This window comes from Sporosarcina sp. FSL W7-1349 (genome assembly GCF_038003045.1).
Classification (GTDB): domain Bacteria; phylum Bacillota; class Bacilli; order Bacillales_A; family Planococcaceae; genus Sporosarcina.
Genome location: NZ_JBBOOK010000001.1, coordinates 2,190,436 through 2,248,106, shown reverse-complemented (window position 1 = coordinate 2,248,106; position 57,671 = coordinate 2,190,436). Strand labels below are relative to the sequence as shown.

At 49.3% G+C, this 57,671-nt stretch carries 58 protein-coding genes (2 of these 58 only partly in view); 53 read left to right on the top strand and 5 right to left on the bottom strand.

Annotated features, from left to right (window positions below; translation table 11 throughout):
• The 4 genes from MKY41_RS10920 to MKY41_RS10905 form a co-directional block, all read left to right on the top strand.
• Positions 1 to 71: the 3' end of a TetR/AcrR family transcriptional regulator gene (locus MKY41_RS10920; RefSeq protein WP_340745037.1), read on the top strand. Its footprint begins 568 nt before the window's first position; the window shows 71 of its 639 coding nt (coding positions 569–639); its start codon lies off the left edge, out of view; the stop codon is at positions 69 to 71.
• 56 nt (positions 72 to 127) lie between these two features.
• Positions 128 to 3,391 carry a fused isobutyryl-CoA mutase/GTPase IcmF gene (icmF, locus tag MKY41_RS10915; protein WP_340745036.1) on the top strand — a complete coding sequence of 1,088 codons (3,264 nt, stop codon included), beginning with the start codon at positions 128 to 130 and terminating at the stop codon, positions 3,389 to 3,391.
• Positions 3,392 to 4,340: 949 nt separating this feature from the next.
• On the top strand, positions 4,341 to 4,910 hold the full coding sequence (gene rpoE / locus MKY41_RS10910; protein WP_340745035.1) for a DNA-directed RNA polymerase subunit delta: 570 nt from the start codon (positions 4,341 to 4,343) through the stop codon (positions 4,908 to 4,910).
• Positions 4,911 to 5,056: 146 nt separating this feature from the next.
• On the top strand, positions 5,057 to 6,661 hold the full coding sequence (locus MKY41_RS10905; RefSeq protein ID WP_340745034.1) for a CTP synthase: 1,605 nt from the start codon (positions 5,057 to 5,059) through the stop codon (positions 6,659 to 6,661).
• Between the two features lie 783 nt (positions 6,662 to 7,444).
• Here the strand turns inward: MKY41_RS10905 and MKY41_RS10900 are convergent.
• Complete coding sequence (locus tag MKY41_RS10900; protein WP_340745033.1) at positions 7,445 to 7,957, bottom strand: DUF2529 family protein; 513 nt, start codon at positions 7,955 to 7,957, stop codon at positions 7,445 to 7,447.
• A gap of 226 nt (positions 7,958 to 8,183) precedes the next feature.
• Between MKY41_RS10900 and MKY41_RS10895 the strand changes: the two genes are divergently transcribed.
• From MKY41_RS10895 to murA, 36 genes are all read left to right on the top strand, one after another.
• Positions 8,184 to 10,523, top strand: a complete 2,340-nt coding sequence (locus tag MKY41_RS10895) for a sensor histidine kinase (RefSeq protein ID WP_340745032.1) — start codon at positions 8,184 to 8,186, stop codon at positions 10,521 to 10,523.
• The gene (locus tag MKY41_RS10890; RefSeq protein WP_340745031.1) at positions 10,513 to 11,175 is read left to right on the top strand and encodes a response regulator transcription factor; all 663 of its coding nucleotides are present in this window, start codon (positions 10,513 to 10,515) and stop codon (positions 11,173 to 11,175) included. The genes MKY41_RS10895 and MKY41_RS10890 overlap by 11 nt, the downstream gene beginning before the upstream one ends.
• 882 nt (positions 11,176 to 12,057) lie before the next feature.
• A complete protein-coding gene (locus MKY41_RS10885; RefSeq protein WP_340745030.1) occupies positions 12,058 to 12,447 on the top strand; it encodes a response regulator in 390 nt (129 codons plus the stop codon).
• A gap of 356 nt (positions 12,448 to 12,803) precedes the next feature.
• Entirely contained in the window at positions 12,804 to 13,661 is an 858-nt protein-coding gene (locus MKY41_RS10880) for a class II fructose-bisphosphate aldolase (protein WP_340745029.1), read from the top strand.
• Between the two features lie 87 nt (positions 13,662 to 13,748).
• A complete protein-coding gene (gene fsa / locus MKY41_RS10875) occupies positions 13,749 to 14,396 on the top strand; it encodes a fructose-6-phosphate aldolase (protein ID WP_340745028.1) in 648 nt (215 codons plus the stop codon).
• 19 nt (positions 14,397 to 14,415) lie between these two features.
• Positions 14,416 to 15,693 carry a UDP-N-acetylglucosamine 1-carboxyvinyltransferase gene (locus tag MKY41_RS10870; RefSeq protein WP_340745027.1) on the top strand — a complete coding sequence of 426 codons (1,278 nt, stop codon included), beginning with the start codon at positions 14,416 to 14,418 and terminating at the stop codon, positions 15,691 to 15,693.
• Positions 15,694 to 15,810: 117 nt separating this feature from the next.
• Positions 15,811 to 16,776, top strand: a complete 966-nt coding sequence (glpX, locus tag MKY41_RS10865) for a class II fructose-bisphosphatase (protein ID WP_340745026.1) — start codon at positions 15,811 to 15,813, stop codon at positions 16,774 to 16,776.
• Positions 16,777 to 16,893: 117 nt separating this feature from the next.
• Positions 16,894 to 18,177 carry a transcription termination factor Rho gene (gene rho / locus MKY41_RS10860; protein ID WP_340745025.1) on the top strand — a complete coding sequence of 428 codons (1,284 nt, stop codon included), beginning with the start codon at positions 16,894 to 16,896 and terminating at the stop codon, positions 18,175 to 18,177.
• A gap of 228 nt (positions 18,178 to 18,405) precedes the next feature.
• A complete protein-coding gene (gene rpmE, locus MKY41_RS10855; protein WP_340745024.1) occupies positions 18,406 to 18,621 on the top strand; it encodes a 50S ribosomal protein L31 in 216 nt (71 codons plus the stop codon).
• A gap of 76 nt (positions 18,622 to 18,697) precedes the next feature.
• Entirely contained in the window at positions 18,698 to 18,841 is a 144-nt protein-coding gene (locus MKY41_RS10850; RefSeq protein WP_340745023.1) for a hypothetical protein, read from the top strand.
• A gap of 142 nt (positions 18,842 to 18,983) precedes the next feature.
• On the top strand, positions 18,984 to 19,157 hold the full coding sequence (locus MKY41_RS10845; protein WP_340745022.1) for a hypothetical protein: 174 nt from the start codon (positions 18,984 to 18,986) through the stop codon (positions 19,155 to 19,157).
• 110 nt (positions 19,158 to 19,267) lie between these two features.
• Positions 19,268 to 19,873 carry a thymidine kinase gene (locus MKY41_RS10840; RefSeq protein ID WP_340745021.1) on the top strand — a complete coding sequence of 202 codons (606 nt, stop codon included), beginning with the start codon at positions 19,268 to 19,270 and terminating at the stop codon, positions 19,871 to 19,873.
• Positions 19,874 to 20,745: 872 nt separating this feature from the next.
• Positions 20,746 to 21,822, top strand: a complete 1,077-nt coding sequence (prfA, locus tag MKY41_RS10835) for a peptide chain release factor 1 (RefSeq protein ID WP_340745020.1) — start codon at positions 20,746 to 20,748, stop codon at positions 21,820 to 21,822.
• The gene (prmC, locus tag MKY41_RS10830) at positions 21,815 to 22,669 is read left to right on the top strand and encodes a peptide chain release factor N(5)-glutamine methyltransferase (protein WP_340745019.1); all 855 of its coding nucleotides are present in this window, start codon (positions 21,815 to 21,817) and stop codon (positions 22,667 to 22,669) included. Before prfA ends, prmC begins: the two co-directional genes overlap by 8 nt.
• Before the next feature lie 43 nt (positions 22,670 to 22,712).
• The gene (locus MKY41_RS10825; RefSeq protein ID WP_340745018.1) at positions 22,713 to 23,267 is read left to right on the top strand and encodes a stage II sporulation protein R; all 555 of its coding nucleotides are present in this window, start codon (positions 22,713 to 22,715) and stop codon (positions 23,265 to 23,267) included.
• Positions 23,268 to 23,327: 60 nt separating this feature from the next.
• The gene (locus tag MKY41_RS10820) at positions 23,328 to 24,362 is read left to right on the top strand and encodes an L-threonylcarbamoyladenylate synthase (protein WP_340745017.1); all 1,035 of its coding nucleotides are present in this window, start codon (positions 23,328 to 23,330) and stop codon (positions 24,360 to 24,362) included.
• Between the two features lie 68 nt (positions 24,363 to 24,430).
• Positions 24,431 to 24,931, top strand: a complete 501-nt coding sequence (locus MKY41_RS10815; protein ID WP_340745016.1) for a manganese efflux pump MntP — start codon at positions 24,431 to 24,433, stop codon at positions 24,929 to 24,931.
• Positions 24,932 to 24,990: 59 nt separating this feature from the next.
• A complete protein-coding gene (locus MKY41_RS10810; RefSeq protein ID WP_340745015.1) occupies positions 24,991 to 25,431 on the top strand; it encodes a low molecular weight protein arginine phosphatase in 441 nt (146 codons plus the stop codon).
• Positions 25,432 to 25,433: 2 nt separating this feature from the next.
• Complete coding sequence (locus MKY41_RS10805) at positions 25,434 to 26,750, top strand: methyl-accepting chemotaxis protein (RefSeq protein WP_340745014.1); 1,317 nt, start codon at positions 25,434 to 25,436, stop codon at positions 26,748 to 26,750.
• A gap of 75 nt (positions 26,751 to 26,825) precedes the next feature.
• Positions 26,826 to 27,263 carry a ribose 5-phosphate isomerase B gene (rpiB, locus tag MKY41_RS10800; protein ID WP_340745013.1) on the top strand — a complete coding sequence of 146 codons (438 nt, stop codon included), beginning with the start codon at positions 26,826 to 26,828 and terminating at the stop codon, positions 27,261 to 27,263.
• Between the two features lie 18 nt (positions 27,264 to 27,281).
• On the top strand, positions 27,282 to 27,833 hold the full coding sequence (locus MKY41_RS10795) for a TIGR01440 family protein (RefSeq protein WP_340745686.1): 552 nt from the start codon (positions 27,282 to 27,284) through the stop codon (positions 27,831 to 27,833).
• A gap of 58 nt (positions 27,834 to 27,891) precedes the next feature.
• A complete protein-coding gene (gene glyA / locus MKY41_RS10790; protein ID WP_340745012.1) occupies positions 27,892 to 29,145 on the top strand; it encodes a serine hydroxymethyltransferase in 1,254 nt (417 codons plus the stop codon).
• A 797-nt stretch (positions 29,146 to 29,942) separates the two neighbouring features.
• Complete coding sequence (gene upp, locus MKY41_RS10785) at positions 29,943 to 30,572, top strand: uracil phosphoribosyltransferase (protein ID WP_340745011.1); 630 nt, start codon at positions 29,943 to 29,945, stop codon at positions 30,570 to 30,572.
• Positions 30,573 to 30,612: 40 nt separating this feature from the next.
• On the top strand, positions 30,613 to 31,710 hold the full coding sequence (gene wecB / locus MKY41_RS10780) for a non-hydrolyzing UDP-N-acetylglucosamine 2-epimerase (protein WP_445683332.1): 1,098 nt from the start codon (positions 30,613 to 30,615) through the stop codon (positions 31,708 to 31,710).
• A 124-nt stretch (positions 31,711 to 31,834) separates the two neighbouring features.
• Positions 31,835 to 31,978, top strand: a complete 144-nt coding sequence (locus MKY41_RS10775; RefSeq protein WP_340745010.1) for a hypothetical protein — start codon at positions 31,835 to 31,837, stop codon at positions 31,976 to 31,978.
• Between the two features lie 698 nt (positions 31,979 to 32,676).
• Positions 32,677 to 33,048, top strand: coding sequence for an ATP synthase subunit I (locus MKY41_RS10770; protein ID WP_340745009.1), 372 nt, complete (start codon positions 32,677 to 32,679; stop codon positions 33,046 to 33,048).
• A 30-nt stretch (positions 33,049 to 33,078) separates the two neighbouring features.
• Positions 33,079 to 33,804, top strand: coding sequence for a F0F1 ATP synthase subunit A (atpB, locus tag MKY41_RS10765; protein ID WP_340745008.1), 726 nt, complete (start codon positions 33,079 to 33,081; stop codon positions 33,802 to 33,804).
• 65 nt (positions 33,805 to 33,869) lie between these two features.
• Positions 33,870 to 34,094, top strand: coding sequence for a F0F1 ATP synthase subunit C (gene atpE, locus MKY41_RS10760; protein ID WP_041073138.1), 225 nt, complete (start codon positions 33,870 to 33,872; stop codon positions 34,092 to 34,094).
• Positions 34,095 to 34,370: 276 nt separating this feature from the next.
• Positions 34,371 to 34,925 carry a F0F1 ATP synthase subunit B gene (gene atpF, locus MKY41_RS10755; RefSeq protein ID WP_084212548.1) on the top strand — a complete coding sequence of 185 codons (555 nt, stop codon included), beginning with the start codon at positions 34,371 to 34,373 and terminating at the stop codon, positions 34,923 to 34,925.
• Positions 34,922 to 35,461 (top strand): F0F1 ATP synthase subunit delta, encoded by a 540-nt coding sequence (locus MKY41_RS10750; RefSeq protein ID WP_340745007.1) that lies wholly within the window; start codon positions 34,922 to 34,924, stop codon positions 35,459 to 35,461. Before atpF ends, MKY41_RS10750 begins: the two co-directional genes overlap by 4 nt.
• A 25-nt stretch (positions 35,462 to 35,486) precedes the next feature.
• Complete coding sequence (gene atpA / locus MKY41_RS10745; RefSeq protein ID WP_340745006.1) at positions 35,487 to 36,995, top strand: F0F1 ATP synthase subunit alpha; 1,509 nt, start codon at positions 35,487 to 35,489, stop codon at positions 36,993 to 36,995.
• A gap of 239 nt (positions 36,996 to 37,234) precedes the next feature.
• Positions 37,235 to 38,089: an ATP synthase F1 subunit gamma gene (gene atpG / locus MKY41_RS10740; protein ID WP_340745005.1), complete on the top strand. Its 855-nt coding sequence runs from the start codon at positions 37,235 to 37,237 to the stop codon at positions 38,087 to 38,089.
• Positions 38,090 to 38,132: 43 nt separating this feature from the next.
• Positions 38,133 to 39,548, top strand: coding sequence for a F0F1 ATP synthase subunit beta (gene atpD / locus MKY41_RS10735; protein WP_340745004.1), 1,416 nt, complete (start codon positions 38,133 to 38,135; stop codon positions 39,546 to 39,548).
• 232 nt (positions 39,549 to 39,780) lie between these two features.
• Positions 39,781 to 40,185, top strand: a complete 405-nt coding sequence (locus tag MKY41_RS10730; protein ID WP_041073150.1) for a F0F1 ATP synthase subunit epsilon — start codon at positions 39,781 to 39,783, stop codon at positions 40,183 to 40,185.
• Between the two features lie 470 nt (positions 40,186 to 40,655).
• Positions 40,656 to 40,883 carry a DUF1146 family protein gene (locus MKY41_RS10725; protein WP_340745684.1) on the top strand — a complete coding sequence of 76 codons (228 nt, stop codon included), beginning with the start codon at positions 40,656 to 40,658 and terminating at the stop codon, positions 40,881 to 40,883.
• 351 nt (positions 40,884 to 41,234) lie between these two features.
• A complete protein-coding gene (murA, locus tag MKY41_RS10720; protein ID WP_340745003.1) occupies positions 41,235 to 42,530 on the top strand; it encodes a UDP-N-acetylglucosamine 1-carboxyvinyltransferase in 1,296 nt (431 codons plus the stop codon).
• Between the two features lie 180 nt (positions 42,531 to 42,710).
• Here the strand turns inward: murA and MKY41_RS10715 are convergent, their stop codons facing one another.
• Positions 42,711 to 42,914 (bottom strand): hypothetical protein, encoded by a 204-nt coding sequence (locus MKY41_RS10715; RefSeq protein ID WP_340745002.1) that lies wholly within the window; start codon positions 42,912 to 42,914, stop codon positions 42,711 to 42,713.
• 147 nt (positions 42,915 to 43,061) lie between these two features.
• Between MKY41_RS10715 and spoIID the strand changes: the two genes are divergently transcribed.
• From spoIID to MKY41_RS10660, 11 genes are all read left to right on the top strand, one after another.
• The gene (gene spoIID, locus MKY41_RS10710) at positions 43,062 to 43,934 is read left to right on the top strand and encodes a stage II sporulation protein D (protein ID WP_340745001.1); all 873 of its coding nucleotides are present in this window, start codon (positions 43,062 to 43,064) and stop codon (positions 43,932 to 43,934) included.
• 10 nt (positions 43,935 to 43,944) lie between these two features.
• Positions 43,945 to 44,607 carry a M23 family metallopeptidase gene (locus MKY41_RS10705; protein ID WP_340745000.1) on the top strand — a complete coding sequence of 221 codons (663 nt, stop codon included), beginning with the start codon at positions 43,945 to 43,947 and terminating at the stop codon, positions 44,605 to 44,607.
• A gap of 157 nt (positions 44,608 to 44,764) precedes the next feature.
• Positions 44,765 to 45,034 (top strand): sporulation transcriptional regulator SpoIIID, encoded by a 270-nt coding sequence (locus MKY41_RS10700; protein WP_340744999.1) that lies wholly within the window; start codon positions 44,765 to 44,767, stop codon positions 45,032 to 45,034.
• 182 nt (positions 45,035 to 45,216) lie between these two features.
• Positions 45,217 to 46,209: a rod shape-determining protein gene (locus MKY41_RS10695; RefSeq protein WP_340744998.1), complete on the top strand. Its 993-nt coding sequence runs from the start codon at positions 45,217 to 45,219 to the stop codon at positions 46,207 to 46,209.
• Between the two features lie 57 nt (positions 46,210 to 46,266).
• Entirely contained in the window at positions 46,267 to 47,106 is an 840-nt protein-coding gene (locus tag MKY41_RS10690) for a flagellar hook-basal body protein (protein WP_340744997.1), read from the top strand.
• 31 nt (positions 47,107 to 47,137) lie between these two features.
• Positions 47,138 to 47,974 (top strand): flagellar hook-basal body protein, encoded by an 837-nt coding sequence (locus tag MKY41_RS10685; RefSeq protein ID WP_340744996.1) that lies wholly within the window; start codon positions 47,138 to 47,140, stop codon positions 47,972 to 47,974.
• A gap of 168 nt (positions 47,975 to 48,142) precedes the next feature.
• The gene (locus tag MKY41_RS10680) at positions 48,143 to 48,472 is read left to right on the top strand and encodes a DNA-directed RNA polymerase subunit beta (protein ID WP_340744995.1); all 330 of its coding nucleotides are present in this window, start codon (positions 48,143 to 48,145) and stop codon (positions 48,470 to 48,472) included.
• A gap of 46 nt (positions 48,473 to 48,518) precedes the next feature.
• A complete protein-coding gene (fabZ, locus tag MKY41_RS10675; protein WP_340744994.1) occupies positions 48,519 to 48,956 on the top strand; it encodes a 3-hydroxyacyl-ACP dehydratase FabZ in 438 nt (145 codons plus the stop codon).
• A gap of 91 nt (positions 48,957 to 49,047) precedes the next feature.
• Positions 49,048 to 49,440: a hypothetical protein gene (locus tag MKY41_RS10670; RefSeq protein WP_340744993.1), complete on the top strand. Its 393-nt coding sequence runs from the start codon at positions 49,048 to 49,050 to the stop codon at positions 49,438 to 49,440.
• A 125-nt stretch (positions 49,441 to 49,565) separates the two neighbouring features.
• The gene (locus MKY41_RS10665; RefSeq protein WP_340744992.1) at positions 49,566 to 49,958 is read left to right on the top strand and encodes a hypothetical protein; all 393 of its coding nucleotides are present in this window, start codon (positions 49,566 to 49,568) and stop codon (positions 49,956 to 49,958) included.
• A gap of 675 nt (positions 49,959 to 50,633) precedes the next feature.
• Positions 50,634 to 51,581: a nuclease-related domain-containing protein gene (locus tag MKY41_RS10660; protein WP_340744991.1), complete on the top strand. Its 948-nt coding sequence runs from the start codon at positions 50,634 to 50,636 to the stop codon at positions 51,579 to 51,581.
• Positions 51,582 to 51,865: 284 nt separating this feature from the next.
• On the opposite strand, the gene MKY41_RS10655 is transcribed toward MKY41_RS10660, so the two are convergent.
• The gene (locus MKY41_RS10655; RefSeq protein ID WP_340744990.1) at positions 51,866 to 52,303 is read right to left on the bottom strand and encodes a YwpF family protein; all 438 of its coding nucleotides are present in this window, start codon (positions 52,301 to 52,303) and stop codon (positions 51,866 to 51,868) included.
• Positions 52,304 to 52,567: 264 nt separating this feature from the next.
• On the opposite strand from MKY41_RS10655, the gene MKY41_RS10650 reads away from it, so the two are divergent.
• Both MKY41_RS10650 and MKY41_RS10645 read left to right on the top strand, forming a co-directional pair.
• Positions 52,568 to 53,008 carry a single-stranded DNA-binding protein gene (locus tag MKY41_RS10650; RefSeq protein ID WP_340744989.1) on the top strand — a complete coding sequence of 147 codons (441 nt, stop codon included), beginning with the start codon at positions 52,568 to 52,570 and terminating at the stop codon, positions 53,006 to 53,008.
• A gap of 327 nt (positions 53,009 to 53,335) precedes the next feature.
• On the top strand, positions 53,336 to 53,497 hold the full coding sequence (locus MKY41_RS10645; RefSeq protein WP_340744988.1) for a hypothetical protein: 162 nt from the start codon (positions 53,336 to 53,338) through the stop codon (positions 53,495 to 53,497).
• Here MKY41_RS10645 and MKY41_RS10640 read toward each other — a convergent pair.
• A complete protein-coding gene (locus MKY41_RS10640) occupies positions 53,491 to 56,217 on the bottom strand; it encodes a DEAD/DEAH box helicase (protein ID WP_340744987.1) in 2,727 nt (908 codons plus the stop codon). The two genes, MKY41_RS10645 and MKY41_RS10640, sit on opposite strands and share 7 nt — an antisense overlap.
• Positions 56,214 to 57,671, bottom strand: partial view of a hypothetical protein gene (locus tag MKY41_RS10635; protein WP_340744986.1) — the 3' portion only. It continues 126 nt past the right edge of the window; only the last 1,458 of its 1,584 coding nucleotides appear in the window; its start codon lies off the right edge, out of view; its stop codon occupies positions 56,214 to 56,216. Before MKY41_RS10635 ends, MKY41_RS10640 begins: the two co-directional genes overlap by 4 nt.

The window sequence follows — 57,671 nt, the reverse complement described above, 5'->3', positions numbered from 1 at the left end:
ATGATTATATCCGTATCCAGACAGATCAATTTTTCAACGGTATCGTACGCGAGCACGAAGAAATCCGTTAGCACGGCAACCTGTTGTGTAAATTGCGCCCGGGTTTGGGCAGAAGGGGTGTATTAATATGGTAACAGCGCCAGTTGAGATTTATAAGCCGAAGCACCATATCCGTTTTGTGACGGCGTCCAGCCTATTCGATGGCCATGATGCCTCAATCAATATCATGCGCCGCATTTTGCAATCCAGCGGGGCAGAGGTCATCCACCTCGGACATAACCGTTCGGTGGAGGAGGTCGTGAACGCGGCCATTCAGGAAGATGTTCAAGGGATCGCCATTTCCTCCTATCAAGGGGGCCATGTTGAATATTTCAAATATATGTATGACCTCCTGCAAGAAAGGGGAGCACCGCATATTCGCATTTACGGCGGCGGTGGCGGGGTCATCATCCCGAAGGAAATCAAGGAACTGCATGACTACGGTGTCGCGTGGATCTTCTCGCCGGAAGACGGCCGCAAAATGGGCCTGCAAGGGATGATCAACCGTATGTTGGAAGAATGCGACTTCCTCACTGAGGCGGACAATGAAATGGCCAACTTGGAAAAAGTGAACACGGATCATCCCGAGATACTGGCCAACTTGATCACCTATGCGGAAGAAAAGCACGGGAAAAACGACCAGCAAGCAGTGCAACTCATTGAGAAAGCGCGGACGCTTACCAAAAATACACCAGTGCTTGGTATCACGGGTACTGGGGGAGCAGGGAAAAGTTCCTTGACCGATGAATTGATCCGCCGTTTCTTACAAGAACTGCCGGATAAGAAAGTGGCCATCCTTTCGATCGACCCGACGAAGCAAAAAACGGGCGGGGCACTGCTCGGAGACCGGATCCGGATGAATGCCATCTTCAATAAGCGGGTATTCATGCGCAGCTTGGCGACTCGTGGTTCCCGTACCGAATTGTCGGGCGCCATCAAAGATGTACTCGATGTCGTCAAAACGGCGGGCTACGACTTGATTGTTGTCGAAACGAGTGGAATCGGGCAAGGGGATGCGGAAGTTACGGAAGTGTCCGATGTCTCGATGTATGTCATGACGAGTGAATTCGGGGCGCCGACGCAACTCGAGAAAATCGACATGATCGACTTCGCCGACTTGATCGTCATTAATAAATTCGAACGCAAAGGATCCGAAGATGCGCTTCGCCAAGTTCAGAAGCAGTATCAGCGCAGCCGTGGCCTTTGGGATAAAGAAATCGATGAAATGCCGGTATATGGTACGATCGCTAGCCAGTTCAATGACAAAGGAACGAATTCGCTATTTGCTGCGATCGTCAACGTGCTGAATGAAAAATGCGGCTTGGATTGGGAAACATCGTATGCCCAATTCATCAAGACCCAAAAACAGAACGTCATCATACCGAACGACCGTCAGCATTATCTAAGGGAAATTGCGGGCACAGTTCGCGATTATCATAAACGATCAGCACAGCAAGTGGAATTCGCACGGCGTTTATTCCAGCTCGAAGGGGCTATGGAAGCAGTAAAAGAGAAAGCGCCGGATGATAAACTGATCGCTTCGTTGCAGTCACTTGCAGACGGGGTGCGGGATGAGCTGACAGCGGAATCGAAGCGAATCATCCAAAACTGGAATACGTTGAAAGAATCCTATTCAGGGGATGAATTCGTCACAAAAATTCGTGACAAAGAGCTTCGTACTGCGCTGACAACAACGAGTTTATCCGGATTGAAAATCCCGAAAGTCGTCCTGCCGAAATTCGAGGACTACGGGGAAATTTTACGATGGGTGTACAAAGAGAATGTACCAGGTTCATTCCCTTACACGGCGGGGGTTTTCCCGTTCAAACGGGAAGGGGAAGATCCGAAGCGTCAATTCGCGGGAGAAGGGACACCGGAACGGACGAACCGCCGCTTCCATTATCTGTCCAAGGACGATGACGCGAAACGGCTATCGACCGCTTTTGACTCGGTCACGCTTTACGGGGAAGACCCGAATGAGCGTCCGGACATTTTCGGTAAAGTCGGTGAGTCGGGCGTCAGCATTTGTACGTTGGATGATATGAAGAAATTGTATGATGGCTTCGATCTATGTGCGCCATCGACTTCCGTCTCAATGACGATTAACGGACCGGCTCCGATCATCCTAGCCATGTTCATGAACACGGCGATCGATCAGCAAATCCGCTTGAAAGAAGAGGAACTGGGGCGCGCTTTGACTGTGGAGGAATTCACGGAAGTGCGGGATGCCACGCTGCAAGTCGTCCGTGGCACTGTGCAAGCCGATATCCTGAAAGAGGACCAAGGGCAGAACACTTGCATCTTCTCCACGGAATTCGCGCTTCGCATGATGGGGGACATCCAGCAGTACTTCATCGACAAAAAAGTGCGTAACTACTACTCGGTGTCCATTTCGGGCTACCATATCGCCGAAGCGGGAGCGAATCCAATTTCACAACTGGCATTCACATTATCCAACGGCTTCACCTATGTCGAATACTACTTAAGCCGCGGTATGAATATCGATGATTTTGCACCGAACTTGAGCTTCTTCTTCTCGAACGGGCTGGATCCGGAATATACGGTAATCGGCCGGGTAGCACGTCGGATTTGGGCGGTTGCCATGCGGGAGAGATACGGGGCGAACGAGCGTAGCCAGAAGCTAAAATACCATGTGCAGACGTCAGGACGCAGCTTGCACGCGCAGGAAATCGACTTTAATGATATCCGTACAACTTTGCAGGCGCTCATGGCTTTGCAAGATAACTGTAACTCGCTCCACACGAACGCGTATGATGAAGCGATCACGACGCCGACGGAAGAATCGGTCCGCCGGGCAATGGCGATCCAGATGATCATTACAAAAGAACATGGCCTGTCCAAAAATGAAAACCCATTGCAAGGTTCCTTCATTATCGAAGAATTGACGGACCTAGTGGAAGAAGCGGTGTTGACGGAGTTCGACCGCCTGAACGACCGCGGCGGCGTGCTCGGATCGATGGAAACCCAATACCAACGGGGCAAGATTCAAGAGGAATCCATGTACTACGAGCATCTGAAGCACTCAGGGGAGCTGCCGATCATCGGGGTGAATACGTACTTGAATCCGAACCCTCCGTCCGAGGAAGATATCGACAATATGGAAATTGCACGCGCGACGAAGGAAGAGAAAGAGTCGCAAATCATCAACCTGCGTGAATTCCAGAATCGTCACGCGGACGAGACAGAGAAAGCCTTGCTCAACTTGAAAGAAACGGCTGTCACGGGCGGCAATATTTTCGCAGCACTGATGGAAACCGTCAAAGTCGCGAGCCTAGGACAGATTACGAATGCACTTTACGAAGTGGGCGGCCAGTACCGTCGCAATATGTAATCGGTGGATGTTGCCAGTCCAAGCGAAAATCCGTGGGAACTTCGTTCTACACGGATTTTTTGTTCTGGCTCGGGACATGATAAAATTGGGTCTATGGGTAGCTCATCGGCCGATGCTTCCACGACTTTTGAACAGCGCGGGGTTTGAATTGCCATATTTCCGTGTAAATGACAGAACTTCCAGCATGCTGTGATTTTCGACTGCAAAAGGCAAGGAGCGCCTTTCCGGCATGTTTTCCGGCGCTTGCCTAGGTGAAGTAGTCGTACAGCGCGTTTAGACCGGGATGTGAGCAAGAGCAAAGCGAGGATATTTCATGGAGGCAGCCAGCTTCCCGACGTTACAGTGCCTTTTGAAACGTTTGAGTACCCATCAATGTCACGGGTGAACCGCCCAACGTCATGGCTCATCCTCGCAACGTTTTGGCCCAGGGTTCCCAACGTTCGGCCCAGGCTCCCGACGTTACCCGAGAACCACTCAACATCATGGCCTAACCTCCTAACGTTTCGACGGTACCTTGCAACGTTTTCATCCAACCTCGCAATATTTCCCGTGAACTTCACAACAGACGAAAGGCCCTCATCCGATGGAAATCTTTTTTCTTATTCAGCTACAGGAGCGCAGTATTTTCCTTTATGAAAATTGCTAAAATTAAATCGAATTCATAGCGTGCGCTTGCTTTCTCCATGTATAATGGGGATGACAATGGAAATGGGGTGTTGGCTTGAAGTATACTGTTCATCTAGTGATCATCATTATCCTAGTCATTCTTACTTTCCTACTGTACGGGAATGATTTAGGGGCCATCCCTTTCTTACTTGCGGCAATTTACCTGATTTATATTAGCATCCTGGAATTCCGTCAATTTCGGAGGAGTAAAAGATTGTAGCTAAATCCGGGATTTATTGTATATAATGAGTAGTATGTTTTCCATAGAAAGGACGTGCGTTTGTTGAATATCCGCGAGATGACGAAGGAACAATTGGCAGAAGAATCGATGATTGATATCGTCTACGCCATTTTAACAGAAAGACATGAATCACTTACCTTCCAACAGTTGATGGATGAAATCCGTGATTTGACAGGCATGAGCGAAAGTGAAATGAAGGGTAAATTGCAACAGTTTTATACAGATTTAAATATCGACGGCAGATTCATCGCCATCCACGATAACCGTTGGGGATTACGCGAGTGGTATCCGGTCGAGCAGATTGAAGAGGAGACAGCGCCGGTCGTCAAAGTGCGTAAAAAGAAGAAGAAAAAAGTGCTGGATGATGAGGAAGAGGAACTGTTCGACGAGGAAGATGAGGAAGAGTATGACGATTTGATTGAGGAAGAGGAAGAAGAGGACGATGAAGAGGATCTCGAAGAAGACGAGGAAGATATCATCGAAATCGAAGAAGACCTTCTGGACCCGGATGACGATTTGGAAATCATTCCAGACGATGAGGATCTGGAACTCGACGACGAAGACGAAGAGGAAGAAGATGAATTCGAAGAAGATGAGGAGATTGAAGAATAATCTCTTGACTTCGCACGTAGAACGCTATAAGATTTTACAGGGCTCCTTAAAAGGACACTTGAACCGATGCATATGCGCTCCTCTGGATTTCAGACGGAGCGTTTTTTAATTTTTCATCATAAATTTTGCGAACGGAGGAGTTTGGCATGACAAAGTATATTTTCGTAACTGGCGGTGTCGTTTCATCACTCGGTAAGGGGATTAATGCTGCATCTTTGGGAAGGCTTCTAAAAAGCCGCGGCCTGGAAGTGACGATGCAAAAATTCGATCCCTATATTAACGTCGACCCTCGTATGATGAGTCCTTATCAACATGGCGAGGTATTTGTCACGCAGGACGGAGCGGAGACGGATCTCGACCTCGGTCACTACGAGCGCTTCATTGACATCGATTTGAACAAATACTCGAACGTCACAATGGGCAAAGTCTATTCCTCCGTATTGAAAAAAGAACGGAGCGGGGAGTATATGGGCGCGACCGTCCAAGTCATCCCGCATATTACGAATGAAATCAAAAGTCTCATCAAGCGTGCGGCAAAGGAAACGAATGCGGATGTCGTCATTACGGAAATCGGCGGCAGCGTGGGCGATATCGAATCCCTTCCTTATTTGGAGGCCATCCGTCAAATGAAAACGGATCTCGGCAAAAACGATGTCATGTATATCCACAACACGCTTATTCCGTACCTCCATGCAGCGGGTGAAATGAAAACAAAACCGACCCAGCATAGCGTGAAGGAATTGAGAAGCTTGGGCATCCAGCCAAATATGATTGTCGTGCGCAGTGAATATCCGGTTCCTCAAGAGATGAAAGACAAGATCGCCTTGTTCTGTAACATCAAACCGGAAGAAGTAATCGAGGCATTGGATGCAGAGACATTGTATGAAGTGCCTCTTCGTCTGCATGAGCAGCATATGGACAAGATTGTCGTAGATTTCTTGGGGTTGGAAACGAAAGAGCCGGATCTGACAGACGTGAAGGAACTTGTCCACCTCGTAAAATCATTGTCGAAGAAAGTATGCATCGGCCTAGTCGGAAAATACGTGGAACTGCAAGATGCGTATATTTCAGCGGTCGAAGCGTTACGCCACGCGGGATACCAATTTGACACGGATATCGAAGTGAAATGGATCAACGCGGAAGAAGTGAATGAGGAAAACGTAGCAGAGATTCTGGGAGAGGTCGATGGAATCGTCGTACCTGGCGGATTCGGAGATCGAGGCATCGATGGTAAAATGACAGCTATCCAGTTTGCCCGTACCAACAACATCCCGTTCATCGGAATCGGTCTTGGCATGCAGTTGGCCGCAGTGGAATTCGCACGCAATGTGCTCGGCATGGCAGACGCCCACTCCACAGAATTCAACTTGGATGCTGAATATGCGTTATTTGAAAATCAATCCGATATGACCGAATCCAGTGAATCAGGCGGCCTGATGCGCCTAGGTTCCCATCCATGCAAAGTGAAAGAAGGCACGAAAGCACGCCAAGCATATGGAGAAGAACTTGTCAATGAGCGCCATCGCCACCGTTATGAATTCAACAATGATTACAGAAATCAATTCGAAGAGGCTGGCATGATCATGGCCGGGGTGAGCCCGGATGAGGAGCTCGTAGAAATCATCGAGCTGCAGGATCACCCATTCTTCATCGGCTGCCAATTCCATCCTGAATTCATCTCGCGCCCGACTCGTCCGCAACCATTATTGCGTGATTTTATCGGTGCCGCATTAACCCATCAATCTGAATGACGAAAGAGGCTGTCCAATCGGACTGCCTCTTTAAATATGTGCTCGGCATGGGACGAGTGCTGATACTATGCCCGAAGTGCTGACGGAGTGCTGATAACTTTGCTCAAACGCCGATACTTCACCCGGAGTACTGATAACTTCACGCAAGTGCTGATACTATACCCGGAGTGCTGATATCTCCGTGCAAGTGCCGATACTATACCCGGAGTGCTGATATCTCCGTGCAAGTGCTGATACTATGCTCGGAATGCTGATAACTTCGCTCAAGTGCTGATACCCCGCCCGGAGTGCTGATATCTCCGTGCAAGTGCTGATACTTCACTCGGGGTGCTGATAACTTCGCTCAAGTGCCGATACCCCTCCCGGAGTGCTGATAACTTCACTCAAGTGCTGATACTTCACTCGGAGTGCTGATAACTTCGCTCAAGTGCCGATACCCCTCCCGGAGTGCTGATAACTTCACTCAAGTGCTGATGCTATGCCCGGAGTGCTGATAACTTCACTCAAGTGCTGATACTTCACTCGGAGTGCTGATAACTTCGCTCAAATGCCGATACCCCGCTCGGAGTACTGATAACTTCACGCAAGTGCTGATACTATACCTGGAGTGCTGATATCTCCGTGCAAGCGCTGATACTTCACGCGGAATGCTGATAACTTCACTCAAGTGCTGATACTATGCCCGGAGTGCCGATAACATCGCGCAAGCGCTGATACCCTACCCGGAGTACTGATAACTCCGCCCAAAGCGCTGATATCTCCCAACACTTCATCTCAACTGTTTCATTCACCAAGCATTTCATCATATACCAATTTCACAGCTTCATAAACGAACAAGGCAGCGAGCGCGTGGGGTTGGACGATGCGGTCTCCGTTTTCCCCGGGCAAGAGCCCTTTCATCAATCCAGTGGAAATATACGTATAGGCCAAATCGGCAAGTTCATTGTCCTCATCCGGTTTTTCGGCGGCCAGCGCACCGAATGGAATGAATTGCTCGGCCAGGCGGCGGGCCAGCTCCAAAGCGGCCGGATCCGTTGCGCTGCGTGTCAACAGCCACACCCGATCCGCCGAACTGATAGGCATGTCCGCTTCATAACGCGCCGCCCCGGCGAACGGTTCCACGCCGCGGAGAGCAGTGGCTGTCACAGCACCCATCTCGCCGACTGCCGCAAAAATGACGCGCCCTTCTCCGGCAGTCGCCTGTGCCAACAGACGGGCTGTTTCCTCCATCGCTTCTTCTTCATTTGTCACGATCCGCTGCAGCAGGCCGCTTACTTGTGTCGATAATATTTTCAACCGTCATCACCTCCCCTTCATTATAAAATCATTCAGGAAAATAAACCGGAATTATGATTCAGTCATTCGCCTAGCTGGGGGCAAGTATTTGTATAAAAAATATAGGAAATTTTGATTATTTTATGGTATGCTGATAGGAAAAGTGAGACCGATTATTACAAAACCGAGTAATTTGGACTACGTTTGCTTAGGGAGTCCGTAGGTTTGTAGGAGACAACGACACAACATGAAACAAGTACATCAAGCATCGGGCTTCTATTTGCTACCGATTGTCCTCTCGGTGATTCTGTTCGGATATTTTACGTTCATCATTTTAACGTATCCGATCATTGGATTGAAAGTAGAGGAAGTGGAAGAAGATCGGTGGGAAGTATCCCACGTGGCCAAGAATGGCTGGGCTATGAGCCATGATATTCATCCAGGAGACACGGTACTATTAGTGGATGGAAAATCTCCGGAACGCCATTCTACCGTTTTCCGCTATCACAGGGTGGAAAAAGCGAAAAACATCACATGGACAAGTGAGAGGGAAATTGTAAAAACAGTGGACGTCAAGGAAGCGACGTTTACCGTGGACACTCTTTTTTATGCCATTATTCCAATACTATTTTGTGCGGCCTCCATTTTACTCAGCGTCTTCCTTTACAGGAAAGCCGGAAATGATCAGGCGGCCCGGATCTTAACTTGCTTCCTGCTGTCCATCGGCTTTTTTTATATGAGCCTTTTTGCGACAGAGCGCGCCGATTTAATCGGCAGACTGTTCTTGATCGCTACTGCGTCAAGCTCGCTCATTTTGTTTGCCCATTTTTTGATGGTTTACTTCCGGAAGCTTGGCATGATCTTTCTACATAAAAAAACGTTAATCGTTCTTTATTTGTTGAATGCTTTTTTGGTAATCATCTCAATCAAGAACCAACTAATACATCATACGATTGAGACGAAACGCTACACTGTGGCCTTTTTTTCTGCGCTTACCGTTTTTCTGGCCATTCTGTTGGTCCGTGCCTATTTGAAATATAGGAATACGGAGAGCAGTGCGGTCATCATCATACTCGGAACGACCTTGCTGTTTGCTTTCGGTCCTTCCGTCTTATTTTCTTTGATTCCTATTGTTTTGGTAGACGAAGCATTGATTCCGCTTGAAATTACAACGGCCTTTATTCTTTGTATCCCTTTCATGTTCATTCACTTGCTGCTTTCGAAACAATTATTTGACGTTGAATTTTTCTTAAGCCGGTTAAAATATTATTCAATCATCTCGTTTCCCTACACCGTTTTATCTGGGCTTTTTTTGCTCATCGTCCTGGATATTGAACAATCGCCATTTCTGTTGATACAAGCCTTTTTTCTTTTATTCATTCTCACGACGGTGGCCTTATATATTAAAGAGATGTTAGATTACAAATTACGACATCATTTATTCTCGCAAAAGAATCAGTATGAAGAGAGTATGTATAAGTTTTTTCAGAAAGCGAAAGCGGAAACCGAAGTGTCAAACTTAATCCGCAATTTGATGAATGAAATTCAAAGAGTTCTCGGCATCGGTAAAGTCGAATACTGTGAACTCGTTCGGGTGGACGGCGAGAGCGTGTGGAAAGTCAAAAACCAGAACGGTCTGAGCGAAATTGTTTCCGATGAGGTTGAGAACCGATGCTGGGAAGTGCTTCCGATTGGGTCGCTGACACGGCTTTCCAATCAAACAGCCCTTCTCATCGGAGAGGAATACGGTATAAGACGACTGATTTTATTAGGAGATAAGTCATCAAAAACACGGCTGAACATGGAGGAGAAGATTTGGCTGGAAACATTGGCCTATCTATCCGGTATCCTGCTTGAAAACTTCCAGCTGATTGAAGGATTGGCGAAGCGAATCGAGGAATACAGATTGGAGCATAAGGCGGAAGAGGAGCATCCGCTTTGGCTATCCCGTCTTTTATTTTCGCTGTCGGAAAAAGAGCGTGCAAACTTATCGAATGATTTGCATGATTCCATATTGCAAGACCAGCTTCAACTTCTGAGGGAGATTGATACGCTTATCCTCAATGAACGGAATTTCATTATTAAAAAGGATTTGAGATATGTTAAAGAACGGATGCTCGACATGGTCCATCTGATCCGGGAGACATGTAATGAGCTGCGGCCTCCTTTTTTGAATGAATTGGGGGTGATCCAGTCGATCCAACATTTGGTCGACCAAACGAAACTTCGGTGCGATTTTTTGCTGGAAGCGGAATTGGATCGGAACCTTCAACGGTTGGACCATGAACTTGAGTTGACTTTATACCGCGTCGTTCAGGAACTGTTAACAAATGCTATGAAACATTCCGAAGCGAGCGAAGTGAAACTTTCTTTGCGGAAAGAGGGACCGTTATTGATTTTGGAATACGGTGACAATGGAATCGGGTTGGATCGGAATGATTTGATGGACTCCTTCCAAACGATGGGTCTTTCTGGAATGCGGGAGAGGGTCAGGAGCATAGGGGGGATCATGTCCATTCGTACGGAAAAAGGTGCAGGCTTGGAAGTGCTATTCGAGTGGAGGATAGGAGGGGGCGATGATGGTTAATGTCTTGATAGTGGACGATCACCCTGCCGTCGGTGAAGGGACGAGGACGATGATCGAACAAGAAGCGGATTGGACAGCGACCGTCATGACGGATCCGGAAGAAGCGCTGCAGGAGATTAGCAAGAGGTCATACGATGTCTACTTGATCGATTTGTTCATGCCCTACATCAATGGCATCGAACTGACGAAGCTGATTTTACAGGAAACTCCGGAAGCGACTATCCTCATTTATACGGGGTTCGATTTAGTGACACACTTCAATATGCTTGTCGAAGTAGGGGTGAAGGGCTTCATCAGCAAAACGGCCACCAAGGAACAATTGATAACGGCAATCCGCTGCGCATTGCGGGATGAAGCGGTCCTTCCTGTCCAATTAGTGAAGCAACTCAGGCGGATGGATGCCCTGCCTTCTACGGACGAAGGGCAGTTGAACATGGGCAATGTACTGCTGACGACAAAAGAACAACAAATTGTGACGGGAATTTCACAAGGGTTGACGAACAAAGTGATCGCTGCTCAACTTTCGATGAGTCAACGGACCGTTGAATATCATTTGACGAAAATTTTCACAAAGTTGAAGGTCAGTTCACGGACAGAAGCCTTGCTGAAAGCGAAAGAATACGGACTCCTCTCTGAGCAGGAGATGAGATGAACGAAGACCGGCCGAGTGTCGGTCTTTTGCGTTTAAAGGTTGCGGAAGCTTCGGCATCCGCCATTATTTGTGCAACCAGGCGATTCCATTACCATTTTTCTGAATCAGGAGTAAGGATCTACTTAATGATTCATTTTTAGTATATATTCCAAATAAACCCACATTATTCAGTAATTCTTTTAATCTTATCATCGCAATAGATACCGGCCTTTGCCACAACTTATGATAAAACTTCCAAAACAAGGAATCGATCTTTCTTCTTATCTCCAATTCGAAAAAAGTATACAGGCAATAAGGCCTATCCACGCAATCCCTCCGTAGAAAACCGCAATTCTAATTACGGTGAAAAAGAACAGAATTTATGTAAAAATAGATAATATTATTACGAGTAAAATAATATTAAAATGTAACCTAAATGGTTGTAATGGTTTACAAAAGGATCGCATTAAATTATTTCAAAATATTAACTAAATCGAAGAGCTTTGCTGCAACCGATTTTATTGTTCCTACAAATGAATTGGAAAAGAGTACTAAATCAATTTACTTTACTTAGTTATAGAAGAATGGCCTCCTTGACTAGAAGGAGAAAAATAGGGAACGGGGAAAACGATCACAGAAGTTTCAACCAATCATTTGTCTGGAAATCCATTCACTCCAGTCTTTCTGAAGGGGTACCCCTACTTTCGAAATAAATTTTTACCTTGTAAAAACCTAATGCAAAAGTTGGGAGAGATCCATATCTCCCAAAAAGCGAAGTAGGGAGACATTTGTCGAATTAGTGAAAAGATGGTTTTTTGGGAAATAAAAGAAGGTAAAATCTTTATTCAGTATAATATATATATCTAATACCAATACATGTGAAATAGGGAAGAAGGTTATCATATGAAATCAATTTTAATCGTTGATGACCAGGCAGGCATCCGTCTTCTGCTAGATGAATTGTTCCGTAAAGAGGGGTATGAGACGCGGCTTGCAGGGAATGGATTGGAAGCGATTCAGGCGATACGGGAGAAAATACCCGGATGCATCCTACTGGATACAAAAATGCCGGGGATGGATGGAATCGAAACGTTAGAACAGTTGAAGGTACTTTGTCCTGAAGTGCCGGTTATCATGATGACGGCTTATGAAGAGAGTGAATTGCCACAAGGGTCGGCCCAGCAGGGGAAGATCCTTTATTTTGCCAAGCCTTTTGACATTTATGAAATCCGGGATACGGTAAATGGATTATTTTTAATCAACGAACGTTCAAATCCTGCTGAACAAAAATAAAAGCCAATCGAACCGCGAAGTGTTCGATTTGCCTTAATTTCTGCGCTTTTTGCAGAAATTAAGGCATCATCAGGACGTTGCGTTCTTGGTCGGCTGGCGGATGTCACGGATTTTTTAGGGGAACTGAAGAGGGCAACCTAAGTTCGCCGCATCGTGCGGCGACAGTTGCATGACCGACGTCCTGCGGGCTCAAATTTGAAAAAATCCGGATCGATCATGCCTTGGTGTGATTGATTTTCCTGCACCTAAGGCGGGCAGTGGAAAACGCGAACTGACTTTGATATGATGGAAAAGGGTAAAATGAAGAAAAATCCTAGATATACTGTCCATTTTCATTATCCAGAGGAGGAATTCGCATGGCACTCGTTTCCATGAAAGAAATGATGATCAAAGGGAAAAAAGAAGGTTATGCAATCGGTCAGTTCAACTTGAACAACCTTGAATATACGCAGGCAATCCTGCAAGCTGCACAAGAAGAGCAATCCCCTGTCATTCTTGGGGTCTCGGAAGGTGCGGGACGATATATGGGTGGCTTCACAACAGTCGTCAATATGGTGAAAGGTCTGATGTACGATTACCAGATCACTGTGCCTGTCGCCATCCATCTGGATCATGGCTCCAGCTTTGAGAAATGCAAGGAGGCGATCGATGCGGGATTCACTTCCGTCATGATCGACGCTTCATCTAAGCCGCTTGCGGAAAACATTGAAATTACGAAAAAGGTCGTTGAATATGCTCATGAGCGCGGTGTTTCCGTCGAGGCGGAACTTGGCGTAGTAGGCGGCCAAGAAGACGATGTCATTGCCGACGGAGTCATTTACGCAGACCCGGCGGAATGCAAGGAGTTGGTTGAAAAGACCAATATCGATTGCTTGGCACCGGCGCTTGGCTCTGTGCATGGCCCTTACAAAGGCGAACCGAATCTTGGTTTCAAAGAGATGGAGGAGATTTCGAGCCAATCCGATTTGCCGCTCGTCCTCCATGGCGGAACGGGAATCCCGACAAAAGATATCCAGCGTGCTATTTCACTAGGGACAGCGAAGATTAACGTCAATACGGAAAACCAGATCGAAGGGACGAAAGCGGTCCGCGAAAAACTGGCATCCGACCTGGACGTCTATGATCCGCGTAAATATTTGGCCCCGATGCGGGATGCCATCAAACAAACGGTGATCGCCAAAATGCGTGAGTTTGGAAGTTCCCAAAAAGCATAATACGCAACAAGATGAAAGGAGAAGCATCCGGATCCCCCGGATGGGTTCTCCTTCTTTTCCATACGACCTATTTAGGAGGACATCGCATTGAAGTTTTTTATTGACACAGCCAATTTTGACGAAATTAAAGAGGCGCATAGTTGGGGTATTTTATCCGGCGTGACGACCAATCCTTCCCTCGTAGCGAAGGAAAACGTATCGTTCCATGACCGGTTGCGTGAAATCACAGCATTGGTACCGGGTTCGGTCAGTGCGGAAGTGATTGCGTTGGATGCGGAAGGAATGATCGAAGAAGGACGGGAATTAGCGAAAATAGCGCCGAATATTACGGTAAAGCTGCCGATGACGCCGGAAGGCCTAAAAGCGTGCCGCGTCTTCGCCGATGAAGGCATTAAAACGAATGTCACATTGATCTTCAGTGCAAACCAAGCACTCCTGGCAGCGCGTGCAGGAGCAACTTACGTATCCCCGTTCCTTGGTCGACTCGATGACATCGGGCATGATGGTATGGCTCTGATCAGCACAATCGCGGATATTTTCACCATCCATGACATCCAGACGGAAATCATAGCAGCCTCTATTCGCCACCCGCAGCATATTACAGACGCTGCTTTGAACGGCGCCCATATCTCTACAACACCATTCAAAGTACTACAGCAGCTTTTCAACCATCCTCTTACAGATAAAGGGATCGAAGCATTCCTGGCGGATTGGGAAGCTAGAAAGAACAAGTGACGTGCCAAAGGAGACCGAAATGGACGTTTATAAAATCAAAGGCGGCAACCCTCTACGCGGGACGATCAAAGTGAGCGGCGCAAAAAACAGCGCCGTCGCCCTGATTCCCGCTTCGATTTTGGCAGACTCGACGGTAACCATTGAAGGACTTCCGGAAATTTCCGATGTCCTGACATTGCAAGCCCTCCTAGAAGATATCGGAGGGAAAGTGTATTTTGACGCCGGAACGATGACGGTCGATCCATCCGAAATGGTATCGATGCCGCTTCCGAACGGCAACGTGAAAAAGCTTCGTGCCTCCTATTACATGATGGGGGCGATGCTTGGACGATTTAAAAGTGCAGTGATCGGACTTCCGGGCGGATGTCACTTGGGCCCCCGTCCAATCGATCAGCATATTAAAGGGTTTGAAGCGCTCGGTGCCAAAGTGACGAACGAGCATGGCGCCATCTACTTGCGCGCTGAGGAATTGCGCGGCGCGAAAATTTATTTGGACGTTGTAAGCGTAGGAGCGACGATCAACATCATGCTGGCAGCCGTCTTGGCGAAAGGTCGGACGACAATCGAAAACGCTGCGAAGGAACCGGAAATCATCGACGTAGCGACCTTATTGTCCAATATGGGAGCCAATATTAAAGGGGCCGGCACGAATGTCATCCGGATCGAAGGGGTTGAGAGACTGCATGGCACAAAGCATACGATCATCCCCGACCGGATCGAAGCCGGCACGTTCATGATCATGGCAGCTGTAGCGGGCGATGGAATAACGATCGACAACGTCATCCCGCTGCATGTTGAATCCTTGACGGCTAAATTACGGGAAATGGGCATAGATGTCCGTGAAGGGGAAGAAAAGATCTTCATTCCCAAAGCTCCCGACTTGCGTGCGGTCGATGTTAAAACGCTTGTCTACCCCGGTTTTCCGACGGATCTCCAGCAGCCATTCTCCGTCCTGCTTACGCAGGCCGCCGGAACTTCCGTCATTACGGACACCGTCTATTCGGCAAGATTCAAGCAGTTGGATGAATTGCGGCGGATGAACGCCGATGCCCGGGTCGAAGGTCGATCGGGTATCTTGAACGGGCCGACGCCATTGCAAGCGGCGACTGTTCGTGCTTCGGATTTGCGGGCAGGGGCAGCCCTTGTCATCGCAGGTTTGATTGCGGATGGAGAAACGGAAGTCCAGGAAATCCAACATATCGAAAGAGGCTATAGCAATCTGATTGAAAAGCTTCGGGGAATCGGGGCCGATATCCGGAAGGAAAGCATCACCCAAACCGCCGTCGTGGGCGAATGAAACCGCATGGCGTTTTCGGAGAATGTGTTATAATTGATTGAAGAAGCAAATCTTACGGAAGAAATTGGTCAGAGGAACCAAACTCATGGCTGAACCCGTAACACAGGAGGAACTTGAATGGAACGCAGTTTATCGATGGAATTGGTTCGAGTCACAGAAGCAGCTGCCGTATCGGCGGCCCGCTGGATGGGACGCGGATTGAAAAATGAAGCGGATGACGCCGCGACTACAGCGATGCGCACCGTCTTCGATACAATCCCGATGCAAGGCGTCGTCGTCATAGGCGAAGGGGAGATGGATGAAGCACCGATGCTTTATATCGGTGAAGAACTCGGAACTGGCCAAGGACCAGCCGTGGACGTAGCCGTCGACCCGCTGGAAGGTACGAATATCGTGGCAGCAGGCGGCTGGAATGCGCTGGCAGTCATCGCCATTGCGGACGAAGGCAACCTCTTGAATGCGCCGGATATGTATATGAATAAAATTGCGGTCGGTCCGGAAGCGGTCGGGAAAATCGATATCGATGCGTCCGTCACAGATAACCTGCTAGCCGTAGCAAAAGCGAAAAACAAAAATATCGAAGATGTGGTGGCGACTGTCCTCAATAGGGAACGCCATGCCAAAATCATCGAAGAAATCCGTGCTGCCGGAGCTCGCATCAAACTGATCAATGACGGGGATGTAGCGGCTGCCATCAATACAGCATTTGACGAAACAGGCGTGGATATCCTCTTCGGTTTGGGAGGCGCACCGGAAGGCGTCATTGCAGCTGTTGGACTGAAATGTCTCGGCGGGGAAATTCAAGGCCGTCTCGTGCCATCCAATGACGAAGAAGCGGAACGTTGTAAGAAAATGGGGATCGATGTGAGTAAAGTGCTTCGCATGGAAGACCTGGTGAAAGGCGACGACGCGATCTTCGCTGCGACAGGTGTGACAGACGGCGAATTGCTCCGCGGTGTACAATTCAAAGGTTCCTATAGTGAAACACATTCACTTGTCATGCGGTCCAAGTCGGGGACGATTCGATTTGTCGAAGGCCGCCACAGCATGAAGAAAAAACCTCTACTCGTCATGCAGGATTGATTTACCTCAGCGCCCGGCTTACCCGCCGGGCACCTTCTACCTTGGAAAATCGGACGACCTACCTTTTTGAACACAACCTCAAATGCAATCCATTAAGATAAAGCGTGGTGCCATTCTATGACAATGATTACGATATCGGCGCTGGAAAATATGACATTGAAAGAGTTATATTCCCTCGCGAAACAATACAAGATTTCTTACTATAGCAAATTAACAAAAAAAGAATTGATCTTCGCCATCCTGAAATCGAGGGCGGAGCAGGAAGGCTATTTCTTCATGGAAGGTGTCCTGGAGATTATCCAGTCGGAAGGGTACGGATTCCTGCGGCCGATTAACTATTCGCCGAGCTCGGAGGATATTTATATTTCCGCTTCGCAAATCCGCCGCTTCGACTTGCGGAATGGTGATAAAGTGACCGGGAAAGTGCGACCGCCGAAAGAATCGGAACGTTACTACGGCTTGCTCCATGTGGAAGCAGTCAACGGCGAAGACCCGGAGGTCGCTCGGGAACGGGTACATTTCCCGGCCTTGACGCCACTTTATCCAGATCGGCATATTAAGCTGGAAACAAGTCCGACCAAATTATCCACACGGATCATGGACTTGGTATCACCGGTCGGTTTCGGGCAACGGGGCTTGATCGTCGCGCCGCCGAAAGCCGGTAAAACGATGTTGTTGAAAGAAATCGCCAACTCCATTACGACGAATCATCCGGAAACGGAACTGATTGTCCTATTGATCGACGAGCGGCCGGAAGAGGTAACGGACATCGAACGATCCGTCAAAGCAGATGTCGTCAGTTCGACGTTTGACGAAGTGCCGGAAAACCATGTGAAAGTGGCGGAGCTCGTATTGGAACGGGCGATGCGCCTCGTCGAGCATAAGCGTGACGTTGTCATCCTAATGGATTCTATCACTCGGTTGGCGCGTGCATATAACTTAGTCATCCCGCCAAGCGGTCGGACGTTATCCGGGGGGATCGACCCGGCTGCATTCCATCGTCCGAAGCGATTTTTCGGAGCGGCTCGTAATCTAGAAGAAGGCGGTAGTTTGACAATCCTCGCAACCGCTTTGATCGATACGGGCTCCCGCATGGACGAAGTCATTTATGAGGAGTTTAAAGGGACAGGCAACATGGAACTTCATTTGGACCGTCACCTGGCAGAACGCCGGGTATTTCCGGCGCTCGACATCCGCCGCTCGGGAACGCGAAAAGAGGAGCTGCTCATTCCGGCCGAACAGTTGGAGAAGCTATGGGCCATCCGCAAAACGTTCTCCGATGCGCCTGATTTCGCAGAGCGTTTCCTGAAAAAACTTCGCCAGACAAAGACGAACGATGAGTTTTTCGACGTGTTGAATGAAGAGATGAAAGCGCACCGGAAAGGCAAAGGCCTTTTGTAATGTCGTCGAGAAGGGAAGTACGGAAGCCCGGGCTTTACGGGCGTGCCACGCTTTCTTAAATGGGCGATAAAAATGGTTGCGGAATCCACCGAGATTTGCTATAATGCTTTAGGTATGGTATATACCATCATCTGCTGCATATACGACTGGCAGATCCGGGTCGTGTAAGGCATCAGTCTTATATAACAACTCTGTTCCAGATGGTTCAGGGCGAGAGGAGAGAGATTGATGAAAGCAGGAATTCATCCAGCTTATAAAACAGCAACTGTTACTTGTTCATGTGGCAACACATTCGAAACAGGTTCTGTTAAAGAGGACATCCGCGTGGAAGTTTGCTCAGCATGCCACCCATTCTACACTGGACGCCAAAAATTTGCTGCAGCGGACGGCCGTGTCGACCGCTTCAACAAAAAATATGGCCTCAAAGAAGAAGGCCAAGAGTAAGCTTTTCACATACCCGTCAGGTGCCAACGCGCCTGGCGGGTATTTCATTTTCTGATGGCGGCGGGAGGAAACATTCATGGCCCGGCCGGACTGTCATGGGGAAAAGTGGAACTGTCATGGCGAATGGGAGAACTGTAAGGGCTCGGGTGAAAACTGTCATGGCTCAGTCGAATTGTCATGGGGAAAAGTAGAACTGTCATGGCAAATGGGAGAACTGTGAGGGCTCGGACAGAAACTGTCATGGCCCGGTCGAATTGTCATGGGGAAAAGTAGAACTGTCATGGCAAATGGGAGAACTGTAAGGGCTCGGGTGAAAACTGTCATGGCTCAGTCGAATTGTCATGGGGAAAAGTAGAACTGTCATGGCAAATAGGAGAACTGTGAGGGCTCGGACAGAAACTGTCATGGCCCGGCCGGATTGTCATGGGGAAAAGTGGAACTGTCATGGCGAATGGGGAAACTGTGAGGGCCCGGTCGAAAACTGTCATGGCTGTACTGATTATGAAAGCATTGGTTTGAGAAAAGGCGTTTTGTGAAGTGGTAGTCCAGATCGGGTGTGCGAATTGGAGTGTTATTTGGCATTCTGGTCTTAATACATAGACATCGCAAAGTTATTAATTGCAGAAAACGAAAGGGGGAACCCTACATGTACGTCACGATGCAGGGCGGATGGATTGAGGTCATTTGCGGGAGCATGTTTTCAGGAAAGTCCGAGGAATTGATACGGCGTGTAAGGCGCGCGCAGTTTGCCAAGCAGAAAATTGCGGTGTTCAAACCGGAAATCGATGACCGGTATAGCGAAGAGGCAGTGGTCAGCCATAATGGGACGACCGTCATTGCCAATCCGGTTGCAAGTTCAAGCCATATTGAAGAGTTTGTCACCGAAGATTATGACGTCATCGCCATCGATGAAGCGCAGTTTTTTGACGAAGGCATTGTCGATACGGTGATGGAGTTGGCCGATCGAGGTTTCCGCGTCATTATTGCGGGGCTGGATCAGGATTTCCGCGGTGAACCGTTTGGACCGATGCCGCGTCTTATGGCAGTTGCGGAACATGTCACTAAATTGCAGGCCGTCTGCACGGTATGCGGATCGCCCGCAAGCCGAACCCAGCGGCTGATCGACGGCACACCCGCCGGTTACGATGATCCTGTCATTTTGGTCGGTGCTTCTGAAGCATATGAGCCCCGCTGCAGATTACATCATGAAGTCCCGAAAGGCATCAGCGTTAATCCTTTGTCTAAAGAATAGAAAGTGCATCCCGTCCGGCGGTCGCCGGGCGGTTTTTTTGTATGGCGGGAACGTTTCGAGGTTTGGGTGTGAATGTTGTGAGGTGGGCCTCAAATGTTTAGAAGTCCCAGTGAAACATTGTGAAGTGTGTAAGAAACGTTTCAAAGATCGCCTGAAACATTGTGAGGTGGTGAAAACGTTTTGAGGTCAGAGTAAAATGTTGTGGGATGGGAGTGAAACATTTCGAGGTAGAGATAAAACGTTGTGAACTGAGCGAAAAATGTTTAGAAGTGTCCAATCGTTTTGAGGTTTGTTGAAAATGTTGTGAGGCTGTCCTAAAATGTTTCGAGGTTCAGGGGAAACATTGTGAAGTGTGTAAGAAACGTTTCAAAGATCGCCTGAAACATTGTGAGGTGGTGAAAACGTTTTGAAGTCAGGGTAAAATGTTGTGGGATGGGAGTGAAACATTTCGAGGTAGAGATAAAACGTTGTGAACTGAGCGAAAAATGTTTAGAAGTGTCCAATCGTTTTGAGGTTTGTTGAAAATGTTGTGAGGCTGCCCTAAAATGTTTCGAGCAGGAATAAAACGTTATGAACTAATCCAAAAACATTTAGAAGTGCCTAGCCGTTTCGAGGTTGAGTGGAACTGTTGTAAGGTAACATCGAAACGTTTTAAGGTTCAGCCGCACATTGTGAGGTATAGCGGAATGCTTTGAAGCACAGCGAGGTCCCAGCTGGGATCTGAGCCGGGATCCCAATCATATACAATGTCCGCCCTGAATCTGTTGCAGCTCCACTCCTACGCCCCCAGTTCCAAAGAAACCACTGTATTTCCCCCCGCGTTTCCCGTACAATGAACGTACAAAACAGTCCTAAAGATGAGGTGTGCAAGAATGTTTGAGAGGCTGCAGGCAGTGGAGGATCGATATGAGCATCTGAATGAGTTGCTGAGTGATCCTGAGGTGGTTAGTGATATGACGAAGCTTCGGGAGTATTCGAAAGAGCAGTCGGGATTGCAGGAGACTGTGGAGACATATCGCTCTTATAAACAAGTGAAATCCGAGTTGGATAGTGCTAAAGAGATGTTGCAAGAATCGCTCGATGACGATATGAAAGAGCTGGTCAAGCTGGAAGTGGCGGAGCTTTCCGATCGAATAGAGGAATTGGAGGGCCAGTTGAAATTATTGCTTGTGCCGAAAGATCCGAACGATAGTAAGAACGTTATTATGGAGATCCGTGGGGCAGCCGGCGGAGATGAGGCGGCGCTGTTTGCGGCGAGCCTGTTCCGCATGTACAGCCGGTATGCGGAGCACAACAACTGGAAAATTGAAGTGATGGATTCCTCGCCGACTGAGCTGGGCGGTTTCAAGGAGATCATTTTCCTTGTCAATGGTGCGGGGGCCTACTCCAAACTGAAGTTTGAGAATGGGGCGCACCGGGTTCAGCGTGTGCCGGAAACTGAATCGGGTGGGCGGATTCATACGTCCACCGCGACGGTTGCTTGCTTGCCGGAAGCGGAGGAAGTCGAAATCGACATCCATGAGAAAGATATCCGGACAGATACGTTTGCCTCGTCCGGTCCCGGGGGGCAGTCCGTCAATACGACGATGTCCGCGGTTCGCTTGACGCATCTTCCGACGGGCATCACGGTATCTTGCCAAGACGAAAAATCGCAAATTAAAAATAAAGAGAAGGCGATGAAAGTGCTGCGTGCCCGGATTTACGACAAATTCACCCGGGAAGCGCAGGCGGAATACGATGAAAAGCGGAAATCCGCCGTTGGGACAGGAGACCGTTCCGAACGGGTGCGCACGTATAATTTTCCGCAAAACCGAGTGACGGACCACCGCATCGGTTTGACAATCCAAAAATTGGATCAAATTATCGAAGGAAAACTCGACGAAGTCATCGATGCACTCATCATGGAGGAGCAGGCGTATCGTCTGGAAAGCTTGGATCGCCATGACTGAGAAAATCCACGAGGCGCTGCATCGCGCCTCTTCTTTATTGGAAGTGCGCGGGCTCGAACCGAATACTGCGCGTCTGTTAATGGAGTCGGTGACTGGGAAAAGGGGCGCTGCACTACTCGCAGATTTACGCGAACCATTGACCCCTGGGCAACATGAAATGTTTTGGAATCAAACCGAAGAACTGCTCACGGGAAAACCCGTCCAATATATTATCGGCGCCGAAGATTTCTATGGGCGCTCATTCCGTGTCAATGAACATGTCCTCATTCCGCGACCGGAGACGGAAGAACTTGTGCTGGGGGCAATCCAACGTGCCCGTTCGCTCTTCGGCGACCAAGCGATCTGGGTGGCGGATATCGGCACCGGTAGCGGCGCAATTGCCGTCACGTTCAAAAAGGAGTGGCCCGAAGCGATCGTGAGCGCAACGGATATTAGCGAGGAAGCGCTCGCCGTAGCGGCAGAAAATGCAGTTCGTCATGGGGCAGATGTGACGTTCCTGCAAGGCGACATGGCGGAACCGCTCGCCGGTCGAAAATGGGATATCATCCTCTCCAATCCTCCGTATATCGCTATAGGGGAGGCCGAGCAAATGTCGGCAACCGTCCTCGATCATGAACCGCATGGCGCTTTATTCGCGGAAGAGGAGGGGCTGTTCTTCTACCAGAAGCTTGCCGAAACTTTGCCTCCGTTAATGAAGACGCCCGGTTTGATCGGATTGGAAATCGGCCATTTGCAAGGGTCCGCTGTTCGCCGCCTGTTCGAAAAAGCGTTCCCTGGGGCGGCGGTCGAAGTGGAGAAAGATATTAACGGCAAGGATCGGATGATATTTTGCAAGATTGGTGAATAGATTTCTCCTCCCCTGGTAACAATGCAGGTAGGAGGGGAACGATATGTTGCCAGATTACGTGATTACGAGAAAGAAAACAATTGTGGATAAAATTTTGCCATTCATCGAGATGATTCTTCTGCTCATCATCGTCCAAGCAGCCATCGCCTTATTGACGATGGCGCCGGAAGAGGAAGAGACAATTCGGTTCCGGGTGTTGGCTCATTCCGATGCGCCCGCTGACCAGCACGTCAAGCAGGAGATTCAACAGTCGATTGCACCTTTGATTGAGCAGGCGCTAGCTTCGTCCGGTTCGAAGGCGGAGATTGTGGATAACTTGGAAGCGGTGGAACATGAGATTGTGGCCATTGCCGACAGTTTGGCGGGAGGCCGTGATATTTCCTTTGTCAGGACGGATGCCCTGTTTCCGCCGAAGCGTTCAGGCTACTTCATTCACCCACAGGCGCGATACGATGCCTATATTTTGACGATTGGCAGCGGGCGTGGGGATAATTGGTGGTGTGCATTATTTCCAAAAGTCTGTTTTCCAGACAAAGAGAAAGAGGATGAAAAGGTTAAATTCTTCATCTGGGAGTGGATAAAAAAGCTGTTTGATTAAATTTATCAACAAAAAATGTGGATAAGTTGTTGAAGATGTGCATAAAAGGGGGTTTATTGAATGGAAACGATCCTCATTTCCGTGGATAACTCTATGGATAATGAAAATATTTATAAACAAGCTGTGGATATATTGAAAAAGGGGGGCGTCGTCTCTTTTCCGACCGAGACAGTATACGGACTTGGTGCCGTGGCAACGGACGAAGCGGCCGTGCGGAAAATTTTCGAAGCCAAAGGGCGGCCCTCCGACAATCCGCTCATTGTACATATTGGCAATGCTGAAGAGGTCGAGAAGTTTGCGACCGGCATTACGGCTGATGCGAAAAAGCTTATGAAAGCATTTTGGCCGGGCCCCCTCACCTTGGTGTTTGAAATGAAACCTGGACAGATTGCGCCGAATGTGACGCCGGGTGTGGAGACGGTCGGCATCCGGATGCCCGATCATCCGGTAGCGATCCGTCTATTGCGTGCGCTGGGCGAGCCGGTAGCTGCGCCAAGTGCAAACCGGAGCGGCAAACCGAGTCCAACGGAAGCAACTCATGTGTTGGATGATCTGGATGGGCGGATTCCAATGATTCTGGACGGGGGACGGACGGGAGTCGGCGTCGAATCTACAGTTCTTGACATGACCACAGTACCACCGACCATTTTAAGACCGGGAAATACAACGCAGGAAATGATCGAGGAAGTGATCGGCCCGGTTCAAAACGAGGTCGGTGAAATCGAAAAGGCTCCCCGTTCTCCAGGGATGAAATATACTCATTATGCCCCCGACGCCCCTTTATTCGTCATTCATCCAGATGGTCGGAAATTGGAGGTGGCGATCCAAACTTTGCAAAGCGAAGGGAAGAAGGTCGCGGTCGTTGGTCCGGATGAAATGCAAACGGATGCGGCGGATTGGTATTTTTCCATCGGTTCGCTGCATAATCACGAAGCGATGGCGTCCAATTTATATCGGGCGCTCCGCCAATGCGATATGACGAAAGCGGACATCATCCTCGCCGTGGAGACTGATTTGAGCGGGGTCGGAGTGGCCGTGATGAACCGCCTAATAAAAGCGGCGGATGGAAAACAATATAGCGATCGAACTGAATGATCGAATATGTATGACCTCCTTGGCATCCGCATAAGATGGACGGATGTGGTTTGCAAGGAGGTTTTCAATTGGCGGAACTTTTCGCGGCGGGTGTGACGACTCTTGACATTATAATCGTCTATGCGCTCTTACAAGTGAGGCGGGGTAGAATGTTCCTCGCATTGTGGACAGCTTTTCTCAATACTGCACTCCCTTTCATCGGTTACGGGATGGGGGAGTTTTCGGCGCATCTCTTTTCGGAATGGAGCAGTTTGCTTTCCGGCGTCCTGCTGGCGTTGATCGGCCTGCATATGCTTCTCCAAGATGATGGCGGTCCACAGGCGAAACAAGTGCACCCATTCCTAGTCGCCCTGGCGGTGAGTCTGGATTCCTTTTCGGTCAGCGTTTCTTTTGGTATGCTTCAAATGAATAAATTTCTATTTATTGCTGCCTCCGGATTCTTCTCCCTTTTTTTTGCTTATGCCGTTCTCGTATTACGGACCAAGCTTGGTATAAAAAATGGAAGAGTTCTAAGGATTATAGCAGGGTCTGTTTTGACGATTATGGGGATTATGTCTTGTTTTAGTTGAAAATATCTATTCCTTAATTCATAAAGATTCGTTATTCTTAAGAGAGATGGTGATTTTGGATGAACATTTACATGATTTGTACTGGAAATACATGCAGAAGTCCGATGGCAGAAGCAATTTTACGAGCAAAAGAATTGGAAGGCGTAGAAGTCCGGTCGGCGGGAATCCATGCGATGGATGGAGCTCCAATCTCTTCGAATGCCCAGCAATTGATCGAAGAAGCGGGTATGCCGTATACGCCGGTTTCCCATTCGTTATCGGAAGAGAATTTGGATTGGGCGGATGCTGTGTTGACGATGACGGGGGCGCATCGATCGGTATTGCACGAAGCTTATCCGGCCTTGTCACATAAGATTTTCACAATCAAAGAATTTGTACGACCTGATGCAATGGAAGATGTGCAAGATCCATTTGGCGGAAGTCTGGAAATCTATCGCCGCACATTCGAAGAGTTGGTGCAAATTATGGACGAGCTGGAGCGGAAATTGACGGAGGGATGAAAATGAAGAGAAACGGGAAAAAATTTGGGTTACGAAAGAAATTGGTCCTTTTTGTAGCAATTTTGGCTATCATCACTTATTCCACAAGCGCATTTTTCATCTACGTGCTGCAGCCAAATTTCTTCCCGGACTTTGAACCGTTCTGGTTTGCGATCATGACGTTCGCCATGGGGATTGCGTGGTCGGCCATTTTGGCGGCCGTATTCGGCACGATATTAACGAAAGCACTGCAGAAGTTGGAGGAAGCGGCCATTCAAGTCGCGGAAGGGAAACTTGCGACAGAGGTCGAGCTGCCGAAGACGTCAGATGAAATCCGCTCTGTGGCAGAGGCATTTTTCCAAATGCTTGAGAACTTGCGGACGATTGTTGGCCAAATCGAGGAGAACTTCAAGCAGACAGCGAGTACGGTCGATCATTTATCCATAGAGACAGGCACTGCTGCAAGACAGGCGGATGCTGTCGCCATGACGATCATGGAGATTTCGTCCGGTGCCGAGGAGTCTGCAGCCTCCATCCAAGAAACGGCGGAAGCGATTGAAGAAGTCCGGGTGCTGGCTGTCGAAGTGAATGGCAGAGCGGAAAGTTCCAAGATTCAATCGCAAGAGATGTTAGCGGAATTAACCCATACGACAGCTACATTCCGTTCCTTGGTGGAAGGGATCCGCAACATGGCGGACCGGAGTGAATTATCACTTGGAACCATCCGCCAGTTGGACGACAATGCGCAAAAAATCGGTGAGATCGTTCAACTGGTCGGCAACATCGCAGCGCAAACGAATCTTCTTGCTTTGAACGCGTCCATTGAAGCGGCGCGGGCGGGCGAGCATGGGAAAGGCTTTGCGGTTGTAGCGGAAGAGGTCCGGGTGCTGGCGGATGAAAGTGCAAAAGCCGTCCAAGGTATTTCTACATTAGTCTCCACAATCCAGACAGATGTCACGAAAGTTGTCCAGGAAATTGAGGAGCAGGTCAGAACGGCAGTCATCGAAGCCGAACGGGCGAATGAGACAAGCAGTGACATGGAAGCGATGACCGGTAAAGTGAATGGCATGGCGGATTCTGTAGTAGAGATCACCAAATTCGTCGAGAACCAGCTTGCCAGCATCGAAACGACAGCGCGCCAGTCCAGGGAGGTGGCTGCCATTGCTGAAGAGACATCAGCCGGGGCAGAAGAGGTTAGAGCTGCCACGGAAGAACAAGTGCAGTCCATCGAAAAAGCAGATGAAATTGCAGCTCATTTGAAAAAACAAGCAGAAGGTCTTTACGAAGTCATCAAACAATTCGATCGAAATGATGATAATTTCGGAAAACACAACCGGTAAATTCAACTGGGTTGTGTTTTTTTTGTCGAATTGGTGGTAGAATGTTTGTGAGTATATTACGAAAAGAGGGACGCAGTGAAAATCGCGATTTCTTCAGATCATGGCGGCAATAATTTGCGCCGTGAGATCATTCAATTACTGGTTGAGATGAACATCGAATATGTTGACTTCGGACCAGATTCGGAGGATTCTGTCGATTATCCGGATTTTGCCGAACCGGTCGCCACGGGAGTCGCCCTAGGGAACTTCGACCGTGGCATTCTGATTTGCGGAACCGGAATCGGCATGTCCATTGCTGCAAATAAAGTGAAAGGCATCCGTTGCGCGCTAGTCCATGACGTGTTCAGTGCCAAAGCGACACGTCAGCATAACGATTCGAACGTGCTGGCGATGGGAGAGCGGGTCATCGGTCCTGGATTGGCACGGGAAATCGTGTCGACTTGGCTGAAAACGCCTTTCGAAGGCGGGCGTCACGAGCGTCGGATTGGCAAGCTGATGGAGCTCGAGGAGTAAGGAAGGCAGGTGTCGAAAGTGGATGCTTTACATTTATGGAAGCTTCAACTGGAACAACTGTTAGATGAAATGGCCGAACAAGCCCCGCCTGCGCGCGGTACGTTTTTCGTCATCGGCTGCTCTACTTCCGAAGTGGCCGGTAAACGGATCGGAACGGGCGGCGCCTTGGAAATCGGAGAGGCATTTTTTGGCCCGTTGCAGGCATTCGCCAAAAAGTACGGAGTGCATCTCGCATTTCAAGGATGCGAGCATATTAACCGAGCTTTGACGGTTGAACGGAAGGCGAGCGAGAAATTCGAACTTGACCCGGTGTCGGTCATTCCGGTCGTCCGGGCGGGCGGGTCCATGTCGGCCTATGCCTATCAACATTTGGAAGATCCGGTCGTCGTGGAATCCCTCCGTGCCCACGCGGGGATAGACATTGGACAGACGATGATCGGCATGCACCTGCGGCCGGTAGCCGTCCCGATCCGGACATCCATCCGGCAAATCGGCGACGCGGTCGTCACCATCGCAACAACCCGGCCGAAGCTGATCGGCGGGGAACGAGCGGTTTATCGGATCGAATAAAAATAAGGTTTTCATTCGACCCAGTGCACTACTATAAAAAATAAAGGGGAAATAGTACATGGATTTAAGCAACGTACAACGGAACGACGCGGCTGTATATGAGGCAATCATGGCCGAGAAAAATCGTCAAAATTCCAACATCGAACTGATCGCCTCCGAAAACTTCGTCACAGAAGCGGTTATGGAAGCACAAGGCTCCTACTTGACGAATAAATATGCGGAAGGCTACCCAGGCCGACGCTATTATGGTGGCTGTGAGCATGTCGACGTTGTCGAAAACATCGCCCGCGACCGCTTGAAAGAGATTTTTGGAGCAGCGTACGCGAACGTCCAACCGCACTCCGGTGCACAGGCGAACATGGCTGTGTATTTCACAGTGCTGAAACCAGGTGACACAGTGCTGGGCATGAATCTTTCCCACGGCGGCCACTTGACGCACGGAAGCCCGGTCAACTTCTCAGGTGAATTGTACAATTTCGTAGAATATGGTGTAAGCAAAGAAGACGAGCGCATCGACTATAACGATGTCCGTGAAAAAGCGTTGGAACATAAACCAAAAATGATCGTGGCAGGCGCAAGTGCGTATCCACGTGAAATCGACTTCGCGAAATTCCGTGAAATTGCGGATGAAGTCGGCGCTTATCTATTCGTCGACATGGCCCATATCGCAGGTCTTGTTGCAGCGGGCGAACACCCGAACCCAGTGCCGCACGCGCACTTCGTTACGTCCACAACACATAAAACATTGCGCGGACCACGCGGCGGTCTGATCTTGGTAAATGAAGAATTCGCGGAAGAATTCGGCCGGAAACTCGACAAATCGGTATTCCCGGGCATCCAAGGCGGCCCGCTCATGCACGTCATCGCAGCGAAAGCCGTGGCATTCGGAGAATTACAACAACCGGAATTCAAAGAGTACGCCAAACAAGTGAAACGCAATGCGAAAGCACTTGGCGAAACATTGGTCGCAGAAGGCGTCGATATCGTCTCCGGCGGTACGGACAACCACTTAATTCTATTGAAATTGAACTCGCTCGAGATCACAGGGAAAGTCGCAGAGCACGTGCTGGATGAAGTCGGCATCACAGTGAACAAAAACACTGTCCCATTCGATACTGAAAGCCCATTCGTCACATCGGGTATCCGGATCGGTACGCCAGCCGTCACAACACGCGGATTCAAAGAAGAAGAAATGAAAGAAGTCGGCCTCATCATCGCCAAACTTCTCAAAAACCACGAGGACGAAGCAGTCAAAGAAGAAGCACGCCAACGCGTCGCTGCCCTCACTGCCAAATTCCCACTATACAGCTAATGAGAAACCGCCCGGGCTACGCCCGTGGCGGTTTTTCTTTTGGGCGCGGCGGATAGGGGATTGCTCATAACTGGGGCTTCGCTCATAAGTGGTGGCTTGGCGCTTATAACAGCGGGTGCCGCGCTCATAAGAGGTGGCCTTGCGCTTATAACAGCGGGTGCTACGCCCATAAGAGGTGGCCTCGCGCTTATAACAGAGAATGTTGCGCTCATAAAATCGTATTCGTCGCTCATAACATTATGTCCCGTGCTGATAACTTGGGCCAAGTGTCGATAACTTCGCGCCAGTGCTGATAACTTCGTGCCAGTGCTGATAACTTGGGTCAAGCGCTGATAACTTCGCGCCAGTGCTGATAACTTTGGACAAGTGCTGATAACTTGGGCCAAGTGCCGATAACTTCACGCCAGTGCTGATAACTTGGGTCAAGCGCTGATAACTTGGGTCAAGCGCTGATAACTTTGGACAAGCGCTGATAACTTTGGACAAGTGCTGATAACTTGCGCCAAGTGCCGATAACTCGTGCCAAGCGCTGCTAACTTGGGTCAAGTGCTGATAACTTTGCGTAATCGTTGATAACCTCGTGCCTGCGCCGATAATTCCACGCCAACGCATCCTGCACAAGTCGCACCACAAACCCCAACCTCCATTCACCCCCATAGCTCGCACCTCCAATTCCTTTCAAACCCCTGTCCCCGCCAATGTTCAAACAATGCTCCAAATGTCGGTTTTTCATTTGACCCGGAATGGTTTTGAATCTGTTATAATGGACAGGACATTCCGAAAAGGAGCGAATAGTTATGCCGAAAGTACATGTTTTTGATCACCCGCTCATCCAGCACAAATTGACCTTTATCCGTGATACCAACACGGGCACGAAGGAGTTTCGTGAACTGGTGGATGAAGTGGCGACTCTCATGGCGTATGAAATCACCCGTGAAATGCCTTTGCAAGAGGTGGAAATTGATACGCCGGTCCGCAGAGCGAAGTCCAACGTGTTGGCCGGAAAGAAAATCGGGATTGTGCCAATCCTGCGTGCAGGGATTGGAATGGTCGATGGAATCCTGAATTTGATCCCTACTGCGAAAGTGGGACATATCGGATTGTATCGTGACCCGGAGACGTTATTGCCGGTTGAATATTATGCAAAACTGCCAAGCGATGTATCGGAGCGTGATTTCATTCTTGTTGATCCGATGTTGGCGACAGGGGGATCGGCGATTGAAGCCGTGAACTCCTTGAAGAAACGCGGAGCAAAAAATATTAAATTCATGTGTCTGATTGCGGCACCGGAAGGCGTGAAGGCGCTGACCGATGCGCACCCGGACGTTGATGTGTTCATCGCGGCACTTGATGAAAAGTTGGATGAGAAAGGATATATTGTTCCTGGACTCGGAGATGCGGGGGACAGACTTTTCGGAACAAAATGATCTGGAAGGCGTGAACGTGTTGAAACGCAAATGGAAAGTGATGACAATTTTCGGCACACGGCCTGAAGCCATCAAAATGGCCCCGCTCGTGCTGGAACTGCAAAAACATGAGGAAGATATCGAGTCGATCGTGACGGTTACCGCGCAACATCGACAAATGTTGGACCAAGTCCTCGAGACATTCGGAATTCAGCCGGATTATGATTTGAATATCATGAAGGATCGTCAAACATTGGTGGATGTCGCGACGCGGGGGTTGGAAGGCCTGGACCGCGTCATGAAAGAGACGGAACCGGATATTGTGCTCGTGCACGGGGATACGTCGACGACTTTCATCGGAAGTCTCGCGGCATTTTATAATAAAATAGCGGTTGGCCACGTTGAAGCGGGGCTCCGTACGTGGGACAAACACTCTCCGTATCCGGAGGAAATGAATCGCCAATTGACAGGTGTGATTGCGGATCTTCATTTTGCCCCGACTGAAAAGTCCGCTCGCAATCTGCTGGACGAAGGAAAGCCGGCGGACCGGATTCATATTACAGGGAACACGGCGATCGATGCGCTCCGGACGACAGTGCGCGACGAATATGCCCATCCTGTCTTGGACCAGTTGGGAACGGATCGCCTTCTCTTATTGACCGCCCATCGAAGGGAAAATCTTGGAGAGCCGATGCGTAATATGTTCCGGGCCATCAATCGCTTGCTGGACAAGCATGCGGATCTCCAAGTGATTTACCCGGTTCATATGAATCCAGCGGTCCGGGAAGTGGCCGACGAACTGCTCGGCAACAATCCGCGCGTTCAGCTGATTGAACCGCTGGAAGTGGTGGATTTCCACAACTTTGCCGCACGTTCCCATATTATTTTGACCGATTCGGGCGGCATCCAGGAAGAAGCTCCGTCCCTAGGGAAACCGGTGATCGTTCTGCGCGACACGACAGAACGGCCGGAAGGAATCGAAGCGGGAACGCTGAAACTGGCGGGTACCGACGAAGATACCATATTCGATTTGACGGACACTTTGCTATGTAATGAAGAGGAATATCACAAAATGGCCCACGCTTCCAATCCATACGGGGACGGCTACGCCTCCGAGCGGATTGTGGCCGCCTTGAAGGATTATCTAGCTTCTCAATGAAATCTTGACAACCGGGACTAACCCGGTTGTTTTCTTTTAAATTAGGGGATTGGAATTGGACTGCATTGGCGTGGAAACTTTCATGGGAATCATCTAAACTGTAAGGGCAATCTCGGGAACTATCATGGCTCTGCCCAAAACTGTCATGGCGCGGGCGAACTGTCATGGCAATCCGCTCAACTGTAAGGGCAATCTCGGGAACTATCATGGCTCTGCCCAAAACTGTCATGGCGCGGGCGAACTGTCATGGCAATCCGCTCAACTGTAAGGACAATCCCTGAAACTATCAAGGCCCTTCCCGGAACTGTCATGGCGCGCGGAAACTGTCATGGCAATCCATCTAACTGTAAGGGCAATCCGGGAAACCGTCATGTCTCCGTCCAGAACTGTCATAGCACATGTAAACTATCATGGCAATCCGCTCAACTGTAAGGACAATCCCCGGAACTTTAATGGCCCCGCCCGAAACTGTCACGCCTCAAGTCCCACACACCTACAAAAACCCTAATCCACCAACCTCCCATAATCCCCAATTTCACTTCAACTTCTCAAATTTGTCGTTTGTTTGACAAAACTGTCGCTATGTGAAGATTTTCACGGGAATCAATTGACATCAAATTTGCGCTATTGTATGCTAACAAAGGATAAGAATGATAGGGTTTCATCTATATAAAAATGAACCGCCACCGAACCGTCGAGGTTTCGATCATCACATCCCAAATCGTCGATTGGTGCGGAAAGTCGGGTGTCGCTTCCACAGCAGGTATCTACGCTTCTTGACACCGAATCGACAATACCCTAGCAATTTTCAGGTTTCCATCCTTTGCGGAGTCTGCCGGTAACAGGCTGGACAGCGACACGGGAACCACCCCGCTATCCTTTTGTGTTCACTTGCAAGGTCTGTTCATTGGCAGGTGGACAAGCTCCACACGATCCCAAAATAAGAATTCAGGAGAACGACTAACTATGCAAACACTCCAAGAAATCCATAAAAGGCAAAAGAGGGTGCTCTTTTTTTTGCTTGCATTGTTCGTTCTTGGGTGGGCGTTTACTGGATTTCCACGAATTTTTGCTGGATTAATCCTCGGTTCTTTGTTCGGATTGTATAATTTCTGGATTCTTGTCCGTAGAATGGAAAGATTTGACCGTACGATTGCGGCAGGGAAAGGGAGAGCTTCCATAGGGACTGCGATGCGTTTCGCCTCAGGAGTAGCCGCGGCGGCCATCGCGATTTCGTTACCGGAACAGGTTGACTTGGTCAGTACGGTGATCGGTCTCATGATTCCTTATATCCTGTTATTGGTTGACAGGATCATTTATCACGCAAGACATCAATAATCCGACTTGTCAAAGGGAGGTGAACGAAACTTGAACCATGAAAACCCGTTATGGACGGCTTTCGAAGGAACGGCTTTTGAATTGACTTTCAACTTATCAAACGTTCTGATGCTTTTTATCACCTGTCTCATAGTCTTCCTGATCGCCGTTGCGGCAACACGTAATTTGCAAGTCAAACCGACAGGGATGCAAAACTTTTTCGAATGGATTATGGACTTCGTCAAAGGGATCATCAAGAACAACATGGACTGGAAAACGGGAGGCCGCTTCCATGTCCTCGGCATCACGCTCATCATGTTCGTTTTCGTAGCCAACGTATTGGGATTGCCCATGGCGATCACTTGGGATCATAAGCTCTGGTGGAAATCACCAACGGCGGATCCTGTCATCACGATGACACTCGCCACGATGGTCGTTGTCCTGACCCACTACTACGGTGTCAGACAGCTTGGCATGAAACAGTACCTGACAGGGTACATCAAGCCGTTTCCATTCTTGGCTCCAATTAATATCATTGAAGAATTTGCAAACACGTTGACTCTCGGTCTACGTCTTTATGGAAACATCTATGCGGGGGAAATCCTCATTGGACTACTCGCATCACTCGGGGCTTCCAGTTTCTTCGGCTTTGCCGGCGCATTGGTTCCCGCACTGGCTTGGCAAGGGTTCTCACTCTTCATCGGAGCGATCCAAGCATTCATTTTCGTTATGTTGACGATGGTCTATATGGCGCACAAGGTCAATACAGATCATTAAACATATAATGCCCGTTTTTCCGGGCGAAAAACAAAAAACAAGAAAATTTAGGAGGAAATAAAACTATGGTAGGTTCAGTTGGTCTTTTAGCAGCAGCACTCGCAATCGGTCTTGGTGCACTTGGTGCAGGTATCGGTAACGGTTTGATCGTTTCTAAAACAGTCGAAGGTATCGCTCGTCAACCGGAAGCACGCGGTGTGCTTCAAACAACAATGTTCATCGGGGTAGCGTTAGTTGAGGCCCTGCCGATCATCGCTACAGTTGTCGCGTTCATCGTAATGAACCAATAATAGAAACATGATTTAGCAGTCTTCGGACACTTGGAGTGACCGGATAGCTGCTAGGCGTAATTGATTGATAGTCAAAAATGGCGAAGAGCGCAATTTGTAGTCCTTCGCCATTCCTTTATGTATAGGAAGACCCTGATTATGCAAATAATGAACGAATTCGATATCGTACAGGTTCCCGCGGACGTCCGACGGGCCTGATTGAAGCCTTCGGCGGTACATACAGAAGCCGAAGCATGATTGACAGAGGCAGAAGCACTTGAAGGGAGTGAAACAATCGTGTTTTTGGATAACTTCGTCCTATTGGCTGCAGAAGCACCCAATTCAGGATTTCTAGCAAGTTTGAATAACAGATTGAACCTGGGCGATATTATCGTCACGGTCGTATTTTTCACGATTCTGATGATTCTTCTGAAAAAATTCGCATGGGGCCCATTGATGGGTGTCATGGACCAACGTGCTGAATTGATCGCAAAAGAAATCGAAGAGGCTGAAAAAAGCCGCGCAGAATCCCAAAAGCTATTGGATGAACAACGTAATCTCTTGAAAACTGCTCGTGAAGATGCACAGCAAATCGTAGAGAGCGCCCGCAAACAAGGGGATGCTCAACGTGAAGAGCTTGTACAGGCTGCACGCGCTGAAGTGAGTCGTATGAAAGACTCGGCCGCACTTGAAATCGCGACGGAAAAGGAAAAAGCCATCGCGGCAGTCCGCGAAGAATTCGTATCCCTCTCCATCTTGGCTGCGTCGAAAGTACTCGGTAAAGAAGTGTCCGAGGAGGATAACCGCGCACTGATTGAGGAGACGATTGTGAAAGCAGGCGATGCGCAATGAGTCAATCCGTAGCGGCAAAACGCTATGCGCTCGCATTGTTTGAACTAGCGCAAGAAAAAGGGCTTACGGGACAACTTCGGGAAGAGCTTCTCGAAGTGAAGAAAGTGTTCCAAGCCAATGAAAAGCTCGGTGAACTATTAGAGACGCCGAAACTCACAGAGGAAGCGAAAAAGAATTTATTGGCGGGTGCGTTCCAAACGGCCAACCCGTATATCTTAAATACTCTTTTCGTCTTGCTTGAAAAGAAACGCATCAACGAAGTCGTGAACGTAGTGGAAGAGTTTGTCGAGTATGCCAATGATGCAGCTGGTGTGGCGGACGCGAAAGTTTACTCTACCCGTCCATTGACGGAAAGCGAAAGCCAATCGATTTCTGCGGCATTCGCTAGAAAAGTCGGCAAGCTATCCTTACGCATTGAAAATATTATCGATCCGAGCCTGATCGGAGGCATCCGCCTTCAAATCGGCAACCAGATCTACGATAGCAGTTTGAGCGCGAAGCTCAACCGCTTGAAACGGGACCTGATCGGTTCCTAAATCTGAATTTTGAGGGGTGACATACATGAGCATCAAAGCTGAGGAAATCAGTTCTCTTATAAAGCAGCAGATTGAAGGATATCAATCTGAAATGGAAGTGAGCGAAGTCGGTACGGTTATCGTCATTGGTGACGGTATCGCACGTGCTCATGGCCTCGACAACGTCATGGCTGGAGAACTTTTGGAATTCTCTAATGGTGTCATGGGTATGGCACAAAACTTGGAAGCGAACAACGTCGGTATCGTTATCCTTGGACCATACACAGATATCAAAGAAGGCGATGAAGTACGTCGTACAGGCCGTATCATGGAAGTTCCTGTCGGTGAAGAATTGATCGGACGCGTCGTCAATCCGCTTGGTCAACCAGTGGATGGACTTGGTCCGATTGCCACAACAAAAACTCGTCCGATCGAAAGCCCGGCACAAGGTGTCATGGCGCGTAAATCGGTTCACGAACCACTCCAAACAGGTATCAAAGCGATTGACGCATTGGTTCCAATCGGTCGTGGACAACGTGAATTGATCATCGGTGACCGTCAAACAGGTAAAACTTCGGTCGCGATCGACACGATCCTCAACCAAGCCGACCAAGATATGATCTGTATCTATGTTGCGATCGGACAAAAGGAATCCACAGTCCGCGGTGTTGTTGAAACACTTCGTAAAAACGGTGCCCTTGATTACACGATCGTCGTTACAGCATCTGCTTCACAACCGGCTCCGCTTCTATACCTTGCGCCGTACACAGGCGTTACAATGGCGGAAGAATTCATGTTCCAAGGAAAACACGTTCTTGTCGTATACGATGACCTATCGAAACAAGCGGCTGCATACCGTGAACTTTCCTTGCTACTTCGTCGTCCTCCAGGCCGTGAAGCCTACCCTGGTGACGTTTTCTACTTGCACTCCCGTCTACTCGAGCGTGCTGCTAAATTGAACGATACATTAGGTGCAGGTTCCATCACAGCACTGCCATTCGTTGAAACACAAGCAGGGGACATCTCCGCTTATATTCCGACGAACGTAATCTCGATCACTGATGGACAGATTTTCCTTCAGTCCGACCTCTTCTTCTCGGGTGTACGTCCAGCGATCAACGCCGGTCTTTCCGTATCTCGTGTAGGTGGTTCGGCGCAAATCAAAGCGATGAAGAAAGTTGCGGGTACGCTTCGTCTTGACTTGGCGGCATACCGTGAGCTTGAAGCGTTCGCTCAATTCGGTTCCGACCTTGACGCTGCGACAAAAGCGAAACTAGATCGCGGAGCGCGTACGGTTGAAGTCTTGAAACAGGACTTGAACAAACCGTTGAAAGTCGAATACCAAGTTGTCAGCCTTTACGCATTGACACGCGGATTCCTGGATGATGTCGCAGTCAAAGACATCCTTCGTTTCGAAAGCGAAATCAACACATGGCTCGAATCCAACCACACTGAAGTTTTGGAACATATCCGTACGACAAAAGACCTTCCATCTGATGACATGATGGCTGATGCAATCAACGCGTTCAAGAAAACTTTTGTACCGTCCGAATAAATGACTGTAAACTATATAGGAAGAGGTAGTGACAGTGAGCCCTGTTGCTTGAAGTGCAGGCGCTCGACTCCTGCGGGAAAAGCGTTGGCTGAAGACCCCGGAGGGCGCAAAGCGACCGAGGAGGCTGAAGCGACGCCCGCGGAAAGCGAGCGCCGGAACGGAAAGCAATAGCCAGTTCGAAAGTGCGCTTTTCATTCATCCTATATAGTCATAAAAAACGATAAGGTGGTGAATTGCCAGTGGCATCATTACGCGATATAGAAACTCGTATTAAATCGACGAAGAAGACAAGCCAGATCACGAAAGCGATGCAAATGGTTTCCGCTTCGAAACTGACGCGTGCCGAGCAGAACGCAAAAGCGTTCGTCCCATACATGGAGAAAATCCAGGAAGTGGTGGGCTCCATCGCGGCAGGAACAAGCGACTCCGGCCACCCGATGTTGACATCGCGACCTGTCAAAAAGACAGGATATGTCGTCATCACATCGGACCGTGGACTTGTAGGAGGTTATAACGCTAACATCCTCCGGGTTGCGAGACGTGCCATCGAATCTCGTCACAAGTCGAAAGACGAAGTGATGATCATCGCGATCGGTCGAAAAGGGTTTGAATTCTTCAATCGGATGGGCTTCAATGTCGTTGAAAGTCTCATCGGCTTGTCCGACCATCCTACATTCGGGGAAATCAAAGACATCGCGAACCGTGCTGTTGGCATGTTCACAGAGGGCGTATACGATGAAGTGTACTTGTACTACAATCACTTCGTCTCCGCCATCTCAAGCGAAGCGACTGAAAAGAAATTGCTTCCGCTCACAGATATCACATCGGCACCGGCTGCGTCCTATGAGTTCGAACCATCAGGAGAAGCAATCCTGGAAGTTCTACTCCCGCAGTATGCGGAAAGTCTCATATTCGGCGCGGTGCTCGATGGAAAAGCGAGCGAACATGCTTCCAGTATGACAGCGATGCAAACTGCTACAGATAATGCTTCTGAGTTAATAGATTCTTTAACACTTTCATTCAACCGTGCCCGACAAGCCGCGATCACGCAAGAAATTACGGAAATCGTCGGCGGTGTCGCCGCTCTCGAGTAAGGGCGGACCAGGCAGGGAAACGAGTAAGACAGGAGGGAAAAGCATGAATAAAGGACAAATTCTTCAAGTTATGGGTCCGGTTGTCGACGTCAAGTTTGACGGCGGAAACCTGCCGGATATCTATAACGCATTGAAGGTCCAAATCCAACGTGCGAATGCGGAAGCTGAAACGTTGACATTGGAAGTCGCATTGCACCTTGGTGACGACTCCGTCCGTACGATTGCGATGTCATCGACAGACGGCCTACAACGCGGTGCGGAAGTTCTAGATACAGGTGCTGCTATTTCGGTTCCAGTAGGTGATGTGACACTAGGACGTGTATTCAACGTACTAGGGGAAATCATTGACTTGGGAGAGGAGATCCCGGCTTCCGAGCAACGTGATCCGATCCACCGTTCTGCACCAACTTTCGAAAACCTTTCAACAGAAGTTGAAATTCTCGAAACAGGTATTAAAGTAGTTGACTTGCTTGCACCGTACATCAAGGGTGGTAAAATCGGCCTCTTCGGTGGTGCGGGTGTAGGGAAAACCGTTCTAATCCAAGAATTGATCAACAACATCGCGCAAGAACACGGCGGTATCTCCGTATTCGCAGGTGTTGGGGAACGTACACGTGAAGGAAACGACTTGTACCATGAAATGACGGACTCCGGCGTTATCAATAAAACGGCGATGGTCTTCGGTCAGATGAACGAACCACCGGGTGCGCGGATGCGTGTAGCACTTACCGGTTTGACAATGGCTGAATACTTCCGTGACGAGCAAGGGCAAGACGTTCTTCTCTTCATCGATAACATCTTCCGTTTCACACAAGCAGGTTCCGAGGTATCGGCACTTCTTGGCCGTATGCCATCAGCGGTTGGTTACCAGCCGACACTTGCTACAGAAATGGGTCAATTGCAAGAGCGGATCACATCGACGAACGTCGGTTCCGTTACTTCAATCCAAGCAATCTACGTACCAGCGGATGACTATACGGACCCGGCTCCGGCTACGACATTCGCCCACTTGGATGCAACAACAAACTTGGAACGTAAATTATCGGAAATGGGTATCTATCCAGCGGTTGACCCGTTGGCGTCCACTTCTCGTGCACTTAGCCCTGAAATCGTAGGGGAAGAGCACTATGAAGTTGCACGTCAAGTACAGTCGACGCTACAGCGGTACCGTGAACTTCAAGATATCATCGCGATCCTTGGTATGGACGAATTGAGTGAAGAAGACAAGCTAGTCGTTGGACGCGCACGCCGTATCCAGTTCTTCCTATCTCAAAACTTCCACGTGGCTGAGCAATTCACAGGCCAAGCGGGATCCTACGTGCCAGTTGCTGAAACGATCAAAGGATTCAAAGAAATCCTGGATGGCCGTTACGACCATCTTCCAGAAGACGCGTTCCGCCTAGTCGGCCGCATCGAGGAAGTCATCGAGAAAGCAAAAGGCATGGGTGTCGAAGTCTAATCTTCAGATAAAAATCTTTATAAGCCTCCGGCAGAACTTACCCTGGATCATGCGATGACTGAATGTGCTGCGCTATTCATAGGCGTGGGACACGCGGATGACAGTCGGAAGACTGGAGAACGCGGAAACCGGGCCTCGCCATGATCCGGGGATGCTGTTTTCTGCACCGGAAGTGATGCGGCAATCGCGATACCCCGGAGGCGTTCGATTAAAGGGACCAGGAGGAAAAAAAATGAAGACCATGAAAGTCAATATCGTCACTCCCGACGGCCCTGTCTGTGAAACTGAGGCGGACATGATCATCGCAGCCGCCGAATCGGGCGAAATTGGGATTCTTCCCGGCCACATCGCTATGGTGGCACCGCTTCAAATCGGTGATCTTCGTCTGAAAAAAGACGGTGCGACAGAACATGTTGCCGTACACGGCGGTTTTATCGAAGTCCGTCCGGACGTTGTCACCGTATTAGCCCAAAGTGCAGAAATGGCAGCCACAATCGATTTAGCACGTGCGAAAGCCGCAGCTAAACGGGCAGAAGAAAAATTGCGGGCTCAATCGGATGAGAAAGAACACCAGATAATGGAATACGCTTTGCAACGTGCCATTACCCGGATCAAAGTGTACGAAACGAGATTATAAGCCGATCCTCATTCAGCAAAGACCCGAGTCTTTATGGGTCGAGAGATGAATGCGGAGTGTCTTTTCTTTCACCAAGGCGGACAGGGGATGCACATCTTCTGCCCGTCTTTTAACTTTTGTTTGGCAGGCTACATAAAAGATACAGTCTCCGAATTACAGGACATAGGAATGCCCACGTTGCCAAAGAAGGGGCAACGGGATTCATCAGGGCAGTGCTCTTCTTTTTGAAACGGGACGTCTAAAGTCGGCTGGCGGATGTTAGGAAGGAAGTCTTAGAAGTGTCTCTGCAAAGAATACGGCAAATTGCTCTCTTTGTGAGACGAAAGTGATGCCTTTATTTTTGCAAAGGGCGTAGAAATATGGAAAAGTGAACCCTTTGTTGCTCGATTAGCACTACATGTAGACTTCAAGCTCGACGAATTACGCCGGGGCGTATTTGTTTTGTGAAAAAAGCGGAAGGACGTGAGGAGATGCTCGGATATCATCCCATTTTGGTGATTGCCTCACATATTTTCTTCATCGGTGTTTCATTTTTTGCGTTGCAAGCGGTGATGCCGGAGAAGATTATCCGGAAAAACCGGGTTTTGCAAGCGCAGCTTTTATTCATTTTGATCAGCATTTCCATCGGTTGGGCCGTATCAAATTTCTTTTTGGAGATATCCTATTGGTCAAGACGTATTCCATTCTTATTTGAATGAAGGAACGGGTACTTCCGCTCGGCATGGCATCGCCGCACATATGAAAGGCCTGTCCGTATGTGGGGCGATGGTATGTAGGCACGGTAGGATTTCAAGAGGTTTTTTTTTCTAACAGCGGGGAAAGAAAGGAACAGAGAAGCTGCCCACTCCGAACGATGACACAAATCGTCAAATGTGTACATATTATAGACTATTCGGAAGTCACATGGAAAATAGCCCGGAGGCAGCTTGTTTAATTAGCCAGGGCACTGTAAAATAGTATGTGTTTTTATGCTTAAAATCATGACAAAAATATCGAAATAAATGACGGCATCATGTCTAGGTACAACACTGGAGTCGGAGGGGCTTATTTTGGATAAAATTATTATAACAGGCGGGCGAGTACTGAAAGGCAACGTTCGGGTCGAAGGAGCAAAAAACGCAGTATTGCCTATTCTTGCAGCAGCTTTGCTTGCCACAAAAGGCACGAATATTATTCGCGACGTCCCGGATCTGTCGGACGTGGGCACAATCAACGAAGTGTTGAAAAGCTTGCATGCACAGGTGGAATATTCCCCGGAATATGGGGAAGTTCGAATCGACTCGTCCGGACAATTATCGACAGAGGCACAGTTCGAATATGTCCGGAAAATGCGTGCTTCCATCTTGGTGATGGGCCCATTGCTCGCACGTCACGGCTTTGCCAGAGTCGCTCTGCCAGGAGGATGCGCCATCGGGTCACGCCCGATCGATCAGCATTTGAAGGGCTTTGAAGCGATGGGTGCGGAGATTACATTCGGTCATGGACATGTCGAAGCGAAAGCGGAACATGGGTTGAAAGGCGCGAAAATTTATTTGGACTTCCCGAGTGTGGGAGCCACCGAAAATATTATGACAGCCGCCGCATTGGCGGAAGGCACGACCATTATCGAAAATGCGGCGAAAGAGCCGGAAATTGTCGATTTGGCGAACTTCATAAATGAAATGGGTGGCAGAGTCGTCGGTGCGGGAACGGATTCAATCCGAATCGAAGGCGTTACGGAATTATATGGCACAACTCATCATATTATACCTGACCGGATTGAAACCGGGACCTTCATGGTAGCCGCAGCGATCACGGGGGGCGATATCATCATCGAGAACGCCGTCCCGGAACATAATGCAGCTCTTATTTCCAAGATGGGTGAGATGGGCGTCAGCATTACAGAACTCGAGGAAGGCATCCGAGTGAAAGCGACACATCCATTGAAAGCAGTCGATCTGAAAACAATGCCGCATCCCGGGTTCCCGACAGATATGCAATCCCAGATGATGGCGCTTATGCTGACATCGGAAGGAACAGGCGTCCTCACTGAAACGGTATTCGAAAACCGCTTCATGCACGTAGAGGAATTCCGACGGATGAATGCGAACGTCAAGATTGAAGGACGCTCCGTGATTGTTATGGGGCCATCCAAGCTACAAGGGGCGGAAGTCGCCGCAACCGACTTGCGTGCCGCTGCATCCTTAATCTTGGCAGGACTCGTCGCAGAAGGCGTCACACGCGTCACAGAACTCGAACACCTCGATCGCGGCTACGTCAACTTCCACGGCAAACTCGCCGCCCTCGGAGCGGATATCATTCGCATCTCCGAAACGTCCGAGGAAAAAGCAAAACAATTCGCTTAAAAAAGCCGCCGACTGCGGCTTTTTTTCTGTTTTTAATAAAGCACTGGCGTCCGGCGCGCTCATAATCCATCGTCGTATAACGTACAAACAGCCACAACTTCGAAATGGTCTCCGTTCAACACTTCTATATTAAACCTCGCAAGATCCCGCCTAATCTTGGAAGCTTTCAACGTTTCTGCTTTACTTTCCAACGTATTTCTCAAACCTCACAACGCTCCCACTCCGCCTCTTAATGTAAACTCTAAATCTCTCAACGCATCCGCCATACATCTCAAAGCTTTCGTTCAGCCTCCCAACATAAATTCCAAACCCCACAACGCGTCCAGCCCACCTCCCAACAAAATCCCCAAACCTCTCAACATTCCTGCCCTCTCCATAACGCAATCTCCCCCCCTAAAATGTAATAATCTCACCCATCACCTCATACACTTCACCATGGACAAACTACTCACCGTTTTTTTCATAATTCTACTATTTTTCATCCCCATCCTATTGAAACAGCCGTTGCCGACGAAAAATCTAACGGAGGAGTTGCACGAAGAGTTATGTCCCGTCGTAATCCGGGTGGAAGGCATTGAGGAGCCGATTCCATTGGAAGAGTATGTAGTGGGCGTTGTGGCGGCGGAGATGCCGGCAACATTCCATCCTGAGGCGTTGGAGGCGCAGGCAATTGCCGCCCGGACGTATGCCTTGCGCTCGACTGACAGCGGGAAGAAGTCGATTGCAGCCGATGTGTCTGCCCAAGTGTATGCGACGGAAGCGGACCGAAAAGAACGTTGGAAGAAAGAGTTCAAGCGCAATGAAAAGAAGGTACGCAGTGCGGTCGAAGCGACAGCGGGGGAAATCGTCAAATATGAAGATCAACTAATTTCCGCCATGTTCTTCTCCACATCGAACGGCAAGACGGAAGCTGCGAAAAACTTCAGCGGGAACGACATCCCCTATTTACAGAGTGTCGAGAGCGCGGGGGAGGAACAAGTCGCACCCCAAGTGGAACGCCAAATCGAGATGTCGCTGGCTGACTGGAACCGGGCGATGGGCAATCAATGGAATGCCGATCATTTTCGCTCCCTTCAGCTCGTCCGGAATCCGACCGGCCGCGTCCAGAAAGCGGTCACCACCGGTTATGAAACGAGTGGCAGGGAGATGCGGGATTTGCTTGGACTGGCTTCGACCGATTTTGATATCGCTTTTGATGTGACGAATGAAATCGTCCATGTCACCACGACAGGGTACGGCCATGGAGTAGGGATGAGCCAATACGGCGCAGAAGCTTACGCGCAGAAAGGATGGAATGCGGAAAAGATTCTCCAACACTATTACACCGGGACCGAAATAAAAAAATTCAACTTAGATGATTCCGAGTGTTTAAAAACTCCTTCACTTGCAAATAATAGCAAGTGAGGTGATGACAATGCGAGAAGAAAAACCGAAATCCCCTTCTCAAATGAACAAAGGTTCAAAGAAAAACAATTGGTTCTGGCCTGTCCTGTATTCAGCCATCGCGGTTGTCTTCGTCGGTATGATCTGGGGGTATAACGCATTCATGAAAAGCGATTCCTCTGAACAAGCCGATATGGCAGGCAAAGATCCGAGCGATTCCGTCGTAGTAGAGACAAACGCAGGAAACGAGACGTTGAAATACCCATTCGCCGAAACATTACTCGATGATGCAGTTATTCTACATGAATATTATGATGCCGGCGCGAGTGAGGAAATGCGGGAGAGCGCACTGCTCGTCTTCGATCAGAAATATGTGACGAATACGGGTGTCTGCATCTCGGTAGGAGGCGAACCGTTTGAAGTGGTCGCCGCCATGAGTGGAAAAGTGAAGGAAGTCATCGACGATCCGTTCAAGGGAAGTGAAGTGACAATCACTCACGCGGATGGCAAGGAAACGACGTATGGTTCCTTGACAGGCGTCATGGTCAAACCGGATGAGGAAGTCGTGCAAGGACAAGCCATCGCAACTGCCACGGAAAATGAGTGGAACCCGGAAGCGGGCATCTACTTGCATTTCGAAGTGAAAGAAGACGGCGTCACAAAAAATCCGCGTACTTATCTCGGATTCCAATAAGATTCCTTGAAGCCATTCCAATGAAACTGGAGTGGCTTTTTCTTTTTCCATAGAATATCTCCCGCGACCCTCCAGAAATCCCGTCATTTCCGCATACCTGCCGCATTTGCCGCATAAGATGAAGGAAGATACGGAGCTGACAGGAAAGGAAGAGGGCGTGCACGAGCAAATACGGAGGCGATGCGTGCGCCTCGGCAACATGTTGCTGGAAACGGGACTTACAGTGCGGGCGCTGGCGAAAGCGACGGGGTATTCCAAGAGCACAGTCCATAAAGATCTCACGGACCGCTTACCCAACGTCGACCTGGCCTTATCGGAGGAAGTCGCCAAAATATTGGCCTACCATAAGTCTGTCAGACATCTACGCGGCGGCGAGGCGACACGCATCAAATGGATGAATGAAACGAAGAAGATCGGCGATGAATAGGAAAAAAGGACGTGTCGTGAACAATGCCGACCGTCCTTTTACTTTGGAAGTAAAGTGTAAGAGAATATCCAAAATATTTCATGGTTCCTGGTACCAAAGTATGTTCACTACCGGATAACTATGGTAAAATTATAAGTTAGGAGAGTACATATACGGGAATTTCGGAAGGGGAAAATTGAGGAATGTTTTCAAAAGATATCGGGATAGACCTTGGCACAGCCAATGTCCTGATTCATGTAAAAGGAAAAGGGATCGTATTGAATGAACCCTCGGTCGTAGCCGTAGATAAAAAGACAAATAAAGTGCTGGCCGTGGGCGAAGAAGCGAGACAGATGGTTGGGCGGACACCGGGGAATATCATTGCCATCCGGCCGATGAAAGACGGAGTCATTGCGGATTTTGACGTGACAGAGGCGATGCTTCGCCATTTTATTAATAAATTGAATGTCAAAGGGTTTTTATCCAAGCCTCGCATCCTCATTTGTTGTCCGACCAATATTACGAGTGTCGAGCAGAAGGCAATCCGGCAAGCCGCGGAAAAATCGGGCGGCAAACAGATCTATCTCGAAGAGGAACCAAAAGTGTCGGCAGTCGGCGCAGGAATGGACATTTTCCAGCCGAGCGGCAATATGGTCATCGATATCGGAGGCGGTACGACCGACGTGGCCGTTCTGTCAATGGGCGATATCGTAACCTCGCAGTCTATTAAAGTAGCAGGAGATACATTTGATACGGATATTACGAATTATATTAAAAAAGAGTACAAACTGCTGATTGGGGAACGGACAGCTGAAGATATCAAAATCAATGTCGGCACTGTGTTCCCAGGCGGCCGGAAGGAAGAAATCGATATCCGCGGACGTGATCTCGTTACGGGGCTGCCCCGCACGATCACCGTCAATTCGCAGGAGATCGGGGAAGCTCTCAAGGAATCGATTTATTTGATCGTCCAAGCGGCTAAAAATGTTTTAGAGAAGACACCGCCTGAACTGTCAGCGGATACGATCGACCGGGGGATTTTCCTGACAGGCGGCGGCGCCTTGTTGCACGGGATTGACCAGTTGCTTGCGGAAGAGTTGAAGGTCCCGGTGTTCATTGCCGAAAGTCCATTGGATTGTGTCGCGATCGGAACCGGGGTTTTATTAGAAAATATGGGTAAAGCATCGATGGTGTAAACTAGAGATTGAAATGAATAGAGTTATGCCGAAAATAAGTATAAGGAGGTCAGGCTTATGTTTCGCGGATTTTATACAGTCGGATCAGGGATGATCGCCCAGCAACGGAAGACGGAGTTGCTGGCGAATAATATTGCCAATGCGAATACACCGGGGTTCAAGGCGGACCAGTCCGTCATCCGTTCCTTCCCGGAAATGTTCATGTCAAGTATTGAGACGGCCCGGATCCCGACGAAGAACGGATTTCAAATGAAAGGCCTCTCGCCAGTCGGCCCGATTTCGACGGGTGTCTATATGCAGGAAACCCTTCCGCTGTTTACCCAAGGGCAATTGCGGGAAACGGGGTTGAATACGGATGTGGCCTTGATCGATGGGCTGCTGCCACCAGATGAGGAAACGGGGATCCAAGGTGCGATCTTCTTCCGGTTAGAAAATGAAGGCGGCACGGAACATTATACGAAAAACGGCAACTTTGCACTCGATCCGAACGGTTTTCTGACGCATCCGGCGGGTTATTATGTGTTGGATGAAAACGGCCAGCGCATCGAATTGCAAAATGATGATTTCCACATCACGAGTGAAGGTGTTATCATGGATGGGGACAACGAAGTGGCGACACTCGGTGTTTCATTTGCCCAGCGTCCTGATACGCTTATGAAACTTGGCAACGGGACATTCGTCCAAGAAGGTGGAGGCGATCTGCCGGCTGCAGCTGGCGTCGCAGGCGTCACTTACTCGATGCAGCAACGGTATTTGGAAGCTTCCAACGTGGATGCAGCCCGGGCGATGACCGACATGCTCACCGCTTATCGCGCGTTCGAGGCAAATCAAAAGATCTTGCAAGCATACGACCGAAGCATGGAAAAGACTGTGACGGAAGTCGGACGAGTCACGTGAATTCTCTCTTAAGTGAAAGGGGCCAACACGCATGATCCGCACGATGGCGACAGCGACCAATACGCTCAATCAATTACAACACCAATTTGATATAATCGGCAATAACTTGGCCAATGCGAGCACGCATGGCTATAAATCGAATGAAGCGAGCTTCCATGAGCTCCTTTATCAGCAATTCAACAATGACAAGGCGGACGAGGCACCGCGGCAATCGCCGCTCGGCATTCGCTACGGAACCGGTGCGGTCCTTGGACAAACGCAGATCAATTGGAAGATCGGCTCCTTGCAAATGACGGGCCGGGAACTCGATTTCGCGCTGACGGAACCGAAGCAGCATTTCAATATTCTAATGCCCGGGGAAAACGGCGAGCAGACCGTCTATACGCGGCAAGGGAACTTCTACGTGTCACCGGTGGCAAACGGCCAATTGATGCTCGTGACGGGCGATGGCTACCCGGTTGCGAACAGCGCGGGGCAGCCGATCACGTTTGCCGATAACGTACAAAGCTATAAAGTCCAGCCGGGCGGAGTATTGGAAATGACGTTCACGGACGGAACAGTCGGACAAGCGGAGCTCGGCATCACTGTGATGGAGCGGTCGAACGTCATGACACGCCTATCTGCGACCAATTTCGCCCTTCCGGAAAACTTGGCAGATTTAGGGGTCAATGAAGCAGACATCCTCACCGAGATCCAAGGGGCGGACCGGAACGGAATCGGATTGCAAAACCAGGCACTCGAAGCATCCAACGTCAACTATGAGAAGGAAATGACTGATTTGATTTCCGTCCAGCGTTCCTATCAATTTAATGCACGCACGGTGACGTTGGCGGACCAGATGCTCGGCCTCATCAACGGCATCCGATAATTGCCAGCAGCGAGAATAATACTTTTTTGATGAAAAGCAGCGAAAGTCTGTTACGATAGAGGGGCGGTCCAAGCCATCGAGAGGTTTAGACCGGATGACCCGGATGAAGGGTCTCGGCATAGTCCGGCTACCGGCAGCCAGAGATTAGAGAACTAGGGAGTATCGGATATGACAGATGAAAAACGGTATGGTTCCAATCAGGTCGGTCGGGAGCGGCTGGAAACCGAAGTACCGGCCAAACGATCGTTACGTGCCTCCCGGCATGAACGGAAAAAGAAGGAAGAGACCGGGCAATCGGAGGAAAGCCGGAAATGGGTCCAGATTCGGATCTTGCCGATTTGGCTCCGCATCATCCTGGTCCTCTTGCTATTGGCGGGCGCAGCCATTCTAGGGGCAATGATCGGTTACGGCTATCTCGGAGACGGCCAACCAAGCGAAGTGCTGAAAAAGGAAACATGGACACATATCTTTGATATAATGAACGGAAAAGAGTCGTAAGCGGCTCTTTCATTTTTTACATAACGCACCATCAGGAGGAAATGCTATGCTTACAGCAAGTCAAATACAAGAAATCATCCCGCATCGTTATCCTTTCCTGCTCGTGGATCGGATTCTGGAAATCGAAGAGGGAAAACGGGCGGTTGGCCTCAAAAACGTGACGGTCAATGAAGACTTTTTCAACGGTCATTTCCCAGGCTATCCCGTCATGCCCGGAGTTCTCATCGTGGAAGCGCTTGCACAGGTTGGAGCGGTGGCCATGCTACTAAAAGAGGAAAACAAAGGACGGCTCGCTTTCTTCGCAGGCATCGACAACTGTCGTTTCAAACGGCAAGTGACGCCGGGCGATACATTGCGCCTGGAAGTGGAAATCGTCCGGTTGCGCGGCTCAATTGGTAAGGGGAAAGCGGTAGCGACCGTCGATGGAGAAATTGCGTGCGAAACGGAAATGACATTTGCGCTCGGACCGGCCAGCGGAAACTAAATTTGCAAGGAACTTGAAATTTCGTTACAATGGTCAGTGCAGTGTCGTGCCTACACGGCGACGCACTTTTATAGTAGGAGGGTACAACTGGATGTTCAAAGATTTATCTCCAAATATTAAAAGCAGTATCACCAGATCTATCACACAAACGTTTGAACAATATATGAGCAATATCGAATGGAGCGAGGAACGGTTCAGCATCGATGATTATTTTGCCAGTTGGCGCGAGTACATTACGACAAAAGCGCTCTGGTACAACAAAATTCCCGTTGCGATGAAACAGGATCCTAAATTTCACCAAGACCTGGCCGATCGCATCAATGAAATCATTGAGCGCATCTTGAGTGAACCGCCATCCGAAGAACAGATCGCCACGATTCAAATGATGCAAGAAGAGCTTGGCACCCATTATGAATATGAGTGCAAAGCCGAAGCTTTATACGTGGAAAACTTATTGAAAAATTATATACAAAACCATCGCTGAGCCGGCCGACTGCGCCGCTCCTTTAAATAATAGCAGAAGCATGGATAATTCCCTCTTTTCGAGCCAACCTACAAATATCATACGGTCTGTATGATAAACGGCTTGTGGAAAGGAGGGAATTTTTCATGTTCAAAAAAGTCTTACCGCTCGTTTTCATGTCGGGTCTTGTCCTTGCGGCTTGTAACAACAACGGGGATAACGGAAACAACGACAATAATGGGGCAGTGCCGAACAACAACGAAACGCCGATGGAAAACCTGGAAGACCGGACCCGGGATTGGACACCTGATGTGAACAACAACGGTGTAAACAACAATGGGCAAACCGGGCCTAACCTCGATGGCATCGATAACGGCAATGACAACCGGGTACGTGACGGCATCATAGACGGCACCGATATGAACAACGGGATCGATAACGGCGACACGACCACCACTCCACGTGACAACGTTAACGATGATGACCTGAATAACAACCGGAAAAACAATAACAACATGAACGGTACCAACAACCGCTAACCGCAAGCCGAATTAAAACCGTCCCTCGCCATGGCAAGGGACGGTTTTTTCCTGACTAACTGGGCTTTGTGCACCGCACTCATAACTAGCATCGGCACGCTCATAATTCTGCGTCCGCCGCTCATATCCTATGGGTCGCGCTCATAACGTGTGAATACTCGCTCATATACATGTGGGGCGCGCTTATAGCGAATGGATTCCCGCTCATATCTTGTGCGCCCGCGCCCATACCACATGTGTCTCCGCTGATATGAGATTGGTTAGCGCTCCTAGCGAATGGCGGCTCCCGCTCATAACAGGTGCGCCCGTGCTCATAACGCGTGTATCCTCGCTGATATGAGATTGGTTAGCGCTCCTGCGAAGGTTCCCCGCTCATAACGAGTGCGCCCGCGCCCATAACGCGTGTGTCCCCGCTGATATAAATTTGCTCGTCCTCATAACGTGTGTGTCCACATCCGGAACGCTTACTTATACCCATGCTTTCATAACTAACATTCCACTTCTTAACCCTCACGCATTATCCCCCCTTTTACTTATAGTAAGTATCAGATGTTGAAATACACGAAATTAAATACTTGTCAAGCAATTATAATTAAAACCCTCAAAATTCTATTTTGAGGGAATCTGTTTCAAATATCAAATTTGTTTGATAATCTCAAAGAAGGAGGGAAAAAAATGATCCTTAAAGAAAGAACGATGCCGAAAAACTTAGTAGGCACGGCAGCTTTAATGAGACGTCTTCATCCAGATCATGCAAAATATCAACAAATTCGGGAAAATTATCGGAACACGAAAGCGGGGTTTGGGGGAGAATCGGATTTTGATAAGCATATGAAAGAGTTCAGACCTAATTATCCATATGCTATCCTGCATGACATTTGTCTGAAACAGGACGGAATCTATTTTCAAATGGATTCCATATTAATTACCCCAGCATTTATCGTAATTTTTGAAGTGAAAAATTATGCGGGGAAGATATGGATCAAGTCCAAACCAACCCAATTCATCCGAGAACTACCGTCGGGCGAACGAAAAGTGATGAGTAGTCCCATCGTCGAGCTAGAGCGTAAACAATATTTACTGAACAATTGGCTCGTGCAAAGGAAGATCAATTTGCCCATCAAAACAATTGTGGCTTTCGCATTTACAAATGAATTGATGATGGAGGAAGAGCTGGAAATCAAGATTCTCTTTACTAATGAAGTCCCGAATTATTTAAGGACATTGCCGGTGGAGAATGAAATAATAAGGAGAGAAAAAATTCAAAACTTGGCTATTTCAGTAAGAAAACATCATCAAGAGTATGATCCGTTTCCGATGATTGAAACAATGGGCTTGGCACGGGAGGATATTCTGTTCGGCGTCATCTGCCCATCTTGCGGCTGCCGCCAAATGGAATGGATTCAGAGAAAATGGGGCTGTCCACATTGTAAGCACGCTAGCACAACCTGTCACCATGACGCGCTCGCCGACTGGACTTGCCTTATCAGCAAGCGAATTACAAATAAAGAATTCCGTGAGTTTACATTCTTGAAAAACCCTCATGTTGCCAAGAGGCTCTTACTGCGTTCCGGGCTAACTAAAAGGGGGGAGCGCCGAGGTGCTTATTATGTAATGGAATAAAGCAGGATGCTAAAACGCTTCATAATTTGCAAGCGTTTTAGCATTCATGGTCCAATCTATTGTTCTTATAATTAAAAACTGCGTGTCCTGCGCCCATAATTGTTTGTTCCGCGCTCATAACCCCGGATTTGCGCTCATAGCCGTTTGTTCCCCGCTCATAACTCCGTGCCCGCGCTCATAAACGTTCGTCCCTGCTCATAACCCCGTATCCCGCGCCATAACCCACACACCCATCCCCCCATCCCCACAAAAAAACCGCCCTCTCCAGGCGGCATTCACAACTCTCAACTATTCTTCCTATCTTTTTTCAACCGTGGGCGGGAGCGCATGTCGGATTCGAAGCGGCGGAGCAGGTCGCCGCCGTCGAGGCCTTCGCCAATCAGCTCTTCGAGAAGTTGTTCCGCGTATTGGGAACGGGCTCGTTTTAGTCGGCCTTTCATTAAGACCGAAATATTGTCGCCAATTTTTTTGACTGCTTCGACGGCGACGCGGAAGGCGGCTGGTTCATTTTCCGGGTAAGAAATGACTACTTTGGCTTCCAGCAGCTCGTCGGCGGCTTTCCAGTTTTCGAACGTTTCCTGATATTTTTCGTCGATGAACAGTTCCAACACCCACATATGGTGGCTGTTTTCCTGATTGATGATAATCCCGTCGATCAGCGGAAAATCCTTCATTTGATCGTCGTCCAGGATGCTGACGGACAACATTTTAAACGATTTCATAGTCGCCACCCCTCCTCTTTTTCCATCCAGTATACCACAGCTTCCCAAATAATCGGCAAATGTGCGAAAGTCGAATTGTCTGGGAAAATGAAAAATTTGACGAAGCGCGTCAGAATAAGGAAAATCCATCTACCTCTCCAGATAGCTCAATCCAAATCCCCGTTTTGTTCGCGAAAAACGGGGCAAAACGCCATTTTGGGACTTTGCCAGAACAAAGCTCCGCCGCGTATGATGAAACCAATCACAAAGAAAGGAGGGACCTACTTGAACCAGGTTGCACTCGTGGGGCGCCTTACGAAAGATCCCATGCTCCGGAAATTCGCGGAGGGACGGCTGCAGACAAGTTTTGTATTGGCCATCAATCGCAATTTTAAGAATCAAAAAGGCGAGGTGGACACGGACTTTGTCTTATGCACCGTGTGGGGAAGGACGGCGGAAAATACGGCGAAGCATTGCGGAAAAGGATCTTTGATCGGCGTAGGCGGACGGATCCAGTCGCGGACATACGAGCGGGCGGATGGGAAACGCGTGTATGTCACAGAAGTGATTGCCGATGATATCCGTTTTTTGGCGACGAAAAATCGGACTCATGACAACCTGTATGGTGAACCGGATGCCAACGAAGCGTCTTCATCAGCGGATGAGGGGGCGACGGAACATTTCCAATTGCCGGAAAAGGAAATGGAAGGACTACCGATTTTCTGATCGTCGTCCAAGATACATAGCGTCGGCGGAAAATCGCAAGAAAGGAGAAGAGGGGGCCGGTCTGCAAGCCGGAAATGGTTGACACAACTGAAAAATGGAATGAGAAATTTAAAGGATGGGCTTTCGCCGGGGTGGGATCCGGCGAGCCGAATAAACACATGCCGTGGACTGTGATCATCAGGGGGTCCGACACACGGTGTATCAGGGTGAGAGAACAGCTTATATCAAAGAGGGGCGGTAACTCCGCCAACAAAAAGCCGGACAGCCAGGCGGGGGAGACTGCTTTCCCCGCCAGCGTATCCGGCGTCATATGGAAGGGTGTGTCAAATGCGTACTATCGAAAAAGAAGTTCTACGGATGGAACTGCAAATCGGGCAATTGATCAACATCATCGCAAACCTCAATGAACGAATCGGCTACTTGGAGGAAGACAAACGGAAAGGCAGGACAGCCACTGTACATAAAATTCCGCTCGCCCGCCGTCACTGATCGAACGACAGCAAATCCTCCAACTCGGTATCCGAAAGCTCAGTCAACCATTGGCTCGATTGGATCAGTTCTGCGGAAAGTTCCGCTTTCTCAGCGAGCATCTTATCAATTTTCTCCTCGATTGTCCCGATGGTCACAAATTTATGGACATGGACGAACTTCGTCTGTCCGATCCGGTATGCCCGGTCGGTTGCCTGGTTCTCGACAGCCGGATTCCACCAACGGTCCGCATGGAGGACGTGGTTCGCCCGTGTCAAATTCAAGCCGGTCCCCCCTGCCTTCAATGACAAGATGAAGACAGGGAACTCGCCGTTCTGGAAGGCCGCAACGAGATGATCCCGCTGCCCTTTCGGCATGCTGCCCGTTAGAAACGGTACGTCGATGCCGTGCAACTCCGACAAACTTTGGCGGATCAGCTGCCCCATGCCGATGTATTGCGTGAAAATGAGACATTGTTCGCCATTTCCCGCAATATCGGCGGCCATCGTGACGATCCGTTCGAGCTTATCTGACCTAGCAAGGAGCTGTTCCGCCGGGGCGGCAGGTTCTTTTAGGAACAGAGCGGGATGATTGCATAATTGCTTGAGCCGGCTGAGCATTTTCAAGATCAGTCCTTTTTTCTCGAAACCGGTCAGTGTCTGCAATTTGAACTTCGTCTCTTCAAGGAAGCTCTCGTATAAGGCGGCCTGCTCGGCAGTCAGCGGGCAATATTCGTTCTGTTCAAGCTTCTTCGGTAAATTTAGCTGCAATTCGGGGTCGTTTTTCGTCCGTCGCAATAAAAACGGTCGGATCTTCGCACGCAGTTTCCGTTTATCCAATTCGGAATCATCCCGCTCAATCGGAATGCTAAAATTGTCCGTGAACTTGCGGAAACTCCCGAAATACCCTTTATGGATGAAATCAAAAATGGCCCACAACTCGGACAACCGGTTCTCGATCGGTGTCCCGGTCAAAGCGATATGATGTCGCCCGTGGAGCTTGCGGATCATCCTTGATTGCTTCGTCTGCATGTTTTTTATGTTCTGGGCTTCGTCGAGCGTGATGCTGGCAAACTCGATGTCGGCAAGCATTTCTCCGTCCTGGGAAGCCGTTCCGAACGTCGTCAGTACGACATCCGGTTTTATCGTTTCCAATAGAGCCTTGAAATTCTCCTCTTTCGCACGGGAAGGTCCGTAATGCGTATGGACGGAAAGGGAAGGAGCAAACCGCTCAATCTCTTTCTGCCAGTTCCCCAGCACGCTCGTCGGGCAGACAATCAATGACGGGGAATCCGCAATCCGCTTCCGATGGACATTCAGCAAATAGGCGATAAGCTGGACCGTCTTTCCAAGTCCCATATCATCCGCAAGGCAGGCCCCGAATTGATTGGCACGCATGAAGACAAGCCAGTTATAGCCATCGACCTGGTACGGACGAAGATCCGTCTGCAAGTCCTCGGGAATACCCGCTTCAGGCAACCCTTTCTTATCGGAGAGCATCTCCATATAATGGCGCAGCGATTTCTCCATCGTGAAAGCGAAAAGGGGATCGTCCGAAAGGTCTTCGTCTTCCATGGGGACAATCTCCTCCGGCACATCCTGGAACAGCAGATCCTTCACGGTCCATTCGCCGGCATCCGCCCGGTCCATCAATTCCCGAATTTTCTGGAGCCACTGAGGGTCGATATGGAACCATTCGTCACCCGAACGGATATACTCCCGGTTTTCGTCGACGAGCTTGCGGAAGGTTTCCCGGTCGATTTCCCGATCAGCGAGTGAGAAACTCCAATCGAAGGACAGCACTTCATCAAGGCCCGTTGCCGACTTAAACGAAGTGACGCCCGCGTTCGTCCGGATCCGCATTTTCGATTCGGTCACCGATTTCAACCAAGCCGGAAGGATAACCGGGAATCCGAACGTCTGAAAGAGCGGCAAATCGTTTTGAATGAACAGCCGGACATCGCTATCCGCCATTTCGAAGGAGAGGAATCGATCACCGGGCAAGATGTCCACCGAACTGAGGAAAGACGCCATTTCAGACTGCCTTTTTAAAATATCCTCCGCAAATGGCTTCCATTTCGCCGGCAGGGCGTCCCCGATGGCCGCATCTTTCTTGCGGACTGCGGGTACCCAGTGCGATCCCCTTTCGCTCACAAGGACGGTTTCAAGCAACCATTCGGAGTCCGTATCCATCTCCGGTTCGGTCAAACGGAAGGCGACGCGGACCGACATATCTTCAGGTGATTCATCGGGCCAGCCGTACGTCTGCAAATGGGGCAGCAAGGTGGCCAGCTGCTCGGGATGAATGCCAAGGTCCGTCAATTTGCTATCGACTGCGAGCACAAGGAGGGTGGCCGCTTCATCCGATACACCGTCACGGAACCGGAGTTTGCCGTCTTCCAGCTCCGCGTGGGCCCACACATCGCCATCCGACCAGGCAGTGGCTGCTTCGCGGATGGCTTTGAGAAGGCGGCTGTTACTTTCGGTCATCCCTTCCACCGTCACAAACGGGTGCATGCGGGAAAAAATCGAAAGCAGCTGATCCGGTCGGAGCTTGACCGCATTCTCCGTCACGTCGACAAGCAGACCGAACAAGGACTGCTCTTGATTAAAGAACAAATAGGAAGCGAGTTGATCGGGAGCTATCCGGACACCATCCGGATCTTCTGCAGAGATGGAAAAAAGACGATGATCCGCCTGCTGGATGGACAGGCGGAATAGAAGGTTTAATGTTTCATTCATATGTTCAAATTCCCTTTCTCCATTTCTTCCATTAATGCGCGAAGGCGGCGGTATTTCTCGCGCACGGTATCGATATACCGGTTCCAGAACTCAACTTTTCCGCTTTTTTTCGAGCCCGCTTTCATCTTCTTGAAAATGCGGACAGCGGAACGATAGCTATGCCGATTCTTTTCATTGATTAATTGCATGGCATAAGTGTGGAGGAGGGGAAGGACGGTAGCGGGATCTTCAGCCAATGCAATCTTTAGGCCGCCCACTTCAGCCTCTTCATAGGTGACACGGAATCGATGCATCAAAGCGGCCCATTCGGCAAACCGGTTGCTCTCCACAAGGAAATCCGCGTATATGTCGACGCCTGCCATACCGTATTGAAGGAAGAGCGCCTCCCGATCCGCATCAGGGAAATCGGCCGTTTCCAATAAACCGTCCAAATGACGGATGAAAGAGGAATTGTACGCATAGCCATCCGCATTACTGACGAAGTCGCCAAGGTGCGGAAGCAATGCCTGCATGATGACGGTCAGAGAATCGATCTCCTCCTCCCCTTCGGCCAAATCCGCCAAGGGAAGCCAAATCGGCACTTGGGCCGTCTCCATATGAGCGACTGCCTGCTCCAATTTATCTTGCCGGCCTTGCAGAAGATGGAACAATGCGGTGAACATGCGAGATTCATCCGTATCGTAATTTTGCAGGATCGTTACCTCAGCCTCCCGGGAAGCGGTCTCCACGAAAAGCCCTTGCCAAAAGAGCCGGTACACGTAAAACCGTTCATCAAGCAGCCCTTCATTGAACAAGGCGAATGCTCGCACCATCTCTTTCAAGCGCTCATGGAATACATCCGCCTCGAACAGTTTCGGTTTCGAACCGATCGAGTGCACGGAGTCTTGCAGTTTTTCCATCTGTTCCGTCAGCCAATTTTTCACATACCATTTCCCATAATGAAAGGACAGGTTATCGCCTTTCAGATGGCCAGAAACGTACGGCCAGGCGGCGTCGAGTAAATGGAGCCGGTAATATAATTCAAAAAGCGGCTTCCACTCCCATTCGAAAGGGGAGAGCGGCTTCATTTTCTGTTCGATTAAATTGCTTTCGTGAATGAAAACCCCTGGATTTTCATTCAATTCGATGTGGCGCAGCGGGGCGGTTAAGCGGGATAGCACTTGGATCCACGCATCGGGCGTCCGATCGAAAACGGACAGGGCCATTTGCGCCGTCTCCATCTCCCGCCATTCATGCAGCCAGTCCGTAATCGAATGGAACTGGGAAAAGAGATGAAAAACGACGGCAATCCGGTGGGAACACCAGCTGGGTTCATCGCAAGTGCAAGTCGCCTCCATATTAGGAAAGGACAGAAGGACCTCTTGTGGTTCGGGTTCCTCCTTTATAATCGCCGTGATTTCACCGGGCGTTGCAGTGAACCGGTAAGGGCCCACCGCGTTGCGCCGGACATGGGA

Coding starts and splice junctions, on each gene's coding strand:
- MKY41_RS10665 (WP_340744992.1), top strand. CDS start 49,566: ATGTTCAAAAAAGTCTTACCGCTCGTTTTCATGTCGGGTCTTGTCCTT.
- atpA (WP_340745006.1), top strand. CDS start 35,487: ATGAGCATCAAAGCTGAGGAAATCAGTTCTCTTATAAAGCAGCAGATT.
- MKY41_RS10670 (WP_340744993.1), top strand. CDS start 49,048: ATGTTCAAAGATTTATCTCCAAATATTAAAAGCAGTATCACCAGATCT.
- MKY41_RS10870 (WP_340745027.1), top strand. CDS start 14,416: ATGGACGTTTATAAAATCAAAGGCGGCAACCCTCTACGCGGGACGATC.
- MKY41_RS10775 (WP_340745010.1), top strand. CDS start 31,835: ATGGCTCTGCCCAAAACTGTCATGGCGCGGGCGAACTGTCATGGCAAT.
- MKY41_RS10805 (WP_340745014.1), top strand. CDS start 25,434: ATGAAGAGAAACGGGAAAAAATTTGGGTTACGAAAGAAATTGGTCCTT.
- MKY41_RS10690 (WP_340744997.1), top strand. CDS start 46,267: ATGTTTCGCGGATTTTATACAGTCGGATCAGGGATGATCGCCCAGCAA.
- atpD (WP_340745004.1), top strand. CDS start 38,133: ATGAATAAAGGACAAATTCTTCAAGTTATGGGTCCGGTTGTCGACGTC.
- MKY41_RS10895 (WP_340745032.1), top strand. CDS start 8,184: ATGAAACAAGTACATCAAGCATCGGGCTTCTATTTGCTACCGATTGTC.
- fabZ (WP_340744994.1), top strand. CDS start 48,519: ATGCTTACAGCAAGTCAAATACAAGAAATCATCCCGCATCGTTATCCT.
- MKY41_RS10825 (WP_340745018.1), top strand. CDS start 22,713: ATGTTGCCAGATTACGTGATTACGAGAAAGAAAACAATTGTGGATAAA.
- upp (WP_340745011.1), top strand. CDS start 29,943: ATGCCGAAAGTACATGTTTTTGATCACCCGCTCATCCAGCACAAATTG.
- MKY41_RS10660 (WP_340744991.1), top strand. CDS start 50,634: ATGATCCTTAAAGAAAGAACGATGCCGAAAAACTTAGTAGGCACGGCA.
- MKY41_RS10905 (WP_340745034.1), top strand. CDS start 5,057: ATGACAAAGTATATTTTCGTAACTGGCGGTGTCGTTTCATCACTCGGT.
- wecB (WP_445683332.1), top strand. CDS start 30,613: ATGACAATTTTCGGCACACGGCCTGAAGCCATCAAAATGGCCCCGCTC.
- glpX (WP_340745026.1), top strand. CDS start 15,811: ATGGAACGCAGTTTATCGATGGAATTGGTTCGAGTCACAGAAGCAGCT.
- MKY41_RS10880 (WP_340745029.1), top strand. CDS start 12,804: ATGGCACTCGTTTCCATGAAAGAAATGATGATCAAAGGGAAAAAAGAA.
- MKY41_RS10850 (WP_340745023.1), top strand. CDS start 18,698: ATGGCCCGGCCGGACTGTCATGGGGAAAAGTGGAACTGTCATGGCGAA.
- icmF (WP_340745036.1), top strand. CDS start 128: ATGGTAACAGCGCCAGTTGAGATTTATAAGCCGAAGCACCATATCCGT.
- MKY41_RS10680 (WP_340744995.1), top strand. CDS start 48,143: ATGACAGATGAAAAACGGTATGGTTCCAATCAGGTCGGTCGGGAGCGG.
- MKY41_RS10750 (WP_340745007.1), top strand. CDS start 34,922: ATGAGTCAATCCGTAGCGGCAAAACGCTATGCGCTCGCATTGTTTGAA.
- MKY41_RS10840 (WP_340745021.1), top strand. CDS start 19,268: ATGTACGTCACGATGCAGGGCGGATGGATTGAGGTCATTTGCGGGAGC.
- rho (WP_340745025.1), top strand. CDS start 16,894: ATGACAATGATTACGATATCGGCGCTGGAAAATATGACATTGAAAGAG.
- prfA (WP_340745020.1), top strand. CDS start 20,746: ATGTTTGAGAGGCTGCAGGCAGTGGAGGATCGATATGAGCATCTGAAT.
- MKY41_RS10705 (WP_340745000.1), top strand. CDS start 43,945: ATGCGAGAAGAAAAACCGAAATCCCCTTCTCAAATGAACAAAGGTTCA.
- MKY41_RS10655 (WP_340744990.1), bottom strand. CDS start 52,303: ATGAAATCGTTTAAAATGTTGTCCGTCAGCATCCTGGACGACGATCAA.
- MKY41_RS10845 (WP_340745022.1), top strand. CDS start 18,984: ATGGCAAATAGGAGAACTGTGAGGGCTCGGACAGAAACTGTCATGGCC.
- MKY41_RS10730 (WP_041073150.1), top strand. CDS start 39,781: ATGAAGACCATGAAAGTCAATATCGTCACTCCCGACGGCCCTGTCTGT.
- MKY41_RS10640 (WP_340744987.1), bottom strand. CDS start 56,217: ATGAATGAAACATTAAACCTTCTATTCCGCCTGTCCATCCAGCAGGCG.
- atpE (WP_041073138.1), top strand. CDS start 33,870: ATGGTAGGTTCAGTTGGTCTTTTAGCAGCAGCACTCGCAATCGGTCTT.
- MKY41_RS10770 (WP_340745009.1), top strand. CDS start 32,677: ATGCAAACACTCCAAGAAATCCATAAAAGGCAAAAGAGGGTGCTCTTT.
- rpmE (WP_340745024.1), top strand. CDS start 18,406: ATGAAAGCAGGAATTCATCCAGCTTATAAAACAGCAACTGTTACTTGT.
- MKY41_RS10820 (WP_340745017.1), top strand. CDS start 23,328: ATGGAAACGATCCTCATTTCCGTGGATAACTCTATGGATAATGAAAAT.
- MKY41_RS10695 (WP_340744998.1), top strand. CDS start 45,217: ATGTTTTCAAAAGATATCGGGATAGACCTTGGCACAGCCAATGTCCTG.
- MKY41_RS10890 (WP_340745031.1), top strand. CDS start 10,513: ATGATGGTTAATGTCTTGATAGTGGACGATCACCCTGCCGTCGGTGAA.
- MKY41_RS10810 (WP_340745015.1), top strand. CDS start 24,991: ATGAACATTTACATGATTTGTACTGGAAATACATGCAGAAGTCCGATG.
- MKY41_RS10645 (WP_340744988.1), top strand. CDS start 53,336: ATGCGTACTATCGAAAAAGAAGTTCTACGGATGGAACTGCAAATCGGG.
- MKY41_RS10685 (WP_340744996.1), top strand. CDS start 47,138: ATGATCCGCACGATGGCGACAGCGACCAATACGCTCAATCAATTACAA.
- MKY41_RS10885 (WP_340745030.1), top strand. CDS start 12,058: ATGAAATCAATTTTAATCGTTGATGACCAGGCAGGCATCCGTCTTCTG.
- glyA (WP_340745012.1), top strand. CDS start 27,892: ATGGATTTAAGCAACGTACAACGGAACGACGCGGCTGTATATGAGGCA.
- prmC (WP_340745019.1), top strand. CDS start 21,815: ATGACTGAGAAAATCCACGAGGCGCTGCATCGCGCCTCTTCTTTATTG.
- MKY41_RS10725 (WP_340745684.1), top strand. CDS start 40,656: ATGCTCGGATATCATCCCATTTTGGTGATTGCCTCACATATTTTCTTC.